Genomic DNA, 57,671 nt, shown 5'->3' with positions numbered 1-57,671 from the left:
AATGCGGATGCTGTTTAACAGAGATATTGCTTGTTTTGGTAAAGGACCAAATCGATCAATTAGTTTTCTTTCGAATTCCTGTAAACCTGCTTCGTCTTTTACCGCTCCTAATTCGTTATATAAAACCAAACGTTCAGAGACATTGTTGATGTACTCATCGGGGAATAATAATTCGAAATCAGCATCGATCTGAATGTCTTTTACATATTCTTTGGTGTCAATATTGTTTTCTTCAGGATATAAATCTTTGAATTCGTTTTCCTTTAATTCTTCAATGGCTTCGTTCATGATTTTCTGGTAGGTATCAAAACCAATTTCATTGATAAAACCACTTTGCTCACCTCCTAATAAATCTCCTGCACCACGAATCTCAAGATCTTTCATCGCGATATTAAATCCGCTTCCGAGTTCGCTAAACTGCTCAAGCGCCTGAATACGTTTACGGGCATCCTCGGTCATTGATGAATAAGGCGGGCAAATAAAATAACAAAATGCTTTTTTGTTGCTACGTCCTACTCTACCACGCATCTGATGCAAATCTGACAATCCGAAATTATTGGCATTATTGATGAAAATTGTATTGGCATTTGGTACATCCAGACCGCTTTCGATGATTGTGGTTGCGACCAAAACATCAAAATCTCCGTTCATAAAGCCCAACATCAATTCTTCGAGTTTTGCGCCTTCCATTTGCCCATGACCAATTCCAACTCTGGCATTTGGAACCAAACGCTGGATCATTCCAGCCACTTCTTTTATATTTTCGATTCTGTTGTTGATAAAGAAAACCTGTCCGTTTCGCTGAATTTCATATGAAATTGCATCCCGAATCACCTCTTCACTAAAACCAACTACATTGGTCTCAATCGGATAACGATTGGGTGGTGGTGTTGTAATTACAGACAAATCACGCGCTGCCATTAACGAAAACTGTAATGTTCTCGGAATTGGCGTAGCGGTTAGTGTCAATGTATCTACGTTTGCCGCTATGGTTTTGAGTTTGTCTTTTACATTAACTCCAAATTTCTGTTCCTCATCTACAATCAATAAACCAAGGTCTTTAAAAACCACATTTTTGTTTACCAACTGATGGGTCCCAATTACGATATCCAATTTCCCTTCCGCTAGTTGCTTTAAGGTTTCCGATTTCTGTTTAGCCGTTCTGAATCGGTTTAAATAACCAATAGAAACCGGCATATCTTTTAGTCGCTCTGTAAAAGTACGATAATGCTGGTACGCCAAAATAGTGGTCGGAACCAGAACAGCTACTTGTTTACTATTGTCAACGGCTTTAAAAGCGGCACGAATAGCCACCTCCGTCTTACCAAAACCAACGTCACCACAAACCAATCGGTCCATAGGTCTGTCGCTTTCCATATCGGCTTTTACCTCTGCTGTCGATTTGGTCTGATCCGGCGTATCTTCATAAATAAAAGAACTTTCTAATTCGTTTTGCAGATAGCTGTCCGGCGCAAACTGAAATCCTTTTTCTAAACGTCGTTTTGCATACAACTGGATTAAGTTGAATGCAATATGTTTGACGCGCGCTTTGGTTTTTTGTTTTAAAATCTTCCAGGCGTTCGATCCTAACTTATAAATTTTAGGTGGCGTTCCGTCTTTCCCGTTGTATTTTGAAATTTTATGAAGCGAATGTATACTTACATACACGATATCATTATCGGCATAAACCAATTTTATAGCTTCCTGGGTTTTGCCTTCGACCTGAATTTTCTGCAAACCGCCAAACTTCCCAATCCCGTGATCAATATGCGTAACATAATCTCCCACAGAAAGTGCCGTAAGTTCTTTTAACGTAATATTCTGCTTTTTAGAATATCCGTTTTTGATATTAAATTTATGATATCGTTCAAAAATCTGATGGTCTGTATAGGCCGTAATCTGATTTTCTTCGTCAATAAATCCTTGATATAAAGGCAGTACAATGGTATGATACTGCTTTCTGATATTTTCAGAATTGGCCTCGTCTAAGGTTTCAAAAATATCATGGAATCGTTTTGCCTGCGTTTCATTCGAACAGAATAAATAATTTTTATAGCCGTTAAAATGATTGTCGCTCAGATTATTCAACAACAAATCAAACTGCTTGTTGAAAGATGGCTGTGGCTGTATATAAAATTCGAAACTTTTTGTTGTTTTGAAAATTGGCTTTGACGTCAATTCGACAATCGAGAAATCTAAGGCTCTTTTTATAAATCCGGCCTGATTTAAGAACAGTTGTTCAGGAGCCGCATGCTTAATTTCTCCCGAAAGTTTCCCAAAAGCCTCTTCCGCTCTGGCAAATTGTTTATCCAACTGAGCGAAAAGTCCTTCTGTGTTTTGAATAAACAAGACTGTTCTTTCTGCAATATAATCCAGAAAACTCTCCCGATTCTCCTGAAAAATCTTGTTCTCCACGTTCGGAATAATCGTGATTTTTTTATGTGTTTCTACCGACAATTGCGTTTCAACATCAAAACTTCTAATACTGTCTACTTCATTTCCAAAAAACTCAATTCGATACGGATGATCATTTGAAAAGGAAAACACATCGACAATTCCTCCACGAACTGAAAATTCACCGGGTTCGGTAATAAAATCAACTCTTTTAAATTCGTATTCAAACAAAACTTCGTTGATAAAATCTATTGAAATTTTATCATTCAAAGCCACTTTGAGTGTATTTTTATCAAGTTCCCTTCTGGTCACTACTTTTTCAAAAAGAGCTTCAGGATAAGTCACAATTACCGCCGGTTTTTTGCGGGAATTAATTCGGTTTAATACCTCAGCACGCAATAAAACATTGGCATTATCGGTCTCTTCAATCTGATACGGACGACGGAACGAACCGGGATAAAACAAAACATCCTGTTCGCCAATCATTTGCTCTAAATCGTTCAGATAATAGGCCGCTTCTTCTTTGTTGTCTAAAACAATCAAAAAAGGCAATTCGGTTTTCTTAAAAACACTACGAACTACAAATGAAACTGCCGATCCCAACAATCCGCTAAGATGCATTTTTACTTGATTTTGCTCCAGTAATTGTGTGGCAATCTGCTCGCTTTTAGGCAAATTGTCATAGATAGTATATAAGGCGTTTTTACTCAACTTTAGGTAAATTTGGATCCGGGATTGCGTTCGGAATTGCACGTGTAGTATCTAACATTCTCAGAAAATCGGCTTCACCTTCTTCTTTTGGAATTTTGGCTTTCTCCACCACTTTATCCATTTGTCGCTCTAACGATACTAACTCTTTATTGATATCTCCAATTAAAAAAACCACTTTATCGTCCGGAATTGTACTCAGGTGAATATACAAATTCATCATTTTGACTTTAGTGATCAGAATCGAAATCCTGCTTCTTATCTGAGGCTGATTAAATTGTGCGGGAATATTATTATTTAAAAGCATCGCTTTCTTAGCTATTACTTCTGATTTTTGTTGAAATCCCCCAATTGTTTTCCTTGGTTTTTGACCTATTTCCTTTAAAAAATCACGCCATTCGGTCCATACCACTGTATTTTGCTCAGAAACCTCATTGATGGGTTCATCCATAAAAGTCCAGCCTTTATTGATGTTATTAAAGATGGCTTCCTTCTTTTTAGCTTCTTTTTTTTGGGCTTCACGACGTTTTTCATCTTCACCCTGACATGAATTCAGTACAAAAATCAAAAGTAGAAAAAGAGATATTTTATATTTCATTTGGTAAAACATTAAGCTACAAAGTTACAAAGTAAATTTACATTTATAAAGTCTGTTTTGCGCTTTAAATCACAGTCCTTTTTTGCCACGACTCGAGCGATAGCGAACAGGCGAAGCAATTACACAAATTTCCGCTAATTTCTTTTTTTACTAATTTCTTTATAATGTAAAAGATCTTAAATCTATTTTGATCCATCTAAGTATTAGCTAAAATCGCTCCCAAGAAAATTATTAATGAATTCGTGCAAATTCGTGAAATTCGTGGCTAACTTTTTTAATCTGTGGCGATTTTCTTCCGGTCAATCGCACAATCATAGAGAATAACCCAACAAAGAAACTTCATTACTGTTAAATTTACATTTTAGATTATTAAAAAACATATTTCTTTGCGAAAACGTTATATTTGTCTCTCTAAAAAATTAACACATGAATCCAAAAATCTTGATCATTGGCGCTTGCGGTCAAATTGGGACTGAACTGACTCAAAAATTGCGTAAATTGTACGGAACAGAAAATGTAATTGCTTCTGATATCCGGAAATTAAATACTGACGTTGTTAATTCAGGGCCTTTTGAAGTGGTCAATGCTTTAGATTTTAATCAAATTGAACATTTGGTTGAATTGCATAAAATTACCGATGTTTATTTGATGGCAGCACTTTTATCTGCTACAGCCGAAAAGAATCCGGCATTTGCATGGGATTTGAATATGAACTCTTTATTTCATGTTTTAAATTTAGCCAAAGCAAAGAAAATCCAAAAAATCTTCTGGCCATCCAGTATTGCCGTTTTTGGACCAACAACTCCAAAAGAAAACACGCCACAATATACCGTAATGGAACCTTCTACTGTTTACGGAATTAGCAAACAGGCCGGAGAAAGATGGTGTGAATACTACCATAATATCTATGGTGTAGATGTTCGCAGTATTCGTTATCCCGGTTTAATCAGCTGGTCTACACCTCCGGGTGGCGGAACTACCGATTATGCTGTTGATATTTTTTACAAAGCAATTGCTGATAAAAAATACGAATGTTTTCTGTCATCAGAAACAAAAATGCCAATGATGTATATGGATGATGCAATTGATGCTACTATCAACATTATGAAAGCACCGGCTGAAAAAATCAAAATTCATTCGTCTTATAATTTAGCTGCAATGAGTTTCACGCCAACAGAAATCGCTGCTGAAATTAAAAAACATATTCCGGAATTTGAAATTACTTACAATCCGGATTTCCGTCAGAAAATTGCCGACAGCTGGCCTGCAAGTATTGATGACAGCTCTGCCAGAGAAGACTGGGACTGGAAACATACTTTTGACTTAGAGTCTATGACAAAAGATATGCTGGAGCATTTAGGATAAAACCAAAAGCTTTTACTTTATATAAGCCTGTTATTTTAAAAGGATTTTCTTTTAAAATAACAGGCTTTTTTATGAAAAAATATCTCCATTCGAAAAGCACGAACTACACAATTTCTTACATTTGACCTGCATTTAACAAACTCAATTAACCAAAACCTTTTACAAAAGGTACAAAACCAGTTAAATTTATGACAAATTCATTAAATCCTATTCAAGGGGATAAAAGAACTGCCATCGTTGATATTTTAAGAGGATGGGCCCTGTTGGGTGTAGCAATCGGAAATTATGTCGATTTCCGCTACATCGGATTAGAACGTTTTATTCAAAAAAAAGGCCCTTTTTCTGAAATCATCAGCTATTTAAACTCATATATTTTTTCTGCAAAATCCTGGACTTTATTAAGTATTTTATTTGGGTACGGGTTTGCAGTACTCATTAATAATGTAGCAGATAAAGGCAAAAATCCGGTTTCTTTTTTTTGCTGGAGAATGTTTCTGCTTTTTGTTTTTGCTTTTATAAATTCTGCTTTTTGGCTTGGTGATATCCTAAAAGATTATGCTTTTTTAGGTTTGTTTCTTTTGCTTTTTTACAGAAGTTCTGCCAAAACCATTCTTATATCGAGCATAGTGCTTTTAATATCCGTTCCGTTTCTCACCGCCTACATTAATGCAATAAAACAAACGCTGCCTGACGTACAGTCAACCGCCAAATATCTAAAATTATTTTATTCGGATAACTGGCTGGATGTATTCCAATTTAATCTGCTCGGAACTTACTATCAGGAAATGCTTAATCTTCGTTATTCCGTTACCGTACATGTCGTAATGTTTGCCCTGATGCTTTTGGGTTTTTATGCGCAAAAGATTAACTTCTTTAATCGCTTGCCTGAATTAAAAAAGCTTCTGAAACGCACCACTATTATCACATTGATTTTGGCCATTCTTTCCGGTGTTCTTTTCGAAATTGCCATCAAACAGAAAATAACTTTTACTTACTTTCATCCGGTTTTCTGGATCATAATAAATACAATGTTATGTATTGCATCCGGAATATGTTTACTCTATACCAACGGAAAACTGAAAACAGTTTTCAACTATTTCAGCGTTAGCGGTAAAATGACTTTAACCAATTATATGATGCAAAACGTTATTGCTTTCTTTCTTTTCTCAGGAGTTGGTTTCAAAATTTACAACACTTTACCGTATTGGTTTTACTTTTTCCTGGCTGTATTTGTATTCATCCTTCAGCTGTTCTTAAGCAAATGGTGGCTTAGCAGATACAATTATGGTCCGGTTGAGTGGTTGTGGAGAGTATTGAGTTACAGAAAAATGTTTCCGCTAAAAAAAACAGTACAAAACGATATTGTAGCAGAGACAAAAACTATTTTATAAGCACATTCATAATACCACAAAACATTGTTTATCAACAAGACAAATGTTATACTTAAAGAAAGCGAACCCCTTAAATTGCTCAAAATGAGTCAAAAACGGGGTTTTCTTTTCTGCTAAATTGATAACAGTTTAAATTTAGAGTAACGGTCGTCGGTCCTCATTTTTCTTCTTGCTAACCACCTCTTTTACCTTGTCTTCTTTCTTTATTTTTTTTTCTACAGAACTCTCAAATTTTCTCATTGCAGAGCTGTATTTTAAACCAGACAATAACTTATCATTTTCCGACGACTCCTGGCTAGTTGTTGAACCTGTACTTTCTTGCCTGTCCAGAAATTTTAATTCTGTCATCTCTTTTTCAACTTTGGCAGCAAGATTGTCTACAGACTTTACTCGAAAAACATGTCTGCCAATATCTAAAGGAGATTTAATCATATTTTTAAAGGCTCGGTTTATACCAGGACTTCTATCGACATACGGATTGTGGGCAGCTCCATATTGATTTGCAGCCGCAGCGATCGTTGAACCAGATGCAGTACCAATTTTAGTTAAATCTTTACCGGGGAAAAATTTAAGCTGGGAAGAAATCGTGTTTGTTAAAACAGCACCAGGAACCGCTTCAACCATACGGTTAAATCCAACATTTTTTGGAATCATATTTATCCTGCGATTTTTAAATATATTGTAACTGTAAGAAAAACCCAAAGCACTGTAAGTTCTGAGTGAATCACAATATACAGCAGCTCCAAGAGAGAAAATATGTGATGTGTTTGAAGATGGTGTATCAGACTTCTTCGTAGCATCAAAAAATTTATCAAAAGTTTTATCAATTATTTTAGTTGCTCTCCGAAGTGCCTTACCTTTCCTGGAGATTCTACTTAGGGTCTTTTTGTATGATTTTTTTGGATCATCAATTAATCCATATGCCTTTGAACCCGGAGTAAGCTCTGTAAGCATTTCAACTTCATGTACATTTTGATTTCCAGATACTAAATTGCCAGGATCCTTAATCCCATTGAGCACTCCATCTAAAAGTTTAGAGTCTTTTGTATTTATTAAAACTTTATTTGTTCTCTTACTAATACTCTTTTCTAAATCCTCAATAATAGATGATATTTTAACACCTTTACTTTTTTTCTTAGAATTGTCTATAATCTTCTTCTCTAATTCATAAAACTCAACTTGCAGCCTTGCTGATTCTGTAATGTATTCCTTGTCTATTTTTTTGCGCTCTTTTAATTGAATATCCTCTTCGCATTGAATTTCATTTCTTTTTCTATCATAGGCTCTTTCAAGAAGTGAAATATTGTCTAACAGTTTTTCCAATCTCGATAACTTCGTTTTGCTAATTGCTTCGATCCTTTCATTACGCCATTTTTCAAAAAAATATTTTTTTTTATTTAAATCCTCCAACCTAATTTGATTTCTTATTATAGAATTATCAGTCATAGATTTAATAACGGTGAGTTTGTTTTCTGTCCCGCTCATATAAAACTTACGAGCCTGGAATGGTTGCTCGGGATCTAAACTGCAATGCTTTGTTCTTAGTCTCATTCCGTAATCCTGCTGAGCAGCTTCAGAAAGACCTGAACCTGTAGCCCATCCATATGTTGAAGTAATCAAAGTGGCAGCTACTGACGGAATCCCTATTAAGCCTAAGCCCGTTGAAACAGCAAATGATAATGCGGCATTTGGCACTCCGGTTACTCCACCAACCATTCCATATCTCAATCTTTCGGAAGTCATTTTCTGTGAATTGCGAATCACATTTATCTCATCCAAAATACCTTCAAAACTACTACTGTCAATATCTTTTAAATTATCTAATTCTATAGACATAAATTTAACATTATCATCAAATTTTTCATTGCTTTCTCCTGCGGATAGCGCGCTTGCAATTTCGGGCATTAAAACCTGTCTGCCAGCGATTTTCATCGCAGTTGAAGAGTCATCTGCTGCTTTAGCGAGGTACTTTGCTAAAATGCTTTCCGACGCAGAAATTACAGCTGATGGTATTGCAGTAGCCTGAGCTGCTACTCCTACAAACGGAATGTAACTTAGTGGATTTAAACTAGAACTAACTACTGAATTTATACCATATGGTAAACCAGAGAATACCCAACCGGCAACCATTTTTTTGTATTTTTCGTCACTTATTTCCAATATATTTGGTATAAACTCTTCGGCTTTAAGCTTCCCCCATTCCAAATCATGTGAGCCTTTAGAATTGTTTATATCTTGCTGTCGTTTATTAAACCTTTCAATCTTATCTTTTCGTTGCTCTTTCCATTGTACAAATGGAGAAATTTGTTCAATGTGGTCGGTTTGATCTTTTAAAAGTCTTGCAGCTGCATAAAACGGATCTTTATTTGCTTTTTGAATCATTGAATTAATATTTAATTCAAAACTGTCTCGTATAATGAGTTTACTTCTCTCATCAGAAGTCATTTCATCATTTTGGGTTACGGGGTTTAATTTACTAGTTTCCATCTTTTTTTACTTAAATTTAACACATAATAACTTATCATCAATATATAAATATACAAAAAATACTTACAAAAACGAAATGCAAACAAAAAAAAGAGGCTGCCTCTATTTTGAGACAGCCTCTTTCTCTTTAATCCAGTAACTTATTTTACTTCATAAACATTATTGGTTGCTTTTACATCAGCCATTAATCCGCTAGGATCGATGGTGATTTTTTTAATCGCAGCTTTGTTTTTGTCTATCGTAAAACTATAGTTTGACATTGCCCATGCCCAATCTTCCAAAACAGTTCTTTTCACATTTGAATTAGGATTTGGTTTAATGTAGTTCATCATTCTTAACGGAATATAAAAAGTCTCAGAAGTACCGTCTGTATAATCAACAGTTAAGTCAATAGGCATTGGCATTCTTCCAATTCTTTCTAAAGTAACGGTTGTTTTTCCAGCGTTATCTGCAACGTCTTTAATTCCGTAATCAATTGTATTGGTTGTTTCTGCCCAGTCAATTAAATACCAGTCTAATTCAGCACCGGATACTCTTTCTGCTGTTCTCTTGATATCGTTTGGAGTTGGGTGTTTGAATTTAAAATCGTTATAATATCTTTTTAAAGTCGCATCTAAATTCTCCTGACCAATTACATAAGCCAATTGCGAAAGAAAGATACTTCCTTTTACATAAGAAGAGATACTATAAGGTTTGTTCTCATCATAACGATCACCATGAGTCGTTTGTGATTGCTCTTTTCCTGATGCAATTAAGCTGTAATAGGCATTGTAATTTCCTTTAAACGGATTTGCCACTTTTTTATCTCCTGCCAATTCATTCAAAGCACTGTCTTCGATGTAAGTTGTAAAACCTTCATCCATCCATGGGTGTTTTGACTCGTTTGAAGCTAAAATATGCTGAAACCAAGAGTGTCCCAATTCGTGTGTAGCAGTTCCCAGGATCCCTTCAAGAGTTCCGTTTCCTAACATCAAAGTACACATCGCATACTCCATTCCGCCATCACCACCTTGAATGAAAGAATACTGTTTGTAAGGATAAACTCCTACTTTCTGATTGTAATATTCCATTACCTTCACCATTAATGGCTCCAGTTTTTTCCAGTTTTCTGCTACTTTTGGATTGTTTTTATAAAAGAAATGCAAATCAACATCATTTGGTCCTTTTACAATATCATGTATGTAGTTTTTATCTGCTCCCCAGGTAAAATCATGCACGTTTGGTGCGATAAAATGCCAGGTTAAGGTTTTTGTCTTTTTAGGATATACTACAGTCACACCTGCATCTTCGTAACCGTGTCCGATTTGGTTTTTATCCTGAAGATAGCCTGAACCTCCAATAGTATACTCTTTATCAATTGTAATTTTCACATCAAAATTACCCCAAACTCCGTGAAATTCTCTTGCGATATAAGGATCTGCATGCCAGCCTTCGAAATCAAATTCAGCTATTTTTGGATACCATTGCGACATTGACATTTCGATTCCTTCAGAATTATTTCTTCCTGTACGACGAATCTGAACCGGAACTTGCCCGTCAAAATCTAATGTAAAAGTTGCTTTAGAATTTGGTAAAATAGGCTTCGCCAGTGTTACTTCCAGGATAGTTCCGGAAGTTCTGGTTTGAGCTGTAACTCCATCCTGCTTGAAATTGCTAACTTTTAAATATCCTACTTCGTTTGGTTTTAAAGTTTCAATTCGGCTTTGTTTTGTTTCTTTACCATCAGCGCTTTTTACTTTATTGACCATTCTTCCGTCCGGATCTTTAATAAAATGCAAACGGGCATCCATCTCACTTCCGGGTTGAAATGCATTCAGAAATAAATGATAGAATACTTTTTTTAAGGTATCAGAAGAATTATTGGTGTACACCAATTCTTGCTTCCCTTTATACTGATAGTTTTTTACATCCATCGAAACCTCCATTTTATAGTCGGCATGTTGTTGCCAGTATGGAGCGCTTTGCGAAAAAGCAGAGTTTAAACCAAAACTCAGAAAAGAAAATAGTAATATTTTATGCATATTCAATAAAATAGAAAATGGAAGAGTCTTCACTCTTCCATCGGATTAGTAATTTATTTTTTTATTTTTTTGACATTTTTTCAGCCATTAATAAAGCGTTATAAGCATTTACCATCTTAGCTGTTTTAGAAGATTCGGCAGACGAAACCGGTACCGGTTTTTGATTCGGATCCGGATTTTCTCCTAAAACTACCATTGAAGGAAGCGCAACTCCTGATTCCATCAGGATATACTTAACTTGTGAAGCTTTTAATTTTGGATAATAAGAACGGATTAAAGCCGCAACTCCCGCAGCATTTGGCGAAGCCATTGAAGTTCCTTGTAAATACTTGTATTTGTTATTAGGAACTGTTGCATAAATTTCTTCTCCCGGAGCAAAAACGTCAACGTTTATTTTTCCGAAATTAGAGAATCCTGCGACTACATTTTGTCCGTATTCTTTATTGATAGCACCAATAGTAATTACATTATCGGCAAATTCTTTGATGTTGTCTTTAGAATCGTTCGGATAATTGATGTTTTTTGTTTCATCAATATTATAACCGTCATTACCGGCAGCATGAACAATTAAGACATCTTTTTTGGCTGCATATTTTATAGCATCATAAACCCATTCTTTGTGAGGAGAAAAGCTTTTTCCAAAACTTCCGTTAATTACTTTTGCCCCATTATCAACGGCATAACGAATTGCCAGAGCAATATCTTTATCATACTCATCGCCGTCCGGAACTGCTCTCACGGTTAAAATTTCGACATTGCTGGCAACACCGTCTCCACCTAAGTTATTACCTCGAACTTGCGCAATAATACCGGCAACGTGAGTTCCGTGAAGTGCTTTTTCTTTATCCGGACCAAAAACCACATTATTACCATAACGTGTATTTCTAATATCTTCCGAATTATCTCCTACAACTTTTCTTCCATCAAAATCTTTATTCAAACTATAATTAAATTGATCGTACACATGCTCTCTGTAATCTTCCAGTTCTGCTTCCGGATCAAAAGTAGGCCCTGCATTACCAAAAATCTGAGTCATGATATTTTTACTCAACACTACTTTCTCGTCTGTTGAAGTAATTGCGCTTAAATCTTCCAGTTTATAAGTGGTTTTGTTTAAGGCTTTTTTTATCGTATTATGCACGTCTAACAAGTAGTCAACCTGTTGTTTGTCCTGCAAAACTTTTTTCGATTTCTCTTCGTATTGTGCTAATGCATTTTTGTATTCCGCAGATCCGTCATCTCCTTTTTTAACAACACGAGTCATTTCAAGATTTTCATGTACCGCATCTCCAAGGAAATTCCATCCGTTGATATCATCAATAAATCCGTTTTTATCATCATCAATTCCATTACCCGGAATTTCTTTAGGATTGGTCCAAACCATTCCTTTCAGATCTTCGTGCTCGATATCTACGCCCGAATCCACAATACCTACGATTACTTTTTTACCCGTTTTTCCCTGAAGCAACTCTGCGTAGGCTTTATCAACGCTCATTCCCGCAATAGTATCTTTTACTAAATCAAGGTGGCTCCATCTTTTTAATTCATTCTCAGTAACGGGAGCTTTTTTTACAATAACTAAAGGAGCCGTAATTGCTGCTTTAGGAGTAGAAACTTGTGCTTGCAAAGTAGCACTGCAACCTGCTAAAACAAGTAATGCAAAAGCAGATAAAGTATTTGATTTTATTGGACTCATGTAATCTATTTTTAATATAAAAGTTAAAAGTTGCGACTAAATTATGCTTTTTTGTTGCAAAAAGCTAACCATTAACACTGCCTTATGATTTTTTAACGGTTATCAATTTATTACTGTGTACTTTCTGTGTGTTTTAACGTTGCTTTTTGAAAAAAAAATTAATACGTCTTTCCGTAATAAAACTACAATTGTAATTTGTATACTTGTACTACCAAAATACTAAATCCTATCTATGAAAACAAAACTACTTTTATTCCTATTATTAGCTAATTTTTCTATTTATGCACAGGTAAATTTAGTTTCGAACGGAGACTTCGAAAACTGGACCAATAGCACCACACTACCTCATTGGACCGCTCAAAATAATGTTATACAAAACACTGCCGATTACAGAGGAGGACTTAACAGTGCAAGACTATCTTTTGTAAGTAGTGCTCTGACTCCAAAAATTACAACTCAAGTCCCTATGAGTGCCGGAGTAACTTACACCATAAGATTTAAATACAAATACTTAAGCAGCAATTTCAACACCTCTCACCCCATAGTACTAAATGTTGGCAAAAGCGGAAGTGCTGCAACACTTTCCACCAGCTCTTTTGCAACAGACAACAATTGGACACCGGCCGAAAGTACTTTTACACCAGATCAGAACCTTTCTTACGATCTAAGTATCTCCTTGCTTACTTTTGATACTATCGGGTTTAATGTAGCCATCGACGATGTGCAGGTATACGTCAAAGGAACCGAAAAATACACCCTCATTCCTGATACCAATTTTGAAAAAAAATTGATTAGTCTTAGTTATGACTGGGGTATAGCTGACGGAAAAGTGCTAACTGCCGATATAGCCTCGTTAATAGCTTTGAATACAACCACTAATATACATGGTCCAGGTTTATCTATTACAGATTTAACAGGCATTCAGGATTTCGCAGCCTTAACTTCTTTAGATTGTTCCGGACAACAAATTACAAACTTAAACCTTACCAAAAATCTTGCTTTAACTACTTTATCCTGCTACAACAATCAATTAGCAAATCTGGATCTTTCTCAAAATAAGGCATTGGCTACAATTAATTGTTATTACAATAAGTTAACCAATCTGAGCCTCCCAAAAAGCGATGCTTTAAAATCGCTACAATGTAACTCAAACTCTTTAACAAATCTTGATGTTTCTGCAAACACTGCTCTCTCTTATCTTAATTGCAACGATAATAGAATAACAAATCTTGATATCTCAAAAAATACTGCTCTGACAACTTTTTATTGTAAGAACAATGCATTAACCGATTTAAATTTAAAAAACGGCAAAAACACCGCTTTTTATTCTAATTACTCCTATAAAATAGATTTCACTTCAAATCAATATCTAAAATGTATTGCAGTAGATGACGTAATCTATTCTAATAAAAACTGGGGGAAAAATAAAGACTCCGGAGCTACCTATACCTTGTCATGTGACCAGCAATATACTGCGATTCCGGATTTAAATTTTGAAAAAAAACTAATCGCACTTTGGATAGACTCCGGTTCCCCTGACGGAAAAGTACTTACGGCTAGTATTTCCTCACAAACCACATTAGATGTTTCCTCCAGCGGCATAGCGGACTTAACAGGAATTCAGGGTTTTATCAAACTAAAGTCTTTAAACTGCAGTGACTCTAAACTGTCTTCATTAGATATTTCAAAAAATCTAAATTTAACTGATTTGAACTGCAGCAAAAATCAATTATCCTCTCTTGATGTCACTAAACATATTGCTTTGACTTCTTTACTTTGTTCAAACAATACTGAAATGGGACTTTTAGATGTTTCTGCTAATGCTAACCTATCAGTTTTAGATTGTAAATCAACAAATTTAACCTCTTTAGATCTAACCCAAAATTTAAAATTAAACGAACTAAATTGTAGCTATAATAGCTTGATCCGTTTAGATCTTTCAAAAAATATTCATTTGACTTCTTTGGACTGTTCGTATAATCGACTGCCGAATCTTGATGTTTCCAATCATGTCGGTTTGGTCTCTTTAAATTGTTCTAATAACTATTTAACAAGTCTTGACCTTTCAAAAAATATGTCTTTGAATATTTTTAATTGCAGTAACAACAGACTGGTGAACCTGAATGCAAAAAATGGTAATAATCTAAATATGCCAAAACCTGTTTTTACAGGCAATCCGGATTTAACTTGTATCACAGTTGATAAAATAAGCTACGCGGATACAAATTGGAAAAATAAAGATAAAAAAGCCTCTTACAACACCTCATGCGGTACAAATATTGCCTATACCACAATTCTTGATCCTGCTTTTGAACAGAAATTGATCGACATAGGAATTGATACCGATGGCAAAAACGGAAAAGTTATGACAACCAGTATAACTTATGTAACATCTTTAGATGTTTCTTCCAGTAATATTACAAGTTTAAACGGAATCCAGGATTTTCTGTCCTTGACTTACTTAGACTGCGGATTAAACAAAATACAAGGATTAAATTTATCAAATAGTATCTTTTTAACTACTGTATATGCTTCCAACAATGCGATGACTCTATTAGATGTTTCAGGAAACAGATTTTTGACCTATTTAGATTGCAGCAAAAATCGATTAAAGAGCCTTGATGTTTCTAAAAACAAAGCTCTAACTTATTTGAATTTGAGCGATAATTCTATCATCACCAATTTTACTACTCTGGATGTTTCCAATAATATTGCCTTGACAGCTTTAAATTGTTCCTATAATCGAATAGAAGCCCTGGATGTAACTAAAAATAAGGCTTTAACATCTTTAAACTGTTTCAGTAATCGAATAGAAACTTTAGATGTTTCTAAAAATACTGCTCTGACTAAATTAGACTGTCAATATAATAATTTATGGTACTTGGATTTAAAAAATGGCAATAACATCAATCTCGATGTGGCTAATTCTAATTTTAAAGACAATCCAATTTTAGCATGTATACAGGTCGATGATGCTTCCTATGCCAATGCAAATTGGTCAGGAAAAAAAGATGCATTGGCAACTTTTAATCAAACCTGTACTATACCTTATACTCTAATTCCCGATATCAATTTCGAAAATAAACTAATTGCGTTAAAAATTGATACCGGTACTCCGGACGGAAAAATTGCAACAGCAAAAATTTCTAATATAACTGACTTAAGTTTAAATTCCTCTTCTATTTCTGACCTAACCGGAATTGAGGACTTTACAGCATTGACCTATTTAAACTGTGCTAATAACTTGTTAACCACAATAGACATTTCCAAAAACGTAGCTTTAATCGAGTTATATGTTTCTAATAATAAACTAACTACTATCAACACATCAGAGAATATTGCTTTAAAAGAACTATATATTCATGACAATGAATTAAAAAGCGTTGATGTTGCTAAAAATATTAATTTAAGAAAGCTCTTTTGTTGGACAAATAAATTAACTGTTCTTAATGTTTCCAACAATAAATATTTAAATGAATTGCGTTGTTTTTCAAATCAATTAACAAATCTGGATCTTTCTTCAAACAATATAAGCTCCATAAACTGTTCTGATAACAATCTTTATAGTTTAAATTTAAAAAATGGTTTCAATAAATGGATCTCAAACGATTTAATAACCGTTAATTTTTTGAGAAATCCAAATCTAAAATGCATACAGGTAGATGATGAAAAGTATTCAAATGAAAAATGGGCAGATAAAAAAGATGCTACAGCAGTATATTCATCAAATTGTTCTTCTCTGGGACTCGAAGAAACAATTTTTGACAAAGTTACGATATCTCCAAACCCAACTAAAGGGGAGTTAAACATCAACCATGTTACTTTAGAAAAGGCGACCGTCTATAATGCATTGGGCCAATTAGTAAAAACATTTACTTTAGACCCGTCAAACACCAACAACACAATCAATTTATCCGGTCTTCCGAGAGGAATTTATTATGTGTATCTAATCAACCAGGATGCTGCTTCTGCCAAGAAAATCATTCTTGAATAAATAATTGAGCTAAAACTAAAAATCCCATTTTCATCAATTTGAAAATGGGATTTTTTTATGTTTAAAAGTTTCTTCTAAAGGATTTCTTCACACGTAAAAACGTCTTTCAATCGCACTCCTTTTTCGGTGTGTTCTACCGTTATAATTTGATTGTGCGCATCATGCTCCAGAAACAAATAATGATTATGATCTGCAGCAGCATTCAAAAATTTTGATTTCTCAGGCATTGTTAATAAAGGTCTCGTATCATATCCCATAACATACGGCAACGGAATATGTCCCGCAGTCGCTAATAAATCAGCACAAAAAACAATCGTTTTATCTTTGTATTGAATATGTGGAATCATCTGTTTTTCGGTATGACCGTCTACATAATAAATTCCAAAACCTAGTTCTTCGGCAACTCCAAAATCACTATTGGGTCTCTGAATAAAGTTCAACTGTCCGCTTTCCTGCATCGGTAAAATATTCTCCGATAAAAAAGAGGCTTTCTCTCTGGCATTAGGTTTTGTTGCCCATTCCCAATGACTTTCATTCGTCCAATATTTAGCATTTTTAAACGCAGGTTCATATCCGGTTTTATCCGAATTCCACTGAACGCTTCCTCCACAATGATCAAAATGAAGATGTGTCATAAAAACATCGGTAATAGCATCGCGGTGAAAGCCGTATTTTGCCAAAGAAGCATCTAAAGAATGAGATCCCCAAAGCGAGTAGTATCCAAAAAACTTATCCGACTGTTTGTTTCCCATTCCGGTATCAATCAAAATGAGTCGGTTTCCGTCCTCAATTAGCAGACAACGTGCTGCGATATCAATCAAATTATTGTTGTCGGCAGGATTCGTTTTACTCCAGATGGTTTTAGGCACTACACCAAACATGGCACCCCCATCAAGTTTAAAATTTCCGGATTCTATTGGATATAATTTCATGAAAATAAGTTTCTGTTAGAAAAACAAAGCTAGCAAAACCAATTTCCATATGCTAAAAAAAATATTCAAAAAAGCAAAGACTTGACACTAATTGCAGGAATTGTAATCTGTTGCAAAAATTACTTAACAAAGTGAAAACTGAATTTTATCCTAAAGCTAATTACAACAACACACAAACTAATAAGCAGCACTAACATCACCCGTTTAAAAAAAACAATTCGTGCAAATTGTAACTTGCCGAAAAATTACTTAACCATGTAAAACCAAACTTCACGCAAAAGCTAATTATAACAGCACACAAATAATAAGCAACACCAACATCGCCCGTTAAAAAAAACGATTCATGAAAATTCGTGTAATTCGTGGCAAAAAAACTTCTCGAAAATCCAATTTCAAAACTCCGGAACGACTGCTTCGGATCACAAAATAATTTTTGTCTATTTTAACATTTGTTATAATAATGTGAACCATTATGGAAAAAGGTATTTAAGTCGTATCTTTGCAAATAATTTCATTTTAACATTGAGATACAGCACTTTAAAATGTAATCATTTTAGTGCTATTTCGAGTGCTTTTTTAATATGAAAGAAAAAAACAAATACTATAAACACAATGATAAAAGTTTCTGATACAGCCAAAAAGAAAATCATCGATTTGATGAAAGACGATGGTTTTGATGCCGCTCATGATTACGTACGCGTAGGTGTAAGAAGTGGCGGATGCTCCGGTTTGTCATATGATTTAAAATTTGACAAAACCAAAGGTGACGACGATAAAATATTTGTAGACAACGACATAACAATTGCAGTTGAAAAAAAATCATTTCTATATTTAGCCGGAACAATACTGGAGTTCTCAGGCGGATTAAACGGAAAAGGGTTTGTATTCAACAATCCAAATGCAAGCAGAACTTGTGGTTGTGGAGAATCTTTTTCACTATAAATCAAAAGAATTTATAACAGCAAAAATTTAAACCTTTTGAGAATGAAACCTTTTCAAAAAGTTTTAAAAAACTAAAAAATGTCAAAATACACTGAAGACGATTTAAAAATCGAACTCGAAACCAAAGAATACGAATACGGATTTTATACCGATATTGAGTCGGAAACGTTTCCTATTGGCTTAAACGAAGACATCGTTCGAGCTATTTCTCTTAAAAAAGAAGAACCGGAATGGATGACCGAATGGCGCATCGAGGCTTTTCGTGCCTGGAAAGAAATGATTGAGCCGGAATGGGCAAACGTTCATTACGAAAAACCGGATTTCCAAGCGATTTCTTATTACTCTGCTCCAAAGCAGGTAGATCCTAATAAAACATTAGACGATGTAGATCCTGAACTTTTAGAAATGTACAAAAAGTTAGGAATCTCTGTTGACGAACAAAAAATGATGAACAATGTTGCTATGGACATTGTGGTCGATTCTGTTTCTGTCGCTACGACTTTCAAAAAAACACTGGCTGAGAAAGGAATTATTTTCTGTCCAATTTCAGAAGCCATCAAAGAACACCCTGAATTAGTTCGTAAATATTTAGGAACAGTTGTACCTCAAAAAGACAACTTTTATGCTGCCTTAAACTCAGCTGTTTTCTCTGACGGAAGTTTCTGTTATATTCCGAAAGGCGTTCGTTGTCCAATGGAACTTTCAACCTATTTCAGAATCAATCAGGCAGGAACAGGGCAATTCGAAAGAACTCTTGTTATTGCTGATGCCGGAAGTTACGTTTCTTATTTGGAAGGTTGTACAGCTCCAAGTCGTGATGAAAATCAATTACATGCTGCTGTTGTTGAATTGATCGCCATGGATGATGCCGAAATTAAATATTCAACTGTTCAAAACTGGTTCCCTGGAAACAAAGAAGGAAAAGGTGGTGTTTATAATTTCGTAACCAAAAGAGGTTTATGCGAAACGAATGCTAAAATTTCATGGACACAGGTAGAAACCGGTTCTGCGGTAACCTGGAAATATCCGTCTTGTGTACTAAAAGGAGATAATTCGGTTGGAGAATTTTATTCTATCGCCGTTACCAATAATTACCAGCAAGCCGATACCGGAACTAAAATGATCCATTTAGGTAAAAACACTAAATCGACTATTATCTCTAAAGGTATCTCTGCCGGAAAATCACAAAACAGCTACAGAGGATTGGTGCAAATTAGTCCAAGAGCCGAGAATGCAAGAAACTTTTCGCAATGTGATTCTTTATTAATGGGTAATAATTGTGGAGCTCATACCTTCCCTTATATCGAAAGTAAAAATCCTTCTGCAAAAATTGAGCACGAGGCAACTACAAGTAAAATTGGAGAAGATCAGGTTTTCTATTGCAACCAAAGAGGTATTCCGACAGAAAAAGCGATTGCTTTGATTGTAAACGGTTTCAGTAAAGACGTTTTGAACAAATTACCAATGGAATTTGCTGTTGAAGCTCAAAAATTATTAGAAATTTCTCTGGAAGGTTCTGTAGGATAATAAAAACAAAGTAATATGGATATCCTTTTAAAAAATGTAAAGAAAAAAGATTTTCCGGTTTTAAAATCACTGGCAAAATCTCTTGGTTTTGAAATTGTTGAAGAAGTAGAGAAACCATATAATCCTGAATTTGTGAAAGAAATTTTGGATGCTCAAAAAAGTATTGAGGACGGGAAAGGAGTTAAAATCAAGTTAGAAGATTTGTGGAAGTAATATATTCAGAAAAAGCGCAAAAAGACAGAGAATTTTGGAAAAAATCTGGGAATAAAGCTATTATGAATAAAATTACGGCTTTAATAGAAGACATAATGATTCATCCTTTGAAGGTATCGGAAAGCCTGAAGCTTTAAAGCATCAACTAGCCGGAAAATGGTCTAGAAGAATAAATCAGGAACATCGAATAATCTATAGAGTTACCGAACAAAATACAATTGAAATACTGGACATTTTGTCTTTAAAAGGACATTACGAATAACATTAATGGAAAACAAAACTGTAATCATTTTAGGCTCTTCCAGAAAAAACGGAAACACAACAAAAATTGTGGACGAAATTTCTAAAGAATCAAACGTAGATATAATTAATCTAAGCGATTATTCTATTTCCTATTATGACTATGAAAGCAAAAATTTAGAGGACGACTTTTTACCTTTAATAACAGGAATCATCGAAAAATACGATACTTTGATTTTTGCTACACCCATTTATTGGTATAATATGAGTGGAATCATGAAAGTTTTCTTTGATCGTTTTTCAGATTTAATCCGGATCGAAAAAGAAACCGGGAGAAAACTGAGAGGAAAGAAAATTGCCGTGATATCCAATTCACACGATAATGAAATTGAAGACAGTTTTTACATACCATTCAAAAAAACAGCCGATTATTTAGGCATGGAATATTTAGGACACGCGCATTTTAATGCTAACATCCTAAAGCAAACAACAAAAATAGAATTGACATTTATATAAAAGAAAAAAAAACAATGTTATCAATAAAAAACCTTCACGCCTCAATTGGGGATAAAGAAATCCTTAAGGGAATTAATATCGAAGTAAAAGCTGGTGAAGTACACGCCATCATGGGGCCAAACGGTTCCGGAAAAAGTACACTTTCGGCTGTAATCGCCGGAAACGAAAACTACGAAGTTACAGACGGAGAAGTTTTCCTTGACGGAGAAGATCTTGCTGATCTTGCACCGGAAGAAAGAGCACACAAAGGAGTTTTCCTTTCGTTTCAATATCCTGTAGAAATTCCCGGAGTAAGTGTTACAAACTTCATGAAAACAGCGATCAACGAAACTCGTAAAGCAAATGGTCAGGAAGAAATGCCGGCTAACGAAATGCTAAAAGTAATTCGTGAGAAATCTGAATTGCTGGAAATCGATCGTAAATTTTTATCCCGTTCTTTAAACGAAGGTTTTTCGGGTGGAGAGAAAAAAAGAAACGAAATTTTTCAAATGGCAATGTTAGAGCCAAAATTAGCCATCCTTGACGAAACCGATTCTGGTCTTGATATTGATGCCTTAAGAATTGTTGCCAACGGTGTGAACAAATTAAAAAGCGAGAAAAACGCCATTATCGTAATCACACACTACCAACGTTTATTAGATTATATCGTTCCGGATTTCGTTCACGTTTTATACAACGGAAAAATCGTAAAATCTGGTGGAAAAGAATTGGCCTACGAACTGGAGGAAAAAGGATACGACTGGATTAAGGCGGAAAACTAAAATTTTAGTTTCATGTTTCATGTTTTTTTAGTTCCATGTTAAACTTATTTTTTGTAAGTTTATTCTTTAACTTTAAAAGCTGGAAATTATGGCAACGATAAATAGATTTGAAGATTTAGAAATCTGGAAAGAAGCCAGACGATTAGCAACAGAAATTCATCTTGTCGCGATCGAAACCAAATTGAATTCAGATTTCAGATTTAAAAATCAAATAAAAGCATCATCTGGTTCTGTAATGGACAATATTGCTGAAGGTTTTGAAAGAGATGGAAATTTAGAATTTAGACAATTCTTATCTATTGCAAAAGGTTCAGCCGGAGAAATAAGATCTCAGCTTTATCGGGCTTTTGATTTTGAATATATTACAGAACAAAAGTTCGAAATTTTAAAAACAGATTATGAAAACTTAAGTGGTAAAATAAAAAACTTTATCACTTATCTTAATAAAAAGGATTTCAAAGGAAATAAGTTTCTATAGATACAACCTGAAACTTGAAACCTGAAACCCGAAGGAAACAAAAGAACAATGGATTTAAAAGAAAAATTAGTATCGTCTTTTATGGCTTTTGAAGAGCGTGTTGATGTACATTCAGATTTACATGACATTCGCACGAACGCCTTAAAAAACTTCGAGAATAAAGGTTTCCCAACCAAAAAAGAAGAAGCTTGGAAATACACATCGTTAAACGCCATCTTAAAAAATGACTTTACGGTTTTTCCAAAGCAGGAAAATGCAGTTGAATTTAATCAGGTAAAAAAATACTTTTTACACGAAATCGACACCTATAAACTGGTATTTATCGATGGGGTTTTCAGTTCACATTTGTCTTCTACCACGCACGACGGAATTGATGTTTGTTTGATGTCATCGGCATTGACCAAACCAAAATATAAGATGGTTATTGATACGTACTTCAATCAGATCGCAAGTAAAGACGATAGCCTTACTACCTTAAATACTGCTTTTGCAATGGAAGGTGCTTTTATCAATATTCCAAAAAAGAAAGTTGCCGACAAACCTATCGAAATCATGTATTTCTCAACAGGAAACGAAGCAGCACTAATGGTACAACCTCGAAATTTGATTATTGTTGGAGAAAATTCACATGTTCAGATTATCGAACGTCACCAAAGCTTGAATGAAAACCCGGTTTTAACAAATGCTGTTACGGAGATTTTCGCTCAAAAACGCGCTATTGTGGATTATTACAAAATTCAAAACGATAACAGCGAAGCTAATTTAATTGACAACACTTATGTTTCACAACAACAGGAAAGTCACGCTTACGTACATACTTTTTCGTTTGGAGGAAATCTAACCCGTAACAATCTTAACTTCTATCACTTTGGTGAAAGACTGACAAGTACTTTAAACGGAATTTCTATTCTTAACGACAAACAACACGTAGATCATTATACTTTAGTAAACCACGCAACACCAAATTGCGAAAGTTTCCAGGATTATAAAGGAATATTCAATGATCGTTCTACGGGAGTTTTCAACGGAAAAGTTTTAGTAGAAAAAGAAGCTCAGAAAACAAACGCTTTCCAAAAAAGCAATAACATTCTATTGAGCGATAAAGCAACTATCAATGCAAAACCTCAATTAGAAATTTTTGCAGATGATGTAAAATGTTCTCACGGTTGTACTGTCGGACAGCTTGACGAAACAGCGATGTTCTACATGCAATCCCGCGGAATTCCTAAAAAAGAAGCAAAAGCATTATTAATGTATGCTTTCTCAAATGCTGTTATCGAGAGTATCAAAATACCCGAATTAAAACAACGTATTACTAAAATCATTGCCACTAAGTTAGGGGTAAGTTTAGGATTCGATTTATAAGATTTTCTTAACCGCAAGGTTCTCAAAGGAAAAAAAGCAAAGGGCGCAAGTTTATATAACTTTGCGCCCTTTTACGTAAATCTTTGCGAACTCTTATTGACAGAGAATTTTTCTCACGCAGATTTAGCAGATTTATTTAGACAGTTTTATCGGAAAAACAAAAATATCAGCTTAATCTGCGTGAGAAACTTTGTGACTTGCGGTTAAACCTAAAGTTACTGCTTCTTCACACTCTCAATTATACTTTTCAAAAAACCATTAAAATCAAATTCAGGATCTTCTTTAAGTCCCATTCTCACAATCACCAAATCAAGTGACGGAATAATCGCCACCATCTGCCCCTGATAACCATTACAATAAAACATGTCACGTGGCACATCAGGAAATCTCCCTCCGGCATTCAACCAAAATTGAGCTCCGTATTTTCCTTGAGAAGTATTCGTTGGTGTAGTCGTATATTTTACCCAGCTTTCCTCCAAAACCTGTTCTCCATTCCAGTTTCCTTTATTCAAATACAGTAAACCAAATTTGGACCAATCGCGCGGTGTAGCCCAACCGTAGGACGAACCAACAAAATTTCCTGCCATATCCTGCTCCACAATCATAGAATTCATTCCAATCTTATCGATTACGGCAGCATACCAAAAATCAATATATTCCTGATGAGTTTTAAACTGTCCTCTTAAAATTTTAGACAATAAATTAGTAGTTCCGGAAGAGTAACTCCAATGGGTATTGGGTTTAAATTGAGCCGGTTTATCCATCTGTACTTTACCCATATCTTCTGCCAGAAAAAGCATTTCAGTAGCATCACAAATAGTATTGTAATTCTCTACCCATTCTAAACCGGAATTCATGTGCAGCAAATCGTTAACCGTTATGATCTTACGGTCATCATTTTTCCATTCTGCAATTGGAGCGGGTTTGTAAATATCAATTTTTCCCTGTTTGGCAAGTGCTCCAAAAACAGCACTGGTAAGACTTTTGGTCATCGACCAGCCTAAAATCCTACTGTCTTTAGTAAAACCCGTATCGTATTTTTCGGCAATTAATTTGTCTTTATATAAAACTACAACCGCACGCGTCCTTTTCGATTTTCCTCCGGGTTTATCAAAAGCATTCGCTACCGCAGTTTTTAATTTCGAATAGTCTACATTGGCAAAAACAGTATCTTTTGGTTCGTTATTCCCATAAGGAAATGGCAAATTGTTTACCAATTTAGTCCTCTTCGGAATATCATATGGTTTTGAAACGTCATAATCTTCATTAATCAAAGTGGCCCCTAAACCTTCACGATAAACAGCTTTTCTTTCTTTTAATCCATAAACTGCTGAAGTAGCAAATTTACCTGCTTCATCAATCTTGTTGGTCGCAAGATCAAGCAACGGAATATCATTATCTCCTTTTTCAATTAATTCCAACGGTCGATTGTCAATAAAATGCCCCGACGCAACGCTTTTTGCAGAAAAGCCCGAAATCAGATCCAGCTTAGGATAAGTAGTAAATCCAAAATATAAAAGAACGACAACCAAAAGAAACACAAGTAGTTTTACGATTTTTTTCATGGTATTTAAATATTTCTATGCAATATGATCAATTTGTTTTCACAATTTTACAACACTTTTTAGAAATAATATTAGAAAAACACAAAAAAAATAGATAAATACTACAAAATCAATATTTCGTTATTCTTCCAATAGCATCATAAAAGGAAATTATAGAACAGACGCATAAAACAATTTAGATTTAGTACTTTTGTAAATAGACTTTTTCTAAATAAGACATGCTAGATATTCAAAAAATAAGAGCTGATTTTCCGATACTTTCACAGACCGTAAATGGAAAACCTTTGGTATACTTTGACAACGGTGCAACTTCACAGAAACCACAAATTGTGCTTGATGCGATTGAAAAATATTATCAGGAAATAAATGCAAACATCCATCGTGGTGTTCATACTTTAAGTCAATTAGCCACTGATGCCTACGAAGTTTCTCGTGGCAAAGTGCAACAACATATTAACGCTAAATTCGCTCACGAAGTACTTTTTAATTCCGGCACAACACACGGAATCAACTTAGTAACAAATGGATTTGCCTCTATTTTAAAACCGGGTGACGAGGTTTTAGTTTCTTCTTTAGAGCACCACAGTAATATTGTGCCTTGGCAAATGTTATGTGAGAAAACTGGTGCCGTATTAAAAGTCATTCCGATGAATGAAGGAGGCGAATTGATTATGGACGCTTATGATGCACTGCTTTCTGAAAAAACGAAAATAGTAACTGTAAATCATATCTCAAATGCATTGGGAGTAATCAACCCGATAAAATATATAATCGAAAAAGCGCATGCTGTTGGTGCTGCAGTTTTAATTGATGGCGCACAGGCTGTTCCGCATTTAAAACCGGATGTTCAGGATTTAGATTGTGACTTTTATGTTTTTTCAGGACACAAAATGTGTGGTCCGACAGGAACCGGAATTTTATACGGAAAAGAAGCTTGGCTTAACAAACTTCCTCCTTATCAGGGTGGTGGTGAAATGATTAAAGAAGTTACTTTCGAGAAAACAACTTATGCAGATTTACCACATAAATTTGAAGCCGGAACTCCAAACATTGCGGGAGGTATTGTTTTAGGTACTGCAATTGATTATTTAAACCAAATTGGTTTTGACAACATACAAAAGCATGAAAAAGAGTTATTGGAACATGCTACAAAACGTTTGCTGGAAATTGAAGGTTTAAGAATTTATGGAACCGGAAAAAATAAAGCTTCTGTTGTTTCGTTTAATATTGATGGCATTCACCCTTACGACATTGGTTCTATAATCGATAAACTGGGAATTGCCGTGAGAACCGGACATCATTGTGCACAACCCATTATGAACTTCTTTTGTATTCCGGGAACTGTTCGTGCTTCGTTCTCGTTTTACAATACCAAAGAGGAAATTGATTTGATGGTTGAAGCCGTTAAAAAGGCAAAAACTATGTTAAGCTAAAAAAATAAACTTATGCGAATAGTATCCATATTGCTCTTAACTTTTTTTATTACGTCAAGTTGTTCAAGCCAAAAAAAAGCAGATATGAAGTCAACACAAATTGAATATTCAGCTGTTTCGAGAGGCCTCTACAAAAAAATCCTTGTTCAAAATAAAACTGTTTCTGTTACAAACGGCAGAGGTACAGAAGCTGTTGAAAGCAAAATAGATATCGCAAAATGGAATACAATTGTTGCGGAATTCGGAAAAATTAATTTAGATAACATTCCGAATTTAAAAGCACCAACAGAAAAAAGGTTTTATGATGGTGCAGCTATTGGAAACTTAAAAGTAACAACAAACGGAAAAACCTACGAAACAAAAGGTTTTGACAACGGTTTTCCTCCAAAGGAAATAGAAAAATTGGTAAACTTGCTGGTCGATTTTACGAAAGAATAATTATGACAATAAAAGAAATACAAAACGAAATAGTAGAGGAATTCTCTATGTTTGATGACTGGATGCAACGCTACGAATACATCATCGAATTAGGGAAAAGTCTTCCGTTGATAAAAGAAGAGTATAAAACAGAAGACAACCTCATCAAAGGATGTCAATCTAAAGTATGGTTGCAGGGTGAAGAAACCGCTGATAAAATTACTTTTACAGCAGACAGTGATGCCATTTTAACCAAAGGAATTATCGCCATTCTGATTCGTGCTTTTTCTAACCAGAAAGCAAAAGACATTTTAGATGCCGATGTTGATTTCATTGATGAAATCGGATTAAAAGAGCATTTATCTGCTACCCGTGCAAACGGCTTAGTTTCGATGATAAAAAACATCAAAATGTACGCATTAGCGTTTGACTCAAAAAATTAAGATTACTGTTTAAACCATATAAGTTATATAAGTTCATTTTAGCAAACCGCTATCTTACGTATATCATTTATATGACTTGAAAAATACTTTTAATTATCTTCTTACTCTTTACTTTTTTTATTATTACACAAAAAGTAATCATGGTAACTAAGAAGTATTTAAGTGATTTAATTTATCAGGTTAATGGAGCAGCAATTGAAGTTCATAAAAATATTGGTCCAGAGCTTTTAGAAAGCATTTACCATAAATGTATGATTAAAGAACTTTCGCTGAGAGGTATAAATTTTCAATCAGAGTTAATAATTCCGATTAAGTATAAAGGTTTAGAATTGGACTCTGATTTAAGATGTGACTTATTTATTGACAATTGTTTGGTCTTGGAATTAAACGCAGTTGATAAAATTATACCCGTTCATATTGCCAAACTGATGTCTTATATAAAACTTCTAAAGTCCCCAATTGGATTGATGATAAATTTCAATGTTACCAATATTTATCACGAAGGTCAAAAAACATACGTCAACGAGATATATCGAGGACTTGAAGATTAAAAAAACAAACCCAAAGAATTGTAAGTCCCGCTTTCAAATGAACTTACATCACTTATATGGTTTAAAAAAAATAATAAAAAAGAAAATGGAACAAGAAATAGACACTAACGACTTAGGAGAATCAATCGTAAAAGTTTTAAAAGGCATTTATGATCCGGAGATTCCTGTAGATATTTACGAATTAGGATTGATTTACGATGTAATGGTTAACACCGATTACGAAGTAAAAATCTTAATGACATTAACCTCTCCAAACTGTCCTGTTGCGGAAAGTTTACCAAGAGAAGTAGAAGAAAAAGTAAAAACAATCGACAACATAAAAGATGTTGAAGTAGAAATTACTTTCGATCCGCCTTGGAGTAAAGATTTAATGAGTGAAGAAGCGAAATTAGAATTAGGAATGCTATAATATTTGTTTTTGGTTTCAAGTTGCAAAACCTGAAACTTGAAACCTGAAACCAAACTTTTCTTATGGAAGAAATAATCAACAAAGTTGCCAATAGTGCCTTAGAAGTATTTGATCTTGAGGATTATTATCCGAAAGGAACGCGAGTACAGATTGACATCTCACAGTGGCTTTTAGAAGGCTTTTTGTTAAAAGAAAAAGACTTCAGAGAACATTTGAAGAATCATGATTGGTCCCAATATCAGGATCAATATGTTGCTATAAATTGCAGTACCGATGCTATTATTCCTGCCTGGGCTCTAATTTTGGTTGCGGTACAATTGGCTCCACATGTCAAAAAAGTGGTCAACGGAACCCTCGAAGACTTAGAAGGAAGTCTGTACGAAGAGATCTTAAGCAAAATTGATTTTTCAGTTTACAAAAGCAAACCGGTTATCGTAAAGGGCTGCTCCAGAAAACCAGTTCCGATGCGTGCTTACATTTTGGCAACTTCCTACTTGCAACCTTTTGCAAGAAGTATAATGTACGGAGAAGCTTGTTCTGCGGTACCTTTATACAAAGAATCTAAGAAATAACCCCTTCTCGCAATAAGCTAATTTTAAGTATTTTAACATTTTTTTAGTATATTTGTTACTACTTAAAACCAAATACCATGAGAAAGATATCCCTTTTACTTTTCGTTTTAGTGAACTTTACTTTTGTTCAAGCCCAAAATTCAGAAAAAGAATTAATTCAAAACACCGAAAAAGCCGTAAAAAAAATCAATGACACCATTGAAGACGAAGGCTGGAAAGCAAAAGGAACTGTATCTCTTTTATTAAATCAATCCAGTTTTAATAACTGGGTTGCCGGAGGTGAGGACAGTTTCTCGGGAACTTTAGGAATCAATTACGATTTCAATTACAAAAAAGACGATTTAACCTGGGACAATAAAATCCTGGCTTCCTACGGTCTTTTACAAACCAAAAATGCTGATTTCGAGAAGAAAACCGACGACCGTCTGGAGTTTAATTCAATCGTCGGTAAAAAAGCCTTTGGTGATTGGTACTACTCCTTCTTTTTAAATTTCAGAACCCAATTTACAACTGGTTATCTGTATGGCCAGGATGCAAATGGCAAAGAAATCCGAACTGAAAACACCAAATTTATGTCTCCGGGTTATTTAACAACCGGTCCCGGTATTTACTGGTCTAAAGATGAAAATCTGAAAATCAACTTTGCACCCTTGACTTCAAAATTCACATTTGTTGACAGTGCTTATACTTCCGGAATTGATCAGGGAACCGGATTGCCTTATGCAGATGGGGCTTATTTTGGTGTAGATGCCAATAAAAGCATGTTATATGAACTTGGGTTTTATGCTTCAGTATATTATAAACTTGCGATTATGACCAACGTAACTGCCGAAAATACACTGAATTTATACTCTAACTACTTAAAGGACCCACAAAACGTAGACATCAATTACTCGTTGAACATTATCATGAAGGTGAACAAATTTTTATCTGCCAATCTGGCCTTCCAGGCTATTTACGATGATAATGCTTTTAGTGGATTCCAAACCAGAGAAGTTTTTGGTTTAGGAATTAATTTTGGCTTTTAAGCACCATTGACCACGGCATCTTTTTTACGCACGCAGATGTTGCAGATTTACTTACTCTTGCGGCAAAAAAAGCTTGCCACTACTCGAGCGATAGCGAACTGGCGAAGCAATTACACGAATTTGCACGAATTGTTTTTTTTCAACTAAGAAATAATCCTTTTAATTCTTTTAATCTGTGGCAAAATAAAAAAAACTACCACAGATTTCACTGATTTAAAGGATTTTTTGGAGCGTTCAATATTACTATTCAAAATTTGATGCTTTTCTTTGTCTTTAAGTCAAAAAATCTGCGTGCGAAAGGAGAAATTAAACCATAAAAAAAACGGCTTTTGAATAGATTCAAAAGCCGTTTTTTTTACTCTTCTTCTTTTTCGATAGCATCCTTATAATCCGGATACAAAAATTTATTATACGGGAATCTCGTGACATGAATCTGTCGCACTGCTTCGTATACAGTCTCTCTAAATTCTTCAAAGTTTTCTTTTTGAGTGGCCGAGATAAACAATGCCTTGTCCTCCCCAACGTTACTCATCCAGGTTTGTTTCCATTCCTCAAGCGTGTAGTGTTTTCTCGTTCTTTCGGTGATCAAATCATCCTCATCGATTGTCAAATGTTTGTAAGCGTCAATTTTATTGAAAACCATAATAGTTGGTTTATCATTGCTTTTGATCTCTAACAAGGTCTGATTTACAGATTCAATATGATCTTCAAAGTCCGGGTGCGAAATGTCTACTACATGCAGCAACAAATCTGCTTCGCGAACCTCATCTAATGTACTTTTAAAAGAGTCTACCAATTGCGTTGGCAACTTTCTGATAAAACCTACGGTGTCTGAAAGTAAAAAAGGTAAGTTTTTAATCACCACTTTACGGACCGTAGTATCAAGAGTTGCAAATAATTTATTCTCTACAAAAACATCACTTTTACCAACTGCATTCATCAAAGTTGATTTTCCGACATTGGTATACCCAACCAAAGCAACACGTACCATTGCACCGCGATTACTGCGCTGAATACCCATTTGTTTGTCGATCGTTTTGATTTTGTCTTTCAGCAACGAAATTCTGTCACGCACGATACGTCTGTCTGTTTCAATCTCCGTTTCACCGGGACCACGCATACCAATACCCCCCTTCTGGCGCTCAAGGTGTGTCCATAAACCGGAAAGTCTTGGTAATAAATACTGACACTGTGCCAACTCAACCTGTGTTCTTGCATAAGATGTTTCGGCTCTTTGCGCAAAAATATCCAGAATCAGATTGGTTCTGTCCAGGATTTTACAATCAATTATTCTTGAAATGTTTTTCTGCTGTGATGGTGATAATTCATCATCAAAAATCAAGGTTGATATATCGTTTTCTTTTACAAAAAGATTGATTTCATCTATTTTTCCTGTCCCAACAAAAGTCTTAGGATTTGGGCGTTCCATTTTTTGCGAAAAACGTTTTATCACTTCACCTCCTGCGGTGAAAGTCAAAAACTCTAATTCGTCTAAATATTCGTTTAGTTTTTCTTCACTTTGATTCTGAGTTATAATACCAACAATGGCTGTTCTCTCAAAATTTATAACTTCTTTTTCTAACATAGCTTTGAATAAGTTGCAAATTTAATGATTTGTAAGCTACTACCACTTATAGAATTTTATTTTTAAGTTCTATTTCGCTAATTAACCTCTCTATTTAAAAAAGTAAACCCTTTAGCAATTAAGATTTTTAATCGCTAAAGGGCTTAAAGAAATAAACAATAAAGTCTCTATTCGTAAATAAAAGTCTTCTCTGTTTTTACAATTCCATTTTCCTCGATTTGAGAACAGGATATAGGAAAGTTCAATTTATTGTATTTGTATTTTCTGCTTACCGCCACTAAAGCTGTAGACGAAGGGCTAAAATTCACTTCATTATTATAAGAAATGGTCTCGAAACTAAATTCGTCTTCATGATACGAAATCATCGGTACAATTATTTTGTAATTATCTCCAAAAAGATTCTGAACGATTAATGATTCTACTGACTTCTTATCGTCATAAGTATAGGTTTTAGAAATTTTATCTCCAACCAATCCTTTGTGTTTTGCTACATTGTCATTTACATAAACAAATTCAATTTTACCGATAATCTGTTTGTTTCTGTCACGTGAAGTACGTCTTACAATGATACCGTTCTCTACAATATATTCAATATCATCAAGTATATTCTGGTGATTGGTGCTTTTTTTAGTGATTGCTTTTATTCTCGCTCCTTCATATGTAAAGGTCACTGTTTTTATAATGTAATCGTTTCCTTCATGGTATTTGTCAACGAATTTTATAATGTTGTTATCTGCATTATACGTATAGTTAACAACTTCTTTCCAGTCACTTCCAGTTTTTTCCTTCACGGTCATATCCAACAATCCATTTTTATTGTAAAAGAATTTCTGAATAACATCTGAAGTAGTGATCGTTTGTATTTTACCTTCACTAAAAACCACTGTTTTATTTACAATCTCACCGTCTTTATCGTTTTGGTAATTTGTTTTTACAATGTTTATTTGTTTTAATTTGACTGGTGGTGCGTCCTGACTGTGCATTACGCACGGAACTGCCATCAGCATGATGGCAATAAAGTAGATTTTTTTCATGGTACTTATATAGATTTGGGATGACCAAAATACAAAATCCCATTAAATTTTTAACAATTTCAGGTTCAAAAATTGCTTCTTTTTAAATAACAAATTAAATATCAAACACTTATAATCACCACAAAACTAATCCCTATTATCTTCAGCAAAGATCTTAACATCATCAACCATAAAAGCACCGTTTAATGTTTTGTCTTTCCCTGATCCAACATATTTAAATGCAAGATGAATATTTCCGGAATAAGATGATAAATCGATTCTTCCTGACGTTATAAACTCCCGCGTTGGAGTTGACAGATTAGGTAATTTTGCTGTCAATTTGGTCCATTTTGCACGGGCAATATTCAATCCGTCAAAATCATCGGATACGTAAATTTCTAATGTATTTAATGGAGAATCAACTTTTAAACTGTGTTGTGCGCTTCTAAAAGAAAACATTGCATTTTTATATCCCTCTAAATTGATTTTAGGAGAAACAAGCCAGGCCACATTTTCTGCTGCTGTTGTGCTTGTGGTATTAAACTCCGCATAACCGTTTCCGCCATAAAACATACTTCTCCATAATTTACTGGCTTTTTCTACGATATTGCTCCAACCCGGGAGACTAAAAACCACATCATTTTTTAGGGATTGAAAATCTTCTGAAAACAAAGGTATACTCCTCTTCCCATCCATAACAACATCACTTTCATATCTCGCCATAAGTTGGTAGTCAGCGCCATATTTTGTTAGTATACCTCGCACTTTCCCGCTTCCTTCGGGAACCAAACTGCCGGCAAAATTTGCAAAATTACTTGTTCTGAAAATAACCTGACTTCCTGTTTTATCGCTAAGATTCCAATTGGTTGCACCTCCGACATTATTGGATTCTTCAAAATAATGGCGCCCGATTGCTACTTCTGCAAATTGTACCTCTTTAAGTTCTATTAGCGTATTGAGATTTTCATCCTTTAAAGCTTCTTCAATAGAAAAAGACTGAACCAATTGGTTCTCATTTACTACAATACAGGAAACATGCATCACGTTCTTATAGTCATTTTGCGAAATCCTGCCAATTGTCGGATCGCCGGAATTACTTACCTGAAGACTGCCTATTCGCAATCCTCCATAATATAAATCTGTAAATTGATTTTGAAGCTTTATATACACTTTAGCCCCAACGCAAAAATCAACATAAGTATTCGTCGCATCTATGGGCACACTAAAACCTACTACCTTCTTTGTATCTTTTAAAGTCTGAAAGTAAATCGTTTTAAAAAAATTACCTCCTTCATCTGTTGACACTACATAGGCTTCAATAACATCATCATAACTATATTGCTTTGGCACAGCATCCGAAATGTCTTTTAATTTTTCTGCGGTTTGATTTACGATTAAATTGGGCGGTATACAACTAAACTCAGGGGTTTTCAATTCTGTACTACAGGAACACAAAAGCAGCAATTGTAGTGCAAAAAAATATTTAAAGATTCTATTTTTCATCTGCTGACCTGTTTAAAATTTTAGAAATTAACACTTAGGTTTACGAAATAGGTTCTTCCGTAACCGTAGAAATATTTCGCCCCAAACGACGGTGTTCCACTGGAAACATCTTGGTTGAGCGCTCTAAAATTGGCATTTCTTGCCTGCTCAAAACCACCGGTTTTATACGATACATCCAAAACGTTATTTACACTCACAAAAAGCCCTATATTTTTTCCAAAAAAACGCCAGGATTTGCCGCCTGTAATATTTAATAACGATATCGGATCAAATTTTTCCTGTTTTAATAAATGAACTGCACGTTCTTCGGTCGCTTCCGGAAATGGCAAACCATTTTGAGCGTTTATGTAAAAACGATCTGTTCTGGCAATTGGAGAAACATCAATATAACTTTCAGCCAAATAATTAATAGTAGCTCCCAACCACCAGAATTTAGGAGCTCTGTATTCTAATCCGACCGCATATGCCTGTTGTGGCATTCCTGATTGTTTGTAATTTTTGAGTCGGGATACTCCAAAATCAAAGACCGACTGTGTGTTTTCTTTTCCTGCACCGGCATCATTCGTAATCGAAACATTTGGATTACTATTATAGGTATAATTACCGTATGCCAAACACATTGTAGCTTTTAATACCGACGAAATTTGATACTCAAAACTCAGTTCTGCCCCAATATTTTTCTTGTCTAACTGTGTTAAAGTCTGACTTACAAAAGCATCTGTATTGTTATTCCCTTTCCCTTTGTCAAAAATTCCTTCTGCATAAAAAAAAGTTGTTTTGGTTGTATTTCTTATCAAAGTATAATACACTGTTGCTCTCATTTTGAATTGTGGCATACGAAAGACATAGCTTCCCTCGGCACCGCTGATTTTCTCATTTCCAAGTTCACCAACGATAGTGTTATTAAGTCTGGAATTAGAGAACGTATTTCGAAGTGATGGCGCTCTTGTATAGTGCATTCCATTAACAAACAACCATTGTTTCCCTGAAATTTTATACGTGAATCCGCCTTTGAAACCAAAATTTTCAAACTTTACTTTTGAACTTTTCCCAAGAGAGGTTGTTGGGTAAATTCCATTTTGATACAACCCTTCTCTTTGATACTCTGAAACCGAATAAGATTGAGACAAGTAAAAATCGATCTTTTTATAATTGAATTTAAACTGTGCAAAACCATCAATTACCGTTGCCATAAGCTTATAATTGTATCCGTAAGCCTCTCCTTCCTTTACCCTGCGATTTGGATTTTGCAAATCAGATTGCGCCTGACTACCGGTGTAAAATGGATCAACATCTTCAAAATACAATCCTCCGAGTAGATCTGTAAGGTGTTGAAAATGATGTGATTTAAATTTCCTAAAAAAGACACCGCCATCAAAAGCACTATTTTCAGTAAGTCGTATGCTTAAATTTGAATTAATCGCCAGTGTTTTATCATCTGTCCGGTCTTCATACAAAACATAATGACTTTGCGCCGGTTCGAAACCTGTAATTACATTGTCCGTATTTAATATAGGCTTCTGGTTAGCCCGATACAATGCTTCCCAATTGAGCTGGGTGTTTTCTAAAAACAATGTTTTGCTTTTTTCCGCATTTATAAGATCGGGCGTAAAATCCCCCGGAAATCCTCCCTTATCTTTCGCATAAAGCGACAAATAATAACTGGGTAACTTTCTGTAATAAACAGGATCCGGACTGTCTGCATTTTGATAGTCAATCGTACTGTTTCCTGCTTTACCAAATTGATACATAACACCTGAATTCAGGTTTGCCTTTTCATTAATTTTAAAATAATGGTTCAACATCAACAGTGGTTCTTCGATGGTTCTTACGCGTGCATTTCGTTTTTCTCCCTTCTGCCATCCCCAATATGAGTTGTATTTCTCATGGGTCAATCCTGTAACTTCTTTTGTATTAGGTGAATTTTTCGCACGTGAGTTTGGCGTATAAAACCCTGTGAAATTTAATGCGTTTCTATCATTCCATTTCTTTTCGATACTTATAAAAAAAGATTCTCCTTTAAAATTTGTTCCGTCAAAAAAACTTTCGTTTCCTATTCTTTTTCCGGCCGAAATTACATAAGCCCAACCGGAAGCATTTGCACCGGAAGCATACGTACCAATCGCCCGCCAATTGTAAGTGGTGTTGCTTCCCGAGATTAAAAGACGACTTCCCTTTCGGTAAATGGAAGCGCGCGTGTCAATCTGTTGTGTTCCTAATACTCCTCCAAAAGTATAGTCTGAAGAAGCTGCTCCAACTGAAAATTCCTGATTTCGAAGCACGTCATTCAATCCTCCCCAGTTTCCCCATTGGGGGCGTCCGTCATAAACTTTATTCATCGGAAGTCCGTTGAGCATCATGGTTCCGTTTTCACTGTCTAATCCGCGAACTCTAAATCTGGCTTGTCCCCAACTAAAAGCGGAGACCTGAAAAAAGGCATCTTTTGAGGATTGCAAAAGGCCAGATGTCATTTCCGATGTGCCGGTATCATCGGTCAAGTCACTTTCGGTTAGTGTGATTAAAGTGGCAGGAACATCTTCTGAAAAATTATCTTCCAATTGTATTATTCCGAGATTAGTATCTAAATTCAGATTTACTTTTAAAAGCACCTCTTTGTAACCCTGACTGTACAGCAAAAGCAATTGTTCCCCTTTTAAAGAAGAATGCAACTCAAATTTTCCGTTTGCATTTGTTAATTGCGTAACAGAAGAATTCTGAATACTGACTACAATATTTTCTAACGGTTTTTGCGTTTTTATATCAATTACTATTCCCGTAAGAATTACGCCCTGTTGTGCAAAAACAAAACTAAAGGGCAGCAGAACAAAAAAGACAACATACATTTTTTCCATAAAAGGCCCTCATTAACTTTGACAAACCACTTCGAATTAAAATGTCTTTATTTAAAAAACACTTTAATCCTTATATCAAAAGATAAAATTGGCCTTTGGAAAAGAATACTTATAATAAGTTAACAGAAGTACACATTAACTAGCGTTATTAATTCAAAGATAGTAAATATTTTAAATTGTAGTTATTTTCTTTCAAAAAATCATTAAATTCACGTTGTTTCGCCTCCGCAGATTTTATAAACGAAGCCTATCAATTTAATACCGTAAAGTCAATTTACAACATTTGATAAAAAATAAAGAAGAAATTATGAGGTGGTTCGGATTTTAGAGACCATAAAGGCAATCAAAACCCCAAAGATTCCGATAAAAGCAAAAGAAAACTGCAGTCCGAAAGTTTCAGCTATATGTCCGATTACAGGAGGTCCCATTAAAAACCCAAGAAAACTAACACTCGAAACAATCGTTAAAGCTTCTCCCGGCGGAACAGTCGGGTTTTTCCCTGCCATACTGTAGACCGTTGGAACAATCGTTGCAACTCCTAATCCAACAAGCATAAAAGCAATGGTGCAAGGTATAATATAAGGAAGAAAAACGGCTGTAAAAAGTCCGGTAGAAATCATAATCCCACTAATTTGCATAACCCGTTCGCGACCAAACTTATTGATCAATCCGTCTCCTAAAAATCGCCCGCTGGCCATCATAATCATGAATGATGTATAACCTAAAATTACTAAAGGTCCCGGTGCTTTGACAACATCTTTAAAATAAACACCGCTCCAGTCGAACATCACCCCTTCACTTGCCATACTGCAAAAACCAATTACGCCAAGCCAGATTAAAGCGCTATCGGGTTTAACAAATAGTTTTTTCTTCTCTGTTTTGTCTTTTATTTTTTCTTTGGCTTTGACCAAAAATTTAAAATTAAAAACAATCATAAGCAATACAATTCCGGCAATAATCAAAAAATGATGAAGCGGACTCAGCTTTAAAGCCAGCATTCCTAAACCTACCAAAGCTCCTGTAAATCCGGCAAAACTCCACATGCCATGAAAAGAAGACATAATTGTTTTTTTGAAAAGAACCTCGGTATAAACACCCTGGGTATTCACCGCTATGTTCGCTAAATTTCCGAACAAGCCAAACAAAAACAGGCCTACTGACAATTGCAATGCTGTCGTTGCCAAACCTAAATTGGTCAGGCATAACACATACATTATTAAAGAAAAAATCAAAATACGATGACTTCCAAACTTAGTCACCATTTTTCCCGAAAAAGGCATAATCAGCAATTGCCCCATTGGCAATGCAAAAAGTATAGAACCCAAATCTCCTTCGCTCAGATGCAAAGTTGTTTTAATATCCGGGATTCTACTTGCCCAAGTAGCGAAACTTAAACCCATTCCAAAATAAAACATTCCGACAGCAAAACGAATTCGGTTTAAATAAGAGGCCTTAGCTTCTCTAAAAACTTTCTTAATTTTCCCTTTGGTTTGGAATAATGATAATGGATTGAAATCGATCAAAATAATTGTATTTAAGTTTGGTCGTATAAAAGTACTAAAAACCAGCTTCAAAGACTACCAAACCCTACTAGTTCCTCGATTTACAACGTTATTGTTTATAAATTGAAGACCTAAATATCAATTTACACCTCCAAATTTGACTTTCATTTTAACTAAGACTAACTCTTTTCCAGAAAAAAAATTACAAATTAATCACCTTTTGTTGTGCATTACTTGCAATTGCAGCTTCTATAATCTGCATCACTTTTACACCATCTTGTGCGGTAACCGGTTCTGTTGTGTTGTTGGCAATAGCCTCGTAGACGCCATCGAAAAAACTGAAATAATTACCCTGTAGTGTCGGTATTTTTTCGCGTATGTCTTTACCGTCAATTTCGGTATGCAGAAGACCTTGCAAACTTTCGGGCTCTGTTCCCCAAGATTCCAGATTTGGTTTCTTTCCTGCTTTTAAATCATCTTCCTGCACATCACCTCGTGGTTTTAGAAAAGATCCTTTTTTACCGTGAATAGTATAGGCCGGATTGGCTTCTTTTACAAAAAATCCTGCTTTCAGCCGCACTCTAAAATTAGCATAAATAAGCAACAAATCGATCCAGTCGTCTACTATAGAACCTTCTCTTGTGATTCTGATATCTGCAAAAACTGATTTCGGCGAACCAAACAAAGCAACCGCCTGATCTATCAGATGTGGTCCTAAATCTTTTAAAATTCCGGCGCCATCGTTTGCTGTTTCTTTGTGTGCTTTCGCACTCAACAACGGATTATATCGGTCAAAATGAAATTCTGCTTCCACCAGTTCTCCTAAAACACCTTCCGCAATTATTTTTTGAACCGTCTTAAAATCACTGTCCCAGCGTCTGTTCTGAAAAACAGCTAACTTTAATCCTTTTTCTTTAGCAATTTTAGCCAACTCTTCTGCTTCAGCTACTGTAGTGGTAAATGCTTTTTCTACCACAGCGTGTTTTCCCGCTAAAAGTACCTTTTTTGCATACTCAAAATGGGTACCGACCGGTGTGTTTACAATTACCAAATCAATATCTGCTGCCAATACCTCCTCAATTGAAGCATAACTTTTTACTGTTGGATAATCTTCCTGAATCTCTTTTTTACTTCTTTCCCAGGAACCTGACAATTCAAAACCCGGATGAATCGCTAAAAAAGGCGCGTGAAAAACTTTCCCCGACATTCCGTATGATAATAGTGCTGTTTTTATTTTCTGCATTTTAATTGTGTTTGTTTGCCACGAATTCGTTGTGTTTCTTTTTTGCCACGAATTTCACGAATTTTCGCTAATTTTTAGTTGGTGGTGCGTCAATAGGATTCGTGATACTTCACGAAATTCGTGTTTATAAATTTAATGTGTTTTAACTCTCTGGTATTATTTTGACCACTAAGCATAATTGTTTCTCCTCATCCTAAGTCAATACAATTAGTGAAAATTCGTGAAATTCGTGTTTATAAATCTAATGTGTTTTTAACTCTCTAGTATTATTTTGACCACTAAGCATAATTATTTCTACTCATCCTGAGTCAATACAATTAGTGAAAATTCGTGAAATTCGTGTTTATAAATCTAATGTACTTTAATTCTCTAGTATTATTTTGACCACTGAATATAATTGTTTCCACTCATCCTAAGTCAATACAATTAGTGAAAATTCGTGAAATTCGTGTTTATAAATCTAGCGTATTTTAGCTCTCTCATATTGTTTTGGCCACTGCATATCATCATTCAATTCTGCTGCGAAATCTAAAGGTAAATTCGGATTTCTAAGGGATTCTCTACCAAACAAAATCAAATCGGCCTGACCTTCTCTCAAAATTGCTTCCGCTTGTTCTGCGTTAGTAATTAAACCAACTGCCCCGGTCAAAATAGCCGTTTCTTTTTTGATTTTCTCAGCAAACGGAACCTGATAATTTGGCTGCAAAGGAATTTGCTGATGCGAAACTAATCCGCCTGATGAAACATCGATTAAATCTACTCCTCTTCCTTTTAAGATTGCCGAAAGCTTTACGGATTCTTCCGGATTCCATCCTCCCTCGGCCCAGTCTGTTGCCGAAATCCTGACAAATAAAGGTAAATCTGATGGCCATTCGGACTGAACAGCTTCCACTACTTCGAGCATCAATCGAATACGGTTTTCGAAACTGCCACCATACTCGTCTGTTCTGACATTCGTTAAAGGAGATAAAAACTGGTGCAGTAAATAACCATGTGCTCCATGAACTTCCATTAGCTGATAACCGGCTTCAACCGCTCTCTTTGTTGCTGTTTTAAAATCGGAAATCACTTTTTGAATCCCCTTTTTATCTAAAGCCTCCGGAAGAAACGATTCACTTTCATGATAGGCAATCGCACTTGGCGCAACGGTCTGCCATCCGTCCTGAGTGTTATCTAATTTTACATTGCCCAGCCAAGGCACAGAAACACTCGCTTTTCGTCCGGCATGTGCTAATTGAATTCCGGGAACGGCATTTTGAGAGACGATAAATTCGTTAATTATTTTCAATTTTTGAATGTGTTCGTCTTTCCATAATCCTAAATCAGAAGGAGAAATTCTTGCTTCTGGGGAAACCGCTGTCGCTTCCTGAATGATCAGTCCGGCACCTCCGCTGGCACGACTTCCTAAATGAACCAAGTGCCAATCGTTGGCAAATCCGTCAATTGCAGTATACTGACACATCGGCGAAATAACAATTCTATTTTTTAAAGTAATTTTTTTTAGTGAAAGGGGGGCAAATAATAAGGAAGCCATATGTTGTAACTTTTAATCGTTCTAAGCGACCTATCGGAGTGGTCGTATATAAAAAGTAAAGTTACAGTATCTGCATAAAAGTAGAAATCAAAATGTTTATTAATTAACAAACATTTAAAACCTTATATATTATATTGCGCTATCAAATTAAAATAGAAACGTTACTTTTGTGCGTTAAAAATTACGAACTAAAAATTAAAAATGGATATAGTTATCAAGCTGTCTCAATTTCTATTGAGTTTATCATTACTTATTATTCTTCACGAATTAGGACATTTTATTCCTGCAAAATTATTTAAAACCAGAGTTGAGAAATTTTACTTGTTTTTTGACGTGAAATATTCACTGTTAAAAAAGAAAATCGGCGAAACTGAATACGGAATCGGTTGGTTACCTTTAGGAGGTTATGTAAAAATCTCCGGAATGATTGACGAAAGTATGGACAAAGAGCAAATGGCTTTGCCTCCACAACCGTGGGAATTTCGTTCTAAACCAGCCTGGCAACGTTTGATTATTATGCTGGGAGGTGTTACGGTAAATTTCATTCTTGCTTTTGTGATCTACATCGGGATGGCTTATGCTTACGGTGAAATGTTTATTGCCAATAAAGATTTAAAAGATGGTCTTTTGATCGAGAACAAAGCGATGTTAAGTGCCGGTTTTAAAACAGGTGATATCATTGTAGGTATAGACGGTGAAAAAGTAATTCGATATGACAGCGATGTTAATGGAAAATTAGCTACTTCTAAAGAAGTAATAATTGACCGAAACGGAACAGAAAAAACGATCACCATCCCAAATGATTTTGTTGATCAGTATTCTAAAGCAGGAAAAGGTGCTTTAGCTACTTTTCGTATTCCGTTTGTAATTGGAAACGTATCCGATAATTCTAAAAATACAGCCTTAAAACCAAAAGATATCCTTTTAGCACTAAACGGACAAAAGGTAAAATATCTTGATGAGGCAAAAACAATATTAGAAAACAATAAAAGCAAAACGATAGAGGCTACTTTACTTCGCAATCAAAAAGAAGAAAAAGTAAAACTAATAGTAGATAACGAGGGAAAACTGGGAGTGCAATTAGCAGGCTTAGACATGGATTCTCTTGAAAAATTAGGTTACTATAAGATCAGTAAAAAAGAATTCTCTTTCTTAGAATCTATTCCGGTTGGAATTGAAAGAGGAAAAGATCAATTGGTAGGATATGGTAAACAACTTAAATTAATCTTTAATCCGGAAACGAAAGCTTACAAACAAGTAGGTGGTTTTGCCGCTATTTTTAATGTTTTTCCTAAAACATGGAGCTGGGAAGCTTTCTGGTCGATCACGGCTTTACTGTCAATTATGCTTGGAGTAATGAACTTATTGCCGATTCCTGCTCTTGACGGTGGACATGTGATGTTTTTATTGTACGAAATAATTAGTGGCCGAAAACCGAGTGATAAATTCTTAGAGAATGCACAAATGGTTGGTTTCGTTTTACTTATCTCATTGCTTTTATTTGCTAATGGTAACGATATTTACAAAGCAATTGTCGGCAAATAATTTTTTTGAAAAAAAAGAGCAAAAATGTTTTTTAGAAACCAAAAATTGATCTATATTTGCACTCGCTAAAAAGAACAACATCTTCCTCCTTAGCTCAGTTGGTTAGAGCATCTGACTGTTAATCAGAGGGTCCTTGGTTCGAGCCCAAGAGGGGGAGCAACTTTTTTTTAGCAAACATATTTACCTTTAAGGTGATTCCTCCTTAGCTCAGTTGGTTAGAGCATCTGACTGTTAATCAGAGGGTCCTTGGTTCGAGCCCAAGAGGGGGAGCTTAAAAAAAAGACTATCATTACGATAGTCTTTTTTTTTTGCTTATAACCGAAGCACTGTGCTGAAATTAGATAGTCATTTGTCATTCCAAAGAATGAGGAATCACACTAGAAATTCCACACAGTATGTCACCAATCACTGTCGAATTACGTATGTGATTTCTCGTACCTCGAAATGACAGTATTAAAGGAATTTCCCCTCACAACCCGACAGGTTTTAAAAATCTGTCGGGTTTGTTATATAATAAGGTACAACATATAGTAGTTTAAAAAACGGATGTCCCCAGAACGAAGTCGGAGGACACTAATAAAATTCTCCCTCTTTTACCCCCCCCCATCTTAAAATCCAAGTTCAGGCTATTTAGATGTTCTTTTATTTTATATATTCGTTTCACAGGTAAAAACTTACTTAAAATAAAATCACATTAAACCATCAAACCAAAAACATGAAAAAACCAAAATCCTTTTTATCCATTTTAACCCTTTTACTATTATTCTGCAGCAGTCATCTCTTCGCTCAGCTTTCCCCGAAAGAAATTGATTCACTTGTCGAAAAATCAATCAAAAAATTCAATGTTGCCGGAGCTGCTGTAGCCATCATAAAAGACGGAAAAGTGATACACAAAAAAGGATATGGCGTCAAGTCTGTCAACACAAAACAAGCTGTTGATGAGCACACCAATTTTCAAATTGCTTCTAACAGCAAAGCTTTCACTACCGCTGCTTTAGCTATTTTAGTCGACGAAGGAAAAATCTCCTGGAAAGATAAAGTAAAAACTCATGTTCCCGAATTTAAAATGTACAATGATTATGTCACGGAACATTTCCTTATAGAAGATTTACTCTGCCATCGAAGCGGACTTGGCTTAGGCGCAGGAGATTTAATGTTTTTTCCAAATGGTGCAGATTTTACCATGAAAGATGTTTTAAGCAATTTTCAATACTTTAAACCTGTTTCAGAATTTAGAACACAATTTGACTATGACAATCTTCTTTATTTTGTAGCAGGTGAATTGACCGCAAGAGTTAGTGGAATGAGCTGGGAGAAATTTGTAGAAACCAAAATCATGAATCCTTTGCAAATGAATCACTCCTATACCTCTCTTAAAGACATAAAAGACAAATCTAACTTAGCGACACCCCACTCCACAAACGGTACCGAGAATAACAAAATAAGAACCATTCAGGGATTTGAAGAAATGGTAAACGGTGCTCCGGGCGGAATTGTATCCAATGTAGACGACATGTCAAAATGGGTCTTGGTACAACTAAACAAGGGAAAATATGGTGACGCTTTAGACAAACAACTTTTCTCTCCGGAAAGACAAAACGAAATGTGGAAATTGTACTCTGTACTGCCCGCTGATCCGAATCCAAGATACAACCAACATTTTAGCGGATATGGATTAGGTTGGTTTTTGGCTGATGTAAAAGGAAATTTAAGCGTCTCCCATACCGGAGGATTACCGGGAATGCTTTCTATAGTTACGATGATTCCGGATTTAAATTTAGGTGTCGTGATTTTAACCAATACCGAAAATGGTGGCGCCGGTGTTTTCTCTTCTGTAAGTCAAACAATTATTGACAGTTATTTAGGTCTGGACGATTTTGGATGGATCGACAAAAACGCTGCCTTTTTTCAATCACAACAGAACAGCGACAACGAAGTAGTCAAAAAAGTTTGGGAAACCGTAAACAAAGCCAAAAACAGCAAAATCAAAAACGAAGATTTCATTGGCTTGTACGAAGACAAATGGTTCGGAAAAACAGAAGTATTCTTAAAAGGAAATCAATTATGGTTTAAATCTCTTCGTTCCCCAAAACTAAATGGACCTATGCAACTTTACAAAGCAAATACATTTGCCATAAAATGGGAGTATCAGGATATGAATTGCGATGCATTTGCCATATTCAGTTTAGACGAAGAAGGAAAAGCACAAAGCATAAAAATGAAAGGCATCTCACCAGCCATTGATTTTAGTTTTGATTTTCAAGATTTAGATCTTCAAAGAATAAAGTAACAAATAAAATTTCAATAGCCAGAGACATCAAATAAAGATAAATTACGATCTGTAAATAATCACTACCATTACGCTTTTGAATCAAAAAGAGCATCGATATAAACGATGCTCTTTTTTGTTTATTAGTGCAATCATAATAGAAGCCTCATGTAGCATGTTACCAATCTTTGTAGAAGTACGTATGTGATTTCTCGTACCTCGAAATGACAGTATTAAAGGAAATTCACTTTTTACTTACTTCCATTTTTACTTTTAAACAACCTCATCATCTCCTCATATTTCTCCATTTCATTAATTCCCTTCAAGGATTGGGCATATCGAAAATAGTAAGAGGCTTCTAAATTGGAAGCCATATCAAATAATTGCGCATAATATTTAGCTGCGGCAACCATGTCATTTTCAAAATAAGACCGATCTGCTACTTTTTTAAGCATCTCTATCGATTTGTAGCCACGGTCCAACACTTTTTCATAAGTATTGACCAGATTTATCGTGATGTATTTTTCTTTTTTCCCCGGAGGAACAACACTGACTTTAACCGGCTTTATAACCACTTTTGGAGTATCAACAATGGTTTTCGCTTCTATGGTGTTCCCTACTGTCTTTTCTTTTGGTTTTGCATATTGTATCGTCACCGTTCGGGTATTGTGAGGCCCCAAATCATAGGTATTAACCATGTTTAAATTAGAAACTTCATAAGTAGTGGTTCGGTTTCCAAAAGCCATATTAATGGTTTCTTCAACGCGATAAGATTCTATAACAAGATCGGCATTGGGAATCTTGTCAGATTTCGATTGTGCATTTTTTATTTTCGCGTTAGCAAGAACAATATCACTCTTCTGGCCAAAACAGTTCAAAGAAAAAACACATGCAATCGCTGCAAAAACGGGTGCATACTTTTTCATATCAACTAAAATAAGATCGTTGTCAACATTCTAAAACTCAATCTAAGGTACTCACTTATTGTATCTTACTCCTCATTTCTTCCACAAACGACCTCAAAAAACGTCGAAATACACCTATTTCTGCAAAGGTCAGACTCTGTTTTCGCAATACTCTTTTGTACATTTGTTTAACATCAAAAACAAAATGGAAAAAATCCCGGTTCGACATATTAAAGCAACTTCCGGAAAAACAGATCATCTCCGTAATTTTAGCATCCGTACTGTTCAGGATTTGCTTTTGGGAGAAAACCTCATTCAGGAATTGCATCGGCACGATTTCTACCATATTTTAGTTTTACAAAAGGGAGCCGGCTTTCATGAGATTGACTTTAGAAGTTATGAAATAAAGGATCATACTGTCTTTTTTGTGCGTCCGGGACAAGCACATCGATTAGAACTAAATGCCGCAAGTTCAGGCTACATGATTCAGCTGAGCCCTAATTTTTATTCTTCAGACGACAAAACAATCCATACCTCTTTACCCAAAGTAAGCCGTCAGAATCACTATGAGCCTGAAAAGAACACTTTTCAAAAAATACTTTCGATCCTAGCTTATGTTTTTCAGGAATACGATGACAAACACGAAAACTATATCGAAATTATTAAAGCCAATCTCGGTATTTTCTTCTTGGAACTTTTGCGGGAACAAAACAAAAATCAAAAGAACAACTCCAACTTATACGCCCAAGAGCGTTTGGAGGAATTTATGGCGCTTTTGGACACTCACATTCTCAAACACAAACAAATTGCCTCCTACGCCAAAATGCTTCATCTCACTTCTTATCAACTTAATGCTATCACCAGGACACTATTAAGCAAAAAAGCTTCGGAACTTATCAACGAAGCTATTATACTGGAATGCAAAAGATATCTGCTGGCAACACCCAATCAGGTAAATCAAATTGCAGCTTATATGGGTTATGAAGATGTTTCTTATTTTATTCGCTTCTTTAAAAAACATACCGGGCTTTCCCCTGAAACGTTTCGAAAAAACTTCAAATAAGTGATAGCAAACTGCACTTTTGTCCTATCGGTCAAAAAGTTTCTGAACTACTTTTGAAACCGTAATTTAAATCGAAATCAAAATGAATCAAAAATGGGACGACAGATACAAAGACACTGACTTTGCATACGGAACAGAACCTAATCTGTTTTTTAAGGAATGGCTGCCAAAATTTAAACCCGGATCGATCTTAATGCCAGCCGATGGCGAAGGTCGTAACGGGGTATTTGCTGCAAAACTGAACTGGAGTGTCACTTCGTTTGATTTAAGCACAGAAGGGCGGTTAAAAGCCTTAAAACTTGCCCAAGACAACCACGTAAACTTAGAATATATTGTTGGTAATCTTGAAGAACTGGAATTCGAAAAAGAATCTTTTGATGCAATCGGATTAATCTATGCACATTTCTCTGCTGAAACAAAATCTAAGCTTCACAAAAAACTAAATGAATATTTAAAACCTGACGGAATTATTATTTTTGAAGCTTTCAGCAAAAGTCATTTAAATTTAAAAAAACAAAATCCAAAAGTCGGAGGACCGGACAACATTGATGATTTATTCTCTAAGGAAGAACTACAGGCCGATTTTGAGAATTACGAAACTTTACTTTTAGACGAAGAAGAAATTATGCTGGATGAAGGGAAATTTCACATCGGGAAAGGTTCTGTAATACGATTTGTCGGAAGGAAAGTTTAGTTTACCCGCTTTCTTTATCAATTCCAGGCACGAGACCTGAGCGATAACGAATAGACGAAGTAAATCACATCCAACATTCCGCAAACTGTGCGTGAATTTCTAGTGCGATTTATCGTACAACGAAATGACAAAAAATGCGATAAAAGGGGAATATTCCGGACCAAAAAAAAGCGCTGCAAAATTTGCAACGCTTTTTCAATATTTCTAAAAGTTCAATACAATTAAACCCCTAATTTCTTAGCAATATCAGCAGGAACTCCGCCTTTGTTAACTAATAACGCAGTCGTTTTATATTTCACGAAGTTTTTAGTTACAAACAAAAATCCTTTATAGTCATTTGTTTCTCCCCAAGAATTTTTTACAATGTAGTATTCTCTTCCTGTTTGATCTTTAGCCAAACCAATAATGTGCATTCCGTGATCGTCTGTAGTAGTATAGTTATCAAACGCAGCTTGGCGCATTTCAGGAGTAATTTCCGGTTCCGGTTTTGGTCCGTTGAACATGTCAGCTTTTTCATCAGCCGTCATATCATCGTATTTTTTTGTTGGAACATAAGCTACACCATTTTTCCAGCTAAAGCTTTTCTCACTTACGTCAGTTGCCCACGCTACAGTATATCCTTTTTTCAAAGCATTGTCAATAACATCTGTCATATCATTTACTTTTACATTGTAAACCTGATCAAAAGACCAGTTGTCCGGCACTGCCATCATTGTTTTCTGATAGTAAGGTGCTGTTGTAAAAGAAGACATTTCGATATAGTCATCAGGGTTAATTCCTACTACTTCCTTAGCAAAAGATTGTGGAGTGTAATTTTTTCCTTTGTAAGCAAAATTATCCGGCACTTTTCCTAAATAAGAATCGATAACCGCAGCATATGCTTTTTGCCAGTTTGGAGTCAACTCCCCATTTGGATTTTTAACAACTGCTGCTAAAACTCCTTCGATAAGAGCTCCCATTTCTGCAAATTTATTTTTATCTGTTCCGTAGTTTAATCCTGTGTAAACCTCTCTTGGAACAGTTCCGTATTTTTTATACATATTAATTACATCATGCAATGCTCCTCCGTCACCCAAAGTAACAGCACCATGCATACGAACATAATTAATTCCTTTTTCAACATAAACATTTCTTGCAGAATAAATTTGAGATAATTCTACAGGCTGCTTTCCTAAACGAATCATTTCTGACTCTAAAAAAGAGTTTGTAGAATAACTCCAACAGGTTCCTGAAGAACCTTGTGCTTTAACCGAAGTGGTTCCTAAATTAATTTGTTCTGTGAATTTAAAGCTCTCTTTACTTTTATCACTCGCATTTAGTTTCAATGAATTTACTAAAACGTCCTGCGCAAAACAGCTGGTTGCCCCAACAAAAAAGACAGAAGCTGCAAGTACTGATTTGAATGAAAATGTATTCATAATTTATGTTTAAGATTTTTTTAAATTAGTCTTCAATATTTCTAATTTGTTACAAAACAATTAAATTTCCTATAATTTATTCACCATTTTGCGGTTAATTTTTTCACAATCTTTTTATTAGGCGGTAAAATATTACAAATACGCAAAAAACAAACGCTCTTGTACAATCAAAACTACCTGACTGCTAGTTTTCTCCAAATAAATAGTATTTTGCCTCATGTAATTGGAGCTAATTAAAACAGGACATGTTCGAACTGGAAAAAGAGAAATACTTAGGCAATACCAAAAAGATTTTCAACAATTCACAAGGAATTGCAGTTGTCGAAACAGAGTATCAACATAAGGTCTTTGAAGGATGGCACTCTCATACTAATGCGCACCTGACCCTTTTCTTAAAGGGAGGTACATCAGAAAAACGTAAAAATTCAAGTAATGCTGTAGGCCCCGGTTCTTTATTATTCTATCATAGTGACGAACTACATCTCAATCACAGCACTCTTTTTCCCTCTAAAAACATCAACATCGAAATTGAAGAAAATCTGCTCAAAGAACTCCAAATTACCGAGGAAATAATTGAGAAATCGATCCAGCATACTAGTCTTGCCAAATTTTTGATCCTTAAAATATTTAGAGAATGTATGATTGCGGATACATTTTCGGGGGATGCCATTACGATGTTGTTTGCGCAATTGTCAAATACCCATAGTCATTTGGAGAAATTTGAAAAAAGTCCGTTTTGGGTGAAGAGCTTAAACGAATTACTAAACGACTGTTGGAACGAGAATCCAAATTTACAGGACTTGTCAGCGGTTTTAAACATCAACCCAATTACGATTTCAAAGTATTTTCCCAGATATTTTGGTTGTACGCTGAGCGAATATTTGCGAAGAATAAAAATAAACCGCTCCCTTTCTCTTATTAAATCTGAAGAAAGTAACCTTACCGAAATTGGTTTTCAATGTGGGTTTGCAGATCAAAGTCATTTCATCCGAACTTTCAAAAGTCAAACCGGATTTTTACCCAAGCAATTTCAAAAATTATAAAGAAGGCAAATTTCATTCTATTTTTTGGTTTTGAGGCAACTTATTTTTGTCTCCACTTAATACCTAAACCAAATTGAAAATGCAAACTCTGACTACAAAACAAAAAATTTTAAATTTTCCGATCACAAAAATTGTTCTTGGCTTAATCGCCTGTCTTGTCGTGGTTAACATTACACAGCTAATTGCCGGAAAACTATTGATTTCTTTTGACAAAGATTACAGGAACCTTATTAAAGGTCTTATTGTTTCTGCTCTTGCAATAACAACTTATATTTTCTTCTTTAGTAAATATGAAAAGAGAAAAATAACCGAATTAACAACCAACAATCTTGCAAAGAATTTACTCCTCGGAACTTTAATTGGGGTTATCCTGCAATCCTTGACCATTATGGTCATTTATTTAAATGGCGATTTTACTATTATTTCTGTAAATCCTGTTTCTTTTATTATAATTCCGCTTACAATAGCCTTTACTGTTGCAATTCTCGAAGAAATCTTAATCCGTGGTATTATTTTTAGAATTCTTGAAGAGAAACTGGGAAGTTATATCGCATTGCTTATTTCTGCGATACTTTTTGGTGCTTTACACTTACCAAATGAAAACAGCACTTTTCTTTCTGCCTTATGTATTGCTGTTGAAGCCGGTTTACTACTTGGCGTTGCTTTTATCTACAGCCGTAATCTATGGTTTCCGATTGCCATACATTTTGCATGGAATTTTATGCAATCGGGTATTTTTGGTGCGATAACATCCGGAAATCAAAAAACAAATAGTTTGTTGGTCTCCAAAATCCAAGGGCCGGAATTAATAACCGGAGGCGAATTTGGTCCTGAAGGCACCCTCCAGGCCATGGTATTTTGTCTTATTGCTGTCGCGATATTGTTGTACTTCTGTCGTAAAGAAAACAAACTATTAACTAAACCTAGGTCAGACAGGTTTTAAAAACCTTTCTTGTTGGTTATCCTTTTGATAAAGGAATTCAATTGGCTTAAAAAATATACTCTTCTATCAATGCCAAAAGTTTCCCTAATCCATTAATTAGACCAGACAGGTTTTAAAAACCTGTCTGGTCTAATTATACTTTTTACAATCTTCGATAAAGGAATTCAATTGACTTAAAGAAATATATTCTTCTATCAATGCCAGAAGTTTCGCCAAACCTAATACATCAATAACGGGATTTGCATTTTTACAAAAATGCCTGTTAAAAGCCATTGCTCTTTGCTGATAATTTACATTTAAAGTGGGGGCATATCCGTAAAGAATAAGTCCTTTATCTATAAATTCTGTCTTAAAGAGAAATTTAAGCTCTCCTTGTAATTTATTAAGATAGCTGTCTATTAATTCTTGCTTAGGGTATGCCCCAATTCCATTTGCTGCAAGTCTGTCCCATGGGAATAAAAAACCCGGATCTATTTTTCTATTCGGCGCAATATCAGAATGTGCCACAATATTAATTGCGGGAATCATGTATCTGGACAAAATATCTCTGCACAGTGCAATAACAGACTCTATTTGCTCCTCTGTATAAGCATGTAAATTACCATCAAGATTCGTTTGCTCGATACCAATAGATGTAAAATTAAGACCTGTCTTGCCTCTCCAATAACTAATCCCCGCGTGATAAGCGGCATCCTTTTCCTCTACCATCTGATAAACATCTCTATTGGGACCAACAACATAATGTGAACTAACTCCCGGAGCCGGTAGTTTAAACTCCAAAACAGTCTGTTCTGCAGTAGCTTGTGCAGTATGATGCAAAACAATACATTCTATATTCCCCTTAACCGGATGATTCGAATTCACCCTGTCTTTTGCAAAATTTGGAGATTTATCCTTTGTAATTAAATTGTATTCCATAAGAATTTGATATATATTTTAATTTGAAAAACTCATGTCAAATGTAAGAAAAAACATCTTTTTAAGTTCGTTCAAAAATATATCCATTATCTACAAAAATATATCGGTGGCTGCTTTTTTTTATTTTGCCACAGATTAAAAGGATTAAACTGATTATTTCTAAATTTTAAAAATTCAATTCGTGAAAATTAGTGGCTAGTATTTTTTTGCCACGAATTACTTTGAAGTAAATTGCTGAATAGTTACGTCATATAGATCAATAGTCAAGATTAAGTCTACTAATAAATTCAAAAAAAAATTAACAGCCCTTAACAACTGTTCTGTAGTCTTTCTTTTTTAGTTTCAGGATTGTTTTAAATAAAAAACATTTGTTTTATCAGAATCAACTCGGATTGTTTTAAAATACTCAGAAGGAGACAATCCGGTATGTTTTATAAATGCTCTAAAACAAGTTGTTCTGGATTTAAATCCGGAGCCCCAGGCCATTCCTTCAAGTGATAAGTCTTTCCATTCCGGATCGTTTATTTTTTCTTTAAAAAACTCAATCCTTTTCAGATTTACATAATCCTGAAAATGAAGATTAAATTCTGAGTTGATTAAGTTGGAGAGTTGGTGTACCGATATCCCGGTTTCTTCAGCCAGATCGCGAATCACAAAATCCTTTTTCAGGAAGAGTTTTTTAGCAGAAAAAATAGTGTCCAGCTTTAGTAAATACTGCTGTCTTTTTTCGGGAGTTAATTCTTTTACTAATGGCATTGCATCTTTGACTTCGTTTACTTCAATTAGTAAAGTCTCATCCTCTTCAAAACTAAAAGTCTCATTTGTATCTGCAAAAATATAAGGCCTAAAATAAAGCCGTCCCACTGTAAAAACAAGTACCAACGAAATCAAAACACGGCAAGAGAGGTCTGCAATTTCGCTATTGTTTTTTAGAAAAAAATGCACAAAGAGCGCCGAAAACAAAAATAAAATGACCAGATTATAAATCTTTAGCCAGTATATCGTTTTCATTTTTTTATATTGATTTCCTTTCCACTTTTCCATATCAAAATTTAAGATCATCATGGTCTGCCAGAAAGCATACAACAACCAAACGCTAAGACTTAATACGGTAAAAGGACTTTCTGTTCCGGAAGAAATATACTTAATAATACCAATATTTGTATCCGCAGCAAGCCATACTATTAAAGTTAAGCTAAGGTATACAGTAAAAGGCAAAAAGTGAAGCCAATCGTATTTTCTAAACATTTTGGCAGTAAACAGAGCATTTCTAACATATAAAAAAGAACAGGGCGCTACCAAAAAAACAAATGCTTTTGTGATACTGAATACATCCGGAAAATCTTTGAAAGTTGTTACCGACAAATAAAAATTATAAAAACTTACCATTGCCAGACTAAAAAGAAATAGTCCTAAAAAGAAACTTTTGGAATACTTTTTTCGTGAAAAAAGAATCCTGAAAGAAGTTGCACAACCAACAATCATTGCAATAAAAAAGAAAAGAGAAAGTAGTATTTCCATCATAATATATTAAGTTTAAATGAATTAATATATTGCTTTGTAAACAATTTCAGATTGAAGCCTGCTACTATTTTATAAAGTCACACTTACCAAATTAATAACAGGTACAGCTTTATTATAACTTTTTACAGCCTGCTTATTTTTTTGCTAAACCCGGAGGAAAACCTTCAAGGATTTTCTTGATCGAATTTGAAATAAATTCTTCTGGATTATTAGGTGTTTTGTCTATTTGAGAATTACCTATTCCCTGCCAAATCAGCTTTTGAGTTTTTGCAGATACAATATCAATTACAAGGGAACCGTCAACATAATTGTAGGTATTGAATGTTGTAGTTGCTCCTCCGCCCATCATTCCACCACCCCAATATCTGTATGGGCGATACATACCTCCATAGCCGTAAAAATTAGAATCGGCAGTAACAGATTGTTTATTTTTTAGAATAGAAACCGCATTTACTTTTAAATCCGGATTATTTGCTGTTTCCGAGAAACCTTTCGCAATCATTTCTGCACGAATAGCTCTTGTAACACGATCAACATTGAGTTGGCTGACCTGACCTTCCTGTGCTTTTAAATCGTACACAGCAAAAGTCTTAAATTCACTAAAATTAGTTGCATGATCATAATCTGTGGTAACTTTTACAGTTGGAGAGCAACTGTAAAATAAAACCAATAGTAACATTGGAATTAAACGAAGATTTGCTCTAATATTCATCTTGTGGTATTTAAATTAATAATTAATTTAAGCTGAGTTGAAATTTTAAAATCTTAATTAAATCTCAAATGAACTGGAATATTTAGATAAAAGGCTTTACCCATAAATATAATGAATTACAAATCAAATCATTACAACACACTCAAAGATAAATCATTTTTCTTTAATTAACACATATGTGTATATACATTTCTTACATATAATTAGGTATTAATCCCTTTTACCTTAGGCAATATGGTATCGCATTTTTAAATCTGCATCTAAAATTGATTTGTTTCATGGTCCTAAGATTTGTTAATAATTCTCCTGTTTGTTGTAGGGATAAGAAATACTAAAAAAACTTTTCACCCAACTTGATTAGAGTGAGACAAAACTTTATTGCCATAAACCGGATTGGACTTTTAAATGGTTTCTGATTTGGGGGTTTTAAGATCTACACTTTTTTAATATTTTTCATCTAAACGACTTAAAATCAAACATTTAAAAACACTGGAATCGTATCAATTCGGTCTTACGATGTTTCATTTTTTAAAATGAAACCATAAAAAGTATTGTTTTATAAAAATCAAACATGAAAAAAAGAAAAAATAATGAATATAAATTTATACATGTCGGAAATTAATTACAATTACATTCTGTCCATGGTAAATATAAATTTGCTTTCTATATAAAATCTGATTTTAGAAACATCAAAATCTACAAACATGAAAAAAAAATTATTTATTCTTCTTTTCCCTTTACTAAGCTTCGGACAAACGCAAATTGGGGATGCTATTTATGGAAAAACAGCCAACGAAAATTTTGGCCAAAACATTTCGCTCTCTAAAAATGGCGATATCTTGGCTGTCAGAGGACCTGAAGCAAATATAAATGGGCAAAAAATGAGCGAGATCCAGGTCTACAAAAATACTGCACGGACCTGGATCACAACCAGAAATCCTATCTATGAAAAATCAGACAGAAACGCAACAATTTCATTATCAAAAGACGGTAGTGCCATCGCTATTGCAGAAAATCTTGATATTTTCAACCCTCGTACCAATTTAAAAGAACTTTGCTATCTGGTATCGGTGTTTAATACCAATGATAATAGGGGGCCGGCAGAAATCATCTTTACGGAAGCTCAAGTCCCTAGCAATTATACCCAAAATATTTCACTCTCCGAAGATGGTAGCGTTTTGGCTGTTGCAAATGGTGCGGGTGCCGCTGTGTTTAGAAAAATTGGCCGTCATTTTTGGCCACAGATTGGAAACAGAATAAATTTTGCCGATAATGTTTCACTATCTCGAGATGGCAATACTCTTGCTACCGGAAGTTCATTCGGTGCTTCGGACGCTAAAGGTGTAGTAAAAATCTTATCTAATATTGGGGGGAATTGGCAGAGACAAATGGATTTTTTTGGAAAAGAGAATGAAGGTCTTGGTTATAAAGTTTTGCTCTCCGGCGATGGTACTACTGTGGCTGCTGTTGGATGGAACGGTATTGTAAGGGTCTATCGAAATGCCGGAGGAAATTGGAATTGGGTACAGCTAGGAACTGATATAGAACATAAATCGTCAAGTCGCAATACTATTGATGTCTCTCTTTCTGATGATGGTACCATTTTAGCCATTGGAAACCCTCATAACGATCAGGTAAAATCAGGTCGTGTAATGATTTATAAATACGCAGCGGGTGTTTGGACACAAATAGGTAAAAATATTGATGGAGAACAAGACGATGATGGGAACGGTCAAAGCATTTCACTCTCCGGGGATGGTCTAACCCTGGCAATCAGCGCACCTTGGAATGATACTAATGGCAAAGATTCGGGTAAAGTTAGCGTCTATGATTTATCGTCGCTCTTTTCTCCATTGAGTACAGATCAATTTTTAAATACAACTGCCGTAGTATATCCCAATCCTGCCTCGCAGCCGGTCACGATAGACCTACAGGAAAATGTACAGCTAAAAGGAATAACTATTTATGATGCTCTGGGTAAACTTATAAAAACAACCGAAAAAAATGTAATTGATATGAGTCCTTTACCAAATGGGAACTACTTTTTTGAAATAGTTACTGATAAAGGAAAAACAACCAAAACCATAGTGAAAAAGTAAAAAGTTGTTAAATAGTACTATCGAATCCAAAAAAAATCTTTAAATCAGTGCAATCTGTGCCTGCCTTTTTTAGTCTGCCACAGATTTTCTTAGTTAAAAAAATAATTCGTGAAAATTCGGGCAATTCGTGGCAGCTTTTAGTATTGCCGCAACAAGAGTCAATTCGGAGTTTTCTTTAAAACAAAAAACCATCAAAAAGCATTTTTTTGATGGTTTTTTATATAGTATAAACGGAGTAAAACGAGAGGACTATTCTATTTCAGAAACTCTCATCGTGTTTACCATTCCTTTATCTTTAATTGGCATTGCCGCAAGGTTAATCAAATAATCTCCTTTTACTGCATATCCTTTTTCTACCGCTATTTTGTTAACGTCAGTTACCGTATCATCAGTACTTTCGTCTTTATCATAGAAGTATGATTTTACTCCCCATAATAAATTCAATTGTGTTAAGATTCTTCGGTTTGAAGTAAACACCAAAATATGTGCTGACGCCGGTCTCCATGCCGAAATCTGGAAAGCAGTATATCCACTGTTTGTTAGAGTACAAATCGCTTTTGCGTTAATCTCATTAGCCAATAAAGCTGCCTGATGACAAACTGTTTTAGTAATAAAACGTTTTGTTTTGATTTGAGGTGTATTCTGCGGAACATTAATTAGCGGAGAATTTTCAACCGCTTCACAAATTTGACTCATTTTCTGGATAACCTGTACCGGGTAATTTCCTGTAGCCGTTTCTCCTGACAACATCACAGCATCAGCACCATCCATTACCGAATTGGCAACGTCATTTACTTCTGCTCTTGTTGGTGTTAAACTTGTAATCATGGTCTCCATCATCTGAGTAGCAACGATCACCGGAATTCTGGCTGTTTTGGCTCTTCTGATCAAATCTTTTTGTACCAATGGTACTTCGTGTGCAGGAAGCTCAACTCCTAAGTCTCCACGGGCAACCATTAACGCATCACAATACGCTACAATTTTATCCATGTTCTCAAGAGCTTCCGGCATTTCGATCTTAGCAACAATCGGAATTTTATACTCCGAATGCTGAGCGATCAACTCCTGTAAGTCTTGTAAATCGCGAGGTGTTTTTACAAACGAAAGCGCAATCCAGTCTACTTTTTGTCCGATAGCAAAAATCGCATCGGCTATATCTTTTTCAGTCAGTGCCGGTAAAGAAATTTTAGTGTTTGGAAGATTAACCCCTTTTTTAGATTTTAACTCTCCACCCTGAATTACTTTAGCAACAACCTCTGA

The 57,671-nt window shown here is 35.0% G+C and carries 45 protein-coding genes and 2 tRNA genes (2 of these 47 running past the window's edge); 27 read left to right on the top strand and 20 right to left on the bottom strand.

Translation table 11 applies throughout. The features are described 5' to 3' along the window. A protein-coding gene (gene mfd / locus G3A47_RS07605; RefSeq protein ID WP_166921576.1) for a transcription-repair coupling factor crosses the window boundary here: on the bottom strand, positions 1 to 3,105 show its 5' portion. The gene continues 261 nt to the left of window position 1, outside the view; 3,105 of the gene's 3,366 nt are visible here — the first part of the coding sequence; it begins with the start codon at positions 3,103 to 3,105; its stop codon lies beyond the left edge, outside the window. Next, positions 3,098 to 3,700 (bottom strand): hypothetical protein, encoded by a 603-nt coding sequence (locus tag G3A47_RS07600; RefSeq protein WP_166921575.1) that lies wholly within the window; start codon positions 3,698 to 3,700, stop codon positions 3,098 to 3,100. The genes mfd and G3A47_RS07600 overlap by 8 nt, the downstream gene beginning before the upstream one ends. 426 nt (positions 3,701 to 4,126) lie before the next feature. On the opposite strand from G3A47_RS07600, the gene G3A47_RS07595 reads away from it, so the two are divergent. Both G3A47_RS07595 and G3A47_RS07590 read left to right on the top strand, forming a co-directional pair. After that, positions 4,127 to 5,065 carry an L-threonine 3-dehydrogenase gene (locus G3A47_RS07595; RefSeq protein WP_166921574.1) on the top strand — a complete coding sequence of 313 codons (939 nt, stop codon included), beginning with the start codon at positions 4,127 to 4,129 and terminating at the stop codon, positions 5,063 to 5,065. Positions 5,066 to 5,253: 188 nt separating this feature from the next. Beyond that, positions 5,254 to 6,456, top strand: a complete 1,203-nt coding sequence (locus tag G3A47_RS07590) for a DUF418 domain-containing protein (protein ID WP_166921573.1) — start codon at positions 5,254 to 5,256, stop codon at positions 6,454 to 6,456. Positions 6,457 to 6,591: 135 nt separating this feature from the next. Here the strand turns inward: G3A47_RS07590 and G3A47_RS07585 are convergent, their stop codons facing one another. The 3 genes from G3A47_RS07585 to G3A47_RS07575 all read right to left on the bottom strand — a co-directional run bounded on the left by G3A47_RS07585 (position 6,592) and on the right by G3A47_RS07575 (position 12,660). Further along, positions 6,592 to 8,943, bottom strand: a complete 2,352-nt coding sequence (locus G3A47_RS07585) for a hypothetical protein (RefSeq protein WP_166921572.1) — start codon at positions 8,941 to 8,943, stop codon at positions 6,592 to 6,594. 140 nt (positions 8,944 to 9,083) lie between these two features. Then, the gene (locus tag G3A47_RS07580; RefSeq protein WP_166921571.1) at positions 9,084 to 10,964 is read right to left on the bottom strand and encodes a M1 family metallopeptidase; all 1,881 of its coding nucleotides are present in this window, start codon (positions 10,962 to 10,964) and stop codon (positions 9,084 to 9,086) included. 61 nt (positions 10,965 to 11,025) lie between these two features. Next, a complete protein-coding gene (locus G3A47_RS07575) occupies positions 11,026 to 12,660 on the bottom strand; it encodes a S8 family peptidase (RefSeq protein WP_166921570.1) in 1,635 nt (544 codons plus the stop codon). A gap of 232 nt (positions 12,661 to 12,892) precedes the next feature. Here G3A47_RS07575 and G3A47_RS07570 point away from each other — a divergent pair, with 232 nt between their 5' ends. After that, positions 12,893 to 16,654 carry a T9SS type A sorting domain-containing protein gene (locus G3A47_RS07570; RefSeq protein ID WP_166921569.1) on the top strand — a complete coding sequence of 1,254 codons (3,762 nt, stop codon included), beginning with the start codon at positions 12,893 to 12,895 and terminating at the stop codon, positions 16,652 to 16,654. A gap of 74 nt (positions 16,655 to 16,728) precedes the next feature. Here the strand turns inward: G3A47_RS07570 and G3A47_RS07565 are convergent, their stop codons facing one another. Then, on the bottom strand, positions 16,729 to 17,586 hold the full coding sequence (locus tag G3A47_RS07565; protein ID WP_166921568.1) for an MBL fold metallo-hydrolase: 858 nt from the start codon (positions 17,584 to 17,586) through the stop codon (positions 16,729 to 16,731). Between the two features lie 612 nt (positions 17,587 to 18,198). On the opposite strand from G3A47_RS07565, the gene G3A47_RS07560 reads away from it, so the two are divergent. The 8 genes from G3A47_RS07560 to sufD all read left to right on the top strand — a co-directional run bounded on the left by G3A47_RS07560 (position 18,199) and on the right by sufD (position 23,628). Then, complete coding sequence (locus G3A47_RS07560; RefSeq protein WP_166921567.1) at positions 18,199 to 18,528, top strand: HesB/IscA family protein; 330 nt, start codon at positions 18,199 to 18,201, stop codon at positions 18,526 to 18,528. A 78-nt stretch (positions 18,529 to 18,606) separates the two neighbouring features. Beyond that, positions 18,607 to 20,055 carry a Fe-S cluster assembly protein SufB gene (gene sufB, locus G3A47_RS07555; RefSeq protein WP_166921566.1) on the top strand — a complete coding sequence of 483 codons (1,449 nt, stop codon included), beginning with the start codon at positions 18,607 to 18,609 and terminating at the stop codon, positions 20,053 to 20,055. Positions 20,056 to 20,070: 15 nt separating this feature from the next. Then, positions 20,071 to 20,268, top strand: coding sequence for a DUF2683 family protein (locus G3A47_RS07550; RefSeq protein ID WP_166921565.1), 198 nt, complete (start codon positions 20,071 to 20,073; stop codon positions 20,266 to 20,268). A gap of 115 nt (positions 20,269 to 20,383) precedes the next feature. Then, positions 20,384 to 20,530: a Txe/YoeB family addiction module toxin gene (locus G3A47_RS23855; RefSeq protein WP_243860401.1), complete on the top strand. Its 147-nt coding sequence runs from the start codon at positions 20,384 to 20,386 to the stop codon at positions 20,528 to 20,530. A gap of 5 nt (positions 20,531 to 20,535) precedes the next feature. Continuing rightward, positions 20,536 to 21,024, top strand: coding sequence for a flavodoxin family protein (locus tag G3A47_RS07540; RefSeq protein ID WP_166921564.1), 489 nt, complete (start codon positions 20,536 to 20,538; stop codon positions 21,022 to 21,024). A 14-nt stretch (positions 21,025 to 21,038) separates the two neighbouring features. Further along, positions 21,039 to 21,785: a Fe-S cluster assembly ATPase SufC gene (gene sufC / locus G3A47_RS07535; RefSeq protein ID WP_166921563.1), complete on the top strand. Its 747-nt coding sequence runs from the start codon at positions 21,039 to 21,041 to the stop codon at positions 21,783 to 21,785. An 88-nt stretch (positions 21,786 to 21,873) separates the two neighbouring features. Further along, positions 21,874 to 22,263 carry a four helix bundle protein gene (locus tag G3A47_RS07530; protein WP_166921562.1) on the top strand — a complete coding sequence of 130 codons (390 nt, stop codon included), beginning with the start codon at positions 21,874 to 21,876 and terminating at the stop codon, positions 22,261 to 22,263. A 48-nt stretch (positions 22,264 to 22,311) separates the two neighbouring features. Next, positions 22,312 to 23,628 (top strand): Fe-S cluster assembly protein SufD, encoded by a 1,317-nt coding sequence (sufD, locus tag G3A47_RS07525; RefSeq protein ID WP_166921561.1) that lies wholly within the window; start codon positions 22,312 to 22,314, stop codon positions 23,626 to 23,628. Between the two features lie 215 nt (positions 23,629 to 23,843). On the opposite strand, the gene G3A47_RS07520 is transcribed toward sufD, so the two are convergent. Further along, positions 23,844 to 25,193 carry a serine hydrolase domain-containing protein gene (locus G3A47_RS07520; protein ID WP_166921560.1) on the bottom strand — a complete coding sequence of 450 codons (1,350 nt, stop codon included), beginning with the start codon at positions 25,191 to 25,193 and terminating at the stop codon, positions 23,844 to 23,846. A 218-nt stretch (positions 25,194 to 25,411) separates the two neighbouring features. On the opposite strand from G3A47_RS07520, the gene G3A47_RS07515 reads away from it, so the two are divergent. The 7 genes from G3A47_RS07515 (at position 25,412) to G3A47_RS07485 (ending at position 30,046) form a co-directional block, all read left to right on the top strand. After that, positions 25,412 to 26,626, top strand: coding sequence for an aminotransferase class V-fold PLP-dependent enzyme (locus G3A47_RS07515; RefSeq protein WP_166921559.1), 1,215 nt, complete (start codon positions 25,412 to 25,414; stop codon positions 26,624 to 26,626). A gap of 84 nt (positions 26,627 to 26,710) precedes the next feature. Next, positions 26,711 to 27,064, top strand: a complete 354-nt coding sequence (locus G3A47_RS07510) for a hypothetical protein (protein ID WP_243860398.1) — start codon at positions 26,711 to 26,713, stop codon at positions 27,062 to 27,064. A gap of 2 nt (positions 27,065 to 27,066) precedes the next feature. Further along, positions 27,067 to 27,486, top strand: coding sequence for a SufE family protein (locus G3A47_RS07505; protein ID WP_166921557.1), 420 nt, complete (start codon positions 27,067 to 27,069; stop codon positions 27,484 to 27,486). A 140-nt stretch (positions 27,487 to 27,626) separates the two neighbouring features. After that, positions 27,627 to 28,037, top strand: coding sequence for a GxxExxY protein (locus G3A47_RS07500; RefSeq protein WP_208328345.1), 411 nt, complete (start codon positions 27,627 to 27,629; stop codon positions 28,035 to 28,037). Positions 28,038 to 28,122: 85 nt separating this feature from the next. Continuing rightward, entirely contained in the window at positions 28,123 to 28,446 is a 324-nt protein-coding gene (locus tag G3A47_RS07495; RefSeq protein ID WP_047774847.1) for an SUF system Fe-S cluster assembly protein, read from the top strand. A 62-nt stretch (positions 28,447 to 28,508) separates the two neighbouring features. Then, positions 28,509 to 29,018, top strand: coding sequence for a DUF2480 family protein (locus G3A47_RS07490; RefSeq protein WP_166921556.1), 510 nt, complete (start codon positions 28,509 to 28,511; stop codon positions 29,016 to 29,018). Positions 29,019 to 29,095: 77 nt separating this feature from the next. After that, entirely contained in the window at positions 29,096 to 30,046 is a 951-nt protein-coding gene (locus G3A47_RS07485; protein WP_166921555.1) for a DUF3078 domain-containing protein, read from the top strand. Positions 30,047 to 30,401: 355 nt separating this feature from the next. Here G3A47_RS07485 and hflX read toward each other — a convergent pair whose 3' ends face one another. The 7 genes from hflX to G3A47_RS07450 form a co-directional block, all read right to left on the bottom strand. Then, positions 30,402 to 31,631, bottom strand: coding sequence for a GTPase HflX (gene hflX, locus G3A47_RS07480; protein WP_166921554.1), 1,230 nt, complete (start codon positions 31,629 to 31,631; stop codon positions 30,402 to 30,404). A 167-nt stretch (positions 31,632 to 31,798) separates the two neighbouring features. After that, the gene (locus G3A47_RS07475; RefSeq protein ID WP_166921553.1) at positions 31,799 to 32,665 is read right to left on the bottom strand and encodes a hypothetical protein; all 867 of its coding nucleotides are present in this window, start codon (positions 32,663 to 32,665) and stop codon (positions 31,799 to 31,801) included. A gap of 126 nt (positions 32,666 to 32,791) precedes the next feature. Next, positions 32,792 to 34,147 (bottom strand): DUF5689 domain-containing protein, encoded by a 1,356-nt coding sequence (locus G3A47_RS07470; protein WP_166921552.1) that lies wholly within the window; start codon positions 34,145 to 34,147, stop codon positions 32,792 to 32,794. Positions 34,148 to 34,167: 20 nt separating this feature from the next. Next, the gene (locus tag G3A47_RS07465; protein ID WP_166921551.1) at positions 34,168 to 36,999 is read right to left on the bottom strand and encodes a TonB-dependent receptor; all 2,832 of its coding nucleotides are present in this window, start codon (positions 36,997 to 36,999) and stop codon (positions 34,168 to 34,170) included. Positions 37,000 to 37,304: 305 nt separating this feature from the next. Next, the gene (locus tag G3A47_RS07460; RefSeq protein ID WP_208328344.1) at positions 37,305 to 38,522 is read right to left on the bottom strand and encodes an MFS transporter; all 1,218 of its coding nucleotides are present in this window, start codon (positions 38,520 to 38,522) and stop codon (positions 37,305 to 37,307) included. A gap of 181 nt (positions 38,523 to 38,703) precedes the next feature. Next, positions 38,704 to 39,744 (bottom strand): Gfo/Idh/MocA family oxidoreductase, encoded by a 1,041-nt coding sequence (locus tag G3A47_RS07455; RefSeq protein ID WP_166921550.1) that lies wholly within the window; start codon positions 39,742 to 39,744, stop codon positions 38,704 to 38,706. A gap of 460 nt (positions 39,745 to 40,204) precedes the next feature. Then, on the bottom strand, positions 40,205 to 41,278 hold the full coding sequence (locus G3A47_RS07450) for an NADH:flavin oxidoreductase/NADH oxidase (protein WP_166921549.1): 1,074 nt from the start codon (positions 41,276 to 41,278) through the stop codon (positions 40,205 to 40,207). Positions 41,279 to 41,479: 201 nt separating this feature from the next. On the opposite strand from G3A47_RS07450, the gene rseP reads away from it, so the two are divergent. From rseP to G3A47_RS07430, 4 genes are all read left to right on the top strand, one after another. Beyond that, entirely contained in the window at positions 41,480 to 42,823 is a 1,344-nt protein-coding gene (gene rseP, locus G3A47_RS07445; RefSeq protein ID WP_166921548.1) for an RIP metalloprotease RseP, read from the top strand. An 83-nt stretch (positions 42,824 to 42,906) separates the two neighbouring features. Continuing rightward, a tRNA-Asn gene (locus G3A47_RS07440) sits at positions 42,907 to 42,980 on the top strand. Between the two features lie 39 nt (positions 42,981 to 43,019). After that, positions 43,020 to 43,093: transfer RNA gene (locus tag G3A47_RS07435), tRNA-Asn, on the top strand. Between the two features lie 445 nt (positions 43,094 to 43,538). Beyond that, the gene (locus G3A47_RS07430; protein WP_166921547.1) at positions 43,539 to 45,113 is read left to right on the top strand and encodes a serine hydrolase; all 1,575 of its coding nucleotides are present in this window, start codon (positions 43,539 to 43,541) and stop codon (positions 45,111 to 45,113) included. A 230-nt stretch (positions 45,114 to 45,343) separates the two neighbouring features. Here the strand turns inward: G3A47_RS07430 and G3A47_RS07425 are convergent, their stop codons facing one another. Next, positions 45,344 to 46,018, bottom strand: a complete 675-nt coding sequence (locus tag G3A47_RS07425) for a hypothetical protein (protein WP_166921546.1) — start codon at positions 46,016 to 46,018, stop codon at positions 45,344 to 45,346. A 184-nt stretch (positions 46,019 to 46,202) separates the two neighbouring features. Between G3A47_RS07425 and G3A47_RS07420 the strand changes: the two genes are divergently transcribed. Further along, entirely contained in the window at positions 46,203 to 47,060 is an 858-nt protein-coding gene (locus G3A47_RS07420; protein ID WP_166921545.1) for an AraC family transcriptional regulator, read from the top strand. An 82-nt stretch (positions 47,061 to 47,142) separates the two neighbouring features. Continuing rightward, positions 47,143 to 47,754, top strand: coding sequence for a class I SAM-dependent methyltransferase (locus G3A47_RS07415; protein ID WP_166921544.1), 612 nt, complete (start codon positions 47,143 to 47,145; stop codon positions 47,752 to 47,754). 221 nt (positions 47,755 to 47,975) lie between these two features. Here the strand turns inward: G3A47_RS07415 and G3A47_RS07410 are convergent, their stop codons facing one another. After that, a complete protein-coding gene (locus tag G3A47_RS07410) occupies positions 47,976 to 49,172 on the bottom strand; it encodes a C1 family peptidase (protein ID WP_166921543.1) in 1,197 nt (398 codons plus the stop codon). Positions 49,173 to 49,417: 245 nt separating this feature from the next. On the opposite strand from G3A47_RS07410, the gene G3A47_RS07405 reads away from it, so the two are divergent. Together G3A47_RS07405 and G3A47_RS07400 are read left to right on the top strand one after the other, a co-directional pair. Beyond that, positions 49,418 to 50,215 (top strand): helix-turn-helix transcriptional regulator, encoded by a 798-nt coding sequence (locus G3A47_RS07405; protein WP_166921542.1) that lies wholly within the window; start codon positions 49,418 to 49,420, stop codon positions 50,213 to 50,215. A 79-nt stretch (positions 50,216 to 50,294) separates the two neighbouring features. Further along, positions 50,295 to 51,158, top strand: coding sequence for a CPBP family intramembrane glutamic endopeptidase (locus G3A47_RS07400; RefSeq protein ID WP_166921541.1), 864 nt, complete (start codon positions 50,295 to 50,297; stop codon positions 51,156 to 51,158). A 129-nt stretch (positions 51,159 to 51,287) separates the two neighbouring features. Here the strand turns inward: G3A47_RS07400 and G3A47_RS07395 are convergent, their stop codons facing one another. From G3A47_RS07395 to G3A47_RS07385, 3 genes are all read right to left on the bottom strand, one after another. Then, the gene (locus G3A47_RS07395) at positions 51,288 to 52,076 is read right to left on the bottom strand and encodes an N-acetylmuramoyl-L-alanine amidase (RefSeq protein ID WP_166921540.1); all 789 of its coding nucleotides are present in this window, start codon (positions 52,074 to 52,076) and stop codon (positions 51,288 to 51,290) included. A 342-nt stretch (positions 52,077 to 52,418) separates the two neighbouring features. Continuing rightward, complete coding sequence (locus G3A47_RS07390) at positions 52,419 to 53,600, bottom strand: helix-turn-helix domain-containing protein (protein ID WP_166921539.1); 1,182 nt, start codon at positions 53,598 to 53,600, stop codon at positions 52,419 to 52,421. 133 nt (positions 53,601 to 53,733) lie between these two features. Continuing rightward, on the bottom strand, positions 53,734 to 54,312 hold the full coding sequence (locus G3A47_RS07385) for a DUF4136 domain-containing protein (RefSeq protein ID WP_166921538.1): 579 nt from the start codon (positions 54,310 to 54,312) through the stop codon (positions 53,734 to 53,736). 704 nt (positions 54,313 to 55,016) lie between these two features. On the opposite strand from G3A47_RS07385, the gene G3A47_RS07380 reads away from it, so the two are divergent. Further along, positions 55,017 to 56,411, top strand: coding sequence for a T9SS type A sorting domain-containing protein (locus G3A47_RS07380; RefSeq protein ID WP_166921537.1), 1,395 nt, complete (start codon positions 55,017 to 55,019; stop codon positions 56,409 to 56,411). A 249-nt stretch (positions 56,412 to 56,660) separates the two neighbouring features. On the opposite strand, the gene pyk is transcribed toward G3A47_RS07380, so the two are convergent. After that, positions 56,661 to 57,671: the 3' portion of a pyruvate kinase gene (pyk, locus tag G3A47_RS07375; RefSeq protein ID WP_166921536.1), read on the bottom strand. The gene runs 423 nt beyond the window's last position; the window shows 1,011 of its 1,434 coding nt (coding positions 424–1,434); its start codon lies off the right edge, out of view; it ends in the stop codon at positions 56,661 to 56,663.

It is taken from the genome of Flavobacterium poyangense (assembly GCF_011751075.1).
In the GTDB taxonomy this organism is placed as follows: Bacteria; Bacteroidota; Bacteroidia; order Flavobacteriales; family Flavobacteriaceae; genus Flavobacterium; species Flavobacterium poyangense.
The sequence above is the reverse complement of the archived record's forward strand: the minus strand, read 5'-3'. Positions and strand labels throughout refer to the sequence as shown.

Bases quoted from the DNA above. Each gene is read 5' to 3' on its own strand.
- G3A47_RS07400 (WP_166921541.1), top strand. From the start codon at position 50,295: ATGCAAACTCTGACTACAAAACAAAAAATTTTAAATTTTCCGATCACA.
- G3A47_RS07430 (WP_166921547.1), top strand. From the start codon at position 43,539: ATGAAAAAACCAAAATCCTTTTTATCCATTTTAACCCTTTTACTATTA.
- hflX (WP_166921554.1), bottom strand. From the start codon at position 31,631: ATGTTAGAAAAAGAAGTTATAAATTTTGAGAGAACAGCCATTGTTGGT.
- G3A47_RS07590 (WP_166921573.1), top strand. From the start codon at position 5,254: ATGACAAATTCATTAAATCCTATTCAAGGGGATAAAAGAACTGCCATC.
- G3A47_RS07530 (WP_166921562.1), top strand. From the start codon at position 21,874: ATGGCAACGATAAATAGATTTGAAGATTTAGAAATCTGGAAAGAAGCC.
- G3A47_RS07575 (WP_166921570.1), bottom strand. From the start codon at position 12,660: ATGAGTCCAATAAAATCAAATACTTTATCTGCTTTTGCATTACTTGTT.
- G3A47_RS07410 (WP_166921543.1), bottom strand. From the start codon at position 49,172: ATGAATACATTTTCATTCAAATCAGTACTTGCAGCTTCTGTCTTTTTT.
- G3A47_RS07455 (WP_166921550.1), bottom strand. From the start codon at position 39,744: ATGCAGAAAATAAAAACAGCACTATTATCATACGGAATGTCGGGGAAA.
- G3A47_RS07420 (WP_166921545.1), top strand. From the start codon at position 46,203: ATGGAAAAAATCCCGGTTCGACATATTAAAGCAACTTCCGGAAAAACA.
- G3A47_RS07510 (WP_243860398.1), top strand. From the start codon at position 26,711: ATGAAGTCAACACAAATTGAATATTCAGCTGTTTCGAGAGGCCTCTAC.
- sufC (WP_166921563.1), top strand. From the start codon at position 21,039: ATGTTATCAATAAAAAACCTTCACGCCTCAATTGGGGATAAAGAAATC.
- G3A47_RS07520 (WP_166921560.1), bottom strand. From the start codon at position 25,193: ATGAAAAAAATCGTAAAACTACTTGTGTTTCTTTTGGTTGTCGTTCTT.
- G3A47_RS07380 (WP_166921537.1), top strand. From the start codon at position 55,017: ATGAAAAAAAAATTATTTATTCTTCTTTTCCCTTTACTAAGCTTCGGA.
- G3A47_RS07485 (WP_166921555.1), top strand. From the start codon at position 29,096: ATGAGAAAGATATCCCTTTTACTTTTCGTTTTAGTGAACTTTACTTTT.
- sufD (WP_166921561.1), top strand. From the start codon at position 22,312: ATGGATTTAAAAGAAAAATTAGTATCGTCTTTTATGGCTTTTGAAGAG.
- sufB (WP_166921566.1), top strand. From the start codon at position 18,607: ATGTCAAAATACACTGAAGACGATTTAAAAATCGAACTCGAAACCAAA.
- G3A47_RS07490 (WP_166921556.1), top strand. From the start codon at position 28,509: ATGGAAGAAATAATCAACAAAGTTGCCAATAGTGCCTTAGAAGTATTT.
- G3A47_RS07500 (WP_208328345.1), top strand. From the start codon at position 27,627: ATGGTAACTAAGAAGTATTTAAGTGATTTAATTTATCAGGTTAATGGA.
- G3A47_RS07495 (WP_047774847.1), top strand. From the start codon at position 28,123: ATGGAACAAGAAATAGACACTAACGACTTAGGAGAATCAATCGTAAAA.
- G3A47_RS07540 (WP_166921564.1), top strand. From the start codon at position 20,536: ATGGAAAACAAAACTGTAATCATTTTAGGCTCTTCCAGAAAAAACGGA.
- G3A47_RS07395 (WP_166921540.1), bottom strand. From the start codon at position 52,076: ATGGAATACAATTTAATTACAAAGGATAAATCTCCAAATTTTGCAAAA.
- G3A47_RS07405 (WP_166921542.1), top strand. From the start codon at position 49,418: ATGTTCGAACTGGAAAAAGAGAAATACTTAGGCAATACCAAAAAGATT.
- rseP (WP_166921548.1), top strand. From the start codon at position 41,480: ATGGATATAGTTATCAAGCTGTCTCAATTTCTATTGAGTTTATCATTA.
- G3A47_RS07385 (WP_166921538.1), bottom strand. From the start codon at position 54,312: ATGAATATTAGAGCAAATCTTCGTTTAATTCCAATGTTACTATTGGTT.
- G3A47_RS07600 (WP_166921575.1), bottom strand. From the start codon at position 3,700: ATGAAATATAAAATATCTCTTTTTCTACTTTTGATTTTTGTACTGAAT.
- G3A47_RS07450 (WP_166921549.1), bottom strand. From the start codon at position 41,278: ATGGCTTCCTTATTATTTGCCCCCCTTTCACTAAAAAAAATTACTTTA.
- G3A47_RS07390 (WP_166921539.1), bottom strand. From the start codon at position 53,600: ATGATGGAAATACTACTTTCTCTTTTCTTTTTTATTGCAATGATTGTT.
- G3A47_RS07475 (WP_166921553.1), bottom strand. From the start codon at position 32,665: ATGAAAAAAATCTACTTTATTGCCATCATGCTGATGGCAGTTCCGTGC.
- G3A47_RS07595 (WP_166921574.1), top strand. From the start codon at position 4,127: ATGAATCCAAAAATCTTGATCATTGGCGCTTGCGGTCAAATTGGGACT.
- G3A47_RS07550 (WP_166921565.1), top strand. From the start codon at position 20,071: ATGGATATCCTTTTAAAAAATGTAAAGAAAAAAGATTTTCCGGTTTTA.
- G3A47_RS07585 (WP_166921572.1), bottom strand. From the start codon at position 8,943: ATGGAAACTAGTAAATTAAACCCCGTAACCCAAAATGATGAAATGACT.
- G3A47_RS07415 (WP_166921544.1), top strand. From the start codon at position 47,143: ATGAATCAAAAATGGGACGACAGATACAAAGACACTGACTTTGCATAC.
- G3A47_RS07515 (WP_166921559.1), top strand. From the start codon at position 25,412: ATGCTAGATATTCAAAAAATAAGAGCTGATTTTCCGATACTTTCACAG.
- G3A47_RS07560 (WP_166921567.1), top strand. From the start codon at position 18,199: ATGATAAAAGTTTCTGATACAGCCAAAAAGAAAATCATCGATTTGATG.
- G3A47_RS07580 (WP_166921571.1), bottom strand. From the start codon at position 10,964: ATGCATAAAATATTACTATTTTCTTTTCTGAGTTTTGGTTTAAACTCT.
- G3A47_RS07565 (WP_166921568.1), bottom strand. From the start codon at position 17,586: ATGAAATTATATCCAATAGAATCCGGAAATTTTAAACTTGATGGGGGT.
- G3A47_RS07470 (WP_166921552.1), bottom strand. From the start codon at position 34,147: ATGAAAAATAGAATCTTTAAATATTTTTTTGCACTACAATTGCTGCTT.
- G3A47_RS07570 (WP_166921569.1), top strand. From the start codon at position 12,893: ATGAAAACAAAACTACTTTTATTCCTATTATTAGCTAATTTTTCTATT.
- G3A47_RS07425 (WP_166921546.1), bottom strand. From the start codon at position 46,018: ATGAAAAAGTATGCACCCGTTTTTGCAGCGATTGCATGTGTTTTTTCT.
- G3A47_RS07505 (WP_166921557.1), top strand. From the start codon at position 27,067: ATGACAATAAAAGAAATACAAAACGAAATAGTAGAGGAATTCTCTATG.
- G3A47_RS07465 (WP_166921551.1), bottom strand. From the start codon at position 36,999: ATGGAAAAAATGTATGTTGTCTTTTTTGTTCTGCTGCCCTTTAGTTTT.